70 protein-coding genes (2 of these 70 running past the window's edge) are annotated in these 53895 nt (G+C 71.0%); 60 read left to right on the top strand and 10 right to left on the bottom strand.

Annotation, left to right across the window (positions count from 1 at the left end):
- The 10 genes from HJD23_RS37555 to HJD23_RS37510 all read left to right on the top strand — a co-directional run.
- Positions 1-369, top strand: partial view of an AAA family ATPase gene (locus tag HJD23_RS37555; protein ID WP_171108639.1) — the 3' end only. It extends 1413 nt beyond the left edge of the window; only the last 369 of its 1782 coding nucleotides appear in the window; its start codon lies off the left edge, out of view; it ends in the stop codon at positions 367-369.
- 3 nt (positions 370-372) lie between these two features.
- A complete protein-coding gene (locus HJD23_RS37550; RefSeq protein WP_171108637.1) occupies positions 373-570 on the top strand; it encodes a hypothetical protein in 198 nt (65 codons plus the stop codon).
- A gap of 55 nt (positions 571-625) precedes the next feature.
- The gene (locus tag HJD23_RS37545; RefSeq protein WP_171108635.1) at positions 626-997 is read left to right on the top strand and encodes a hypothetical protein; all 372 of its coding nucleotides are present in this window, start codon (positions 626-628) and stop codon (positions 995-997) included.
- The gene (locus HJD23_RS37540; protein WP_171108633.1) at positions 994-1425 is read left to right on the top strand and encodes a DUF4326 domain-containing protein; all 432 of its coding nucleotides are present in this window, start codon (positions 994-996) and stop codon (positions 1423-1425) included. The genes HJD23_RS37545 and HJD23_RS37540 overlap by 4 nt, the downstream gene beginning before the upstream one ends.
- A 76-nt stretch (positions 1426-1501) precedes the next feature.
- A complete protein-coding gene (locus HJD23_RS37535; RefSeq protein ID WP_171108631.1) occupies positions 1502-2671 on the top strand; it encodes a hypothetical protein in 1170 nt (389 codons plus the stop codon).
- Positions 2668-2910 (top strand): hypothetical protein, encoded by a 243-nt coding sequence (locus HJD23_RS37530; RefSeq protein WP_171108629.1) that lies wholly within the window; start codon positions 2668-2670, stop codon positions 2908-2910. Before HJD23_RS37535 ends, HJD23_RS37530 begins: the two co-directional genes overlap by 4 nt.
- A gap of 106 nt (positions 2911-3016) precedes the next feature.
- Positions 3017-3223, top strand: a complete 207-nt coding sequence (locus HJD23_RS37525) for a hypothetical protein (protein WP_171108627.1) — start codon at positions 3017-3019, stop codon at positions 3221-3223.
- Between the two features lie 127 nt (positions 3224-3350).
- Positions 3351-3917: a 3'-5' exoribonuclease gene (locus HJD23_RS37520; protein WP_171108625.1), complete on the top strand. Its 567-nt coding sequence runs from the start codon at positions 3351-3353 to the stop codon at positions 3915-3917.
- Positions 3914-4351 (top strand): hypothetical protein, encoded by a 438-nt coding sequence (locus tag HJD23_RS37515; protein ID WP_171134120.1) that lies wholly within the window; start codon positions 3914-3916, stop codon positions 4349-4351. The genes HJD23_RS37520 and HJD23_RS37515 overlap by 4 nt, the downstream gene beginning before the upstream one ends.
- Before the next feature lie 97 nt (positions 4352-4448).
- A complete protein-coding gene (locus HJD23_RS37510; RefSeq protein WP_171108622.1) occupies positions 4449-5183 on the top strand; it encodes a hypothetical protein in 735 nt (244 codons plus the stop codon).
- Between the two features lie 93 nt (positions 5184-5276).
- Here the strand turns inward: HJD23_RS37510 and HJD23_RS37505 are convergent, their stop codons facing one another.
- Positions 5277-5498 carry a hypothetical protein gene (locus HJD23_RS37505; protein ID WP_171108620.1) on the bottom strand — a complete coding sequence of 74 codons (222 nt, stop codon included), beginning with the start codon at positions 5496-5498 and terminating at the stop codon, positions 5277-5279.
- Positions 5499-5616: 118 nt separating this feature from the next.
- Here HJD23_RS37505 and HJD23_RS37500 point away from each other — a divergent pair, with 118 nt between their 5' ends.
- Complete coding sequence (locus HJD23_RS37500) at positions 5617-6522, top strand: Ku protein (RefSeq protein ID WP_171134119.1); 906 nt, start codon at positions 5617-5619, stop codon at positions 6520-6522.
- Here HJD23_RS37500 and HJD23_RS37495 read toward each other — a convergent pair.
- Positions 6519-6854, bottom strand: coding sequence for a DUF6233 domain-containing protein (locus tag HJD23_RS37495; RefSeq protein ID WP_171110577.1), 336 nt, complete (start codon positions 6852-6854; stop codon positions 6519-6521). The genes HJD23_RS37500 and HJD23_RS37495 overlap by 4 nt on opposite strands.
- Before the next feature lie 45 nt (positions 6855-6899).
- Here HJD23_RS37495 and HJD23_RS37490 point away from each other — a divergent pair, with 45 nt between their 5' ends.
- Together HJD23_RS37490 and HJD23_RS37485 are read left to right on the top strand one after the other, a co-directional pair.
- Complete coding sequence (locus HJD23_RS37490) at positions 6900-7124, top strand: hypothetical protein (protein ID WP_171110578.1); 225 nt, start codon at positions 6900-6902, stop codon at positions 7122-7124.
- Positions 7121-7318: a hypothetical protein gene (locus HJD23_RS37485; RefSeq protein ID WP_171110579.1), complete on the top strand. Its 198-nt coding sequence runs from the start codon at positions 7121-7123 to the stop codon at positions 7316-7318. Before HJD23_RS37490 ends, HJD23_RS37485 begins: the two co-directional genes overlap by 4 nt.
- 243 nt (positions 7319-7561) lie before the next feature.
- Here the strand turns inward: HJD23_RS37485 and HJD23_RS44385 are convergent, their stop codons facing one another.
- The gene (locus HJD23_RS44385) at positions 7562-8365 is read right to left on the bottom strand and encodes a DUF6221 family protein (RefSeq protein ID WP_240980899.1); all 804 of its coding nucleotides are present in this window, start codon (positions 8363-8365) and stop codon (positions 7562-7564) included.
- Positions 8366-8504: 139 nt separating this feature from the next.
- Between HJD23_RS44385 and HJD23_RS37470 the strand changes: the two genes are divergently transcribed.
- The 12 genes from HJD23_RS37470 (at position 8505) to HJD23_RS37415 (ending at position 16964) form a co-directional block, all read left to right on the top strand.
- Entirely contained in the window at positions 8505-8804 is a 300-nt protein-coding gene (locus HJD23_RS37470) for a hypothetical protein (protein ID WP_171110580.1), read from the top strand.
- A gap of 67 nt (positions 8805-8871) precedes the next feature.
- Positions 8872-9702 (top strand): protein transporter Sec31, encoded by an 831-nt coding sequence (locus HJD23_RS37465; protein WP_171110581.1) that lies wholly within the window; start codon positions 8872-8874, stop codon positions 9700-9702.
- Positions 9702-9845, top strand: a complete 144-nt coding sequence (locus HJD23_RS37460) for a hypothetical protein (protein ID WP_171110582.1) — start codon at positions 9702-9704, stop codon at positions 9843-9845. Before HJD23_RS37465 ends, HJD23_RS37460 begins: the two co-directional genes overlap by 1 nt.
- 7 nt (positions 9846-9852) lie before the next feature.
- Positions 9853-10362 carry a hypothetical protein gene (locus HJD23_RS37455; RefSeq protein ID WP_171110583.1) on the top strand — a complete coding sequence of 170 codons (510 nt, stop codon included), beginning with the start codon at positions 9853-9855 and terminating at the stop codon, positions 10360-10362.
- Positions 10359-11000 carry a hypothetical protein gene (locus HJD23_RS37450; RefSeq protein WP_171110584.1) on the top strand — a complete coding sequence of 214 codons (642 nt, stop codon included), beginning with the start codon at positions 10359-10361 and terminating at the stop codon, positions 10998-11000. The genes HJD23_RS37455 and HJD23_RS37450 overlap by 4 nt, the downstream gene beginning before the upstream one ends.
- A gap of 188 nt (positions 11001-11188) precedes the next feature.
- Entirely contained in the window at positions 11189-11362 is a 174-nt protein-coding gene (locus tag HJD23_RS37445) for a hypothetical protein (RefSeq protein WP_171110585.1), read from the top strand.
- Between the two features lie 204 nt (positions 11363-11566).
- A complete protein-coding gene (locus HJD23_RS37440; protein WP_171110586.1) occupies positions 11567-12157 on the top strand; it encodes a DUF4352 domain-containing protein in 591 nt (196 codons plus the stop codon).
- 177 nt (positions 12158-12334) lie between these two features.
- The gene (locus tag HJD23_RS37435; protein ID WP_171110587.1) at positions 12335-12871 is read left to right on the top strand and encodes a helix-turn-helix domain-containing protein; all 537 of its coding nucleotides are present in this window, start codon (positions 12335-12337) and stop codon (positions 12869-12871) included.
- Positions 12861-14138, top strand: a complete 1278-nt coding sequence (locus HJD23_RS37430; RefSeq protein WP_171110588.1) for a PBSX family phage terminase large subunit — start codon at positions 12861-12863, stop codon at positions 14136-14138. Before HJD23_RS37435 ends, HJD23_RS37430 begins: the two co-directional genes overlap by 11 nt.
- Positions 14138-14350, top strand: coding sequence for a hypothetical protein (locus tag HJD23_RS37425; RefSeq protein ID WP_171110589.1), 213 nt, complete (start codon positions 14138-14140; stop codon positions 14348-14350). The genes HJD23_RS37430 and HJD23_RS37425 overlap by 1 nt, the downstream gene beginning before the upstream one ends.
- Complete coding sequence (locus tag HJD23_RS37420; protein WP_171110590.1) at positions 14331-15845, top strand: phage portal protein; 1515 nt, start codon at positions 14331-14333, stop codon at positions 15843-15845. The genes HJD23_RS37425 and HJD23_RS37420 overlap by 20 nt, the downstream gene beginning before the upstream one ends.
- 15 nt (positions 15846-15860) lie before the next feature.
- Positions 15861-16964, top strand: a complete 1104-nt coding sequence (locus HJD23_RS37415) for a phage minor capsid protein (RefSeq protein WP_171110591.1) — start codon at positions 15861-15863, stop codon at positions 16962-16964.
- On the opposite strand, the gene HJD23_RS37410 is transcribed toward HJD23_RS37415, so the two are convergent.
- Positions 16961-17212, bottom strand: a complete 252-nt coding sequence (locus tag HJD23_RS37410) for a hypothetical protein (RefSeq protein WP_171110592.1) — start codon at positions 17210-17212, stop codon at positions 16961-16963. The genes HJD23_RS37415 and HJD23_RS37410 overlap by 4 nt on opposite strands.
- A gap of 97 nt (positions 17213-17309) precedes the next feature.
- On the opposite strand from HJD23_RS37410, the gene HJD23_RS37405 reads away from it, so the two are divergent.
- From HJD23_RS37405 to HJD23_RS37285, 25 genes are all read left to right on the top strand, one after another.
- The gene (locus tag HJD23_RS37405; protein WP_171110593.1) at positions 17310-18128 is read left to right on the top strand and encodes a hypothetical protein; all 819 of its coding nucleotides are present in this window, start codon (positions 17310-17312) and stop codon (positions 18126-18128) included.
- 17 nt (positions 18129-18145) lie between these two features.
- A complete protein-coding gene (locus HJD23_RS37400) occupies positions 18146-19060 on the top strand; it encodes a P22 phage major capsid protein family protein (protein ID WP_171110594.1) in 915 nt (304 codons plus the stop codon).
- 83 nt (positions 19061-19143) lie between these two features.
- Positions 19144-19497, top strand: coding sequence for a hypothetical protein (locus tag HJD23_RS37395; RefSeq protein WP_171110595.1), 354 nt, complete (start codon positions 19144-19146; stop codon positions 19495-19497).
- 15 nt (positions 19498-19512) lie between these two features.
- The gene (locus HJD23_RS37390) at positions 19513-19815 is read left to right on the top strand and encodes a hypothetical protein (protein WP_171110596.1); all 303 of its coding nucleotides are present in this window, start codon (positions 19513-19515) and stop codon (positions 19813-19815) included.
- A complete protein-coding gene (locus tag HJD23_RS37385; protein WP_171110597.1) occupies positions 19815-20324 on the top strand; it encodes a hypothetical protein in 510 nt (169 codons plus the stop codon). The genes HJD23_RS37390 and HJD23_RS37385 overlap by 1 nt, the downstream gene beginning before the upstream one ends.
- Before the next feature lie 86 nt (positions 20325-20410).
- Complete coding sequence (locus HJD23_RS37380; protein WP_171110598.1) at positions 20411-21076, top strand: hypothetical protein; 666 nt, start codon at positions 20411-20413, stop codon at positions 21074-21076.
- Positions 21076-21396, top strand: coding sequence for a hypothetical protein (locus tag HJD23_RS37375; protein WP_171110599.1), 321 nt, complete (start codon positions 21076-21078; stop codon positions 21394-21396). The genes HJD23_RS37380 and HJD23_RS37375 overlap by 1 nt, the downstream gene beginning before the upstream one ends.
- 12 nt (positions 21397-21408) lie before the next feature.
- The gene (locus tag HJD23_RS37370) at positions 21409-21759 is read left to right on the top strand and encodes a hypothetical protein (protein WP_240980898.1); all 351 of its coding nucleotides are present in this window, start codon (positions 21409-21411) and stop codon (positions 21757-21759) included.
- Positions 21756-22199 carry a minor capsid protein gene (locus HJD23_RS37365; RefSeq protein WP_171110600.1) on the top strand — a complete coding sequence of 148 codons (444 nt, stop codon included), beginning with the start codon at positions 21756-21758 and terminating at the stop codon, positions 22197-22199. The genes HJD23_RS37370 and HJD23_RS37365 overlap by 4 nt, the downstream gene beginning before the upstream one ends.
- Positions 22200-22208: 9 nt before the next feature.
- Entirely contained in the window at positions 22209-22682 is a 474-nt protein-coding gene (locus tag HJD23_RS37360) for a hypothetical protein (RefSeq protein ID WP_171110601.1), read from the top strand.
- Entirely contained in the window at positions 22682-23215 is a 534-nt protein-coding gene (locus HJD23_RS37355) for a hypothetical protein (protein ID WP_171110602.1), read from the top strand. Before HJD23_RS37360 ends, HJD23_RS37355 begins: the two co-directional genes overlap by 1 nt.
- A 44-nt stretch (positions 23216-23259) precedes the next feature.
- Positions 23260-23421, top strand: a complete 162-nt coding sequence (locus tag HJD23_RS37350; RefSeq protein ID WP_240981033.1) for a hypothetical protein — start codon at positions 23260-23262, stop codon at positions 23419-23421.
- Between the two features lie 60 nt (positions 23422-23481).
- Positions 23482-26013 carry a phage tail tape measure protein gene (locus HJD23_RS37345; protein ID WP_171134118.1) on the top strand — a complete coding sequence of 844 codons (2532 nt, stop codon included), beginning with the start codon at positions 23482-23484 and terminating at the stop codon, positions 26011-26013.
- A gap of 14 nt (positions 26014-26027) precedes the next feature.
- The gene (locus HJD23_RS37340) at positions 26028-27005 is read left to right on the top strand and encodes a phage tail domain-containing protein (RefSeq protein WP_171110604.1); all 978 of its coding nucleotides are present in this window, start codon (positions 26028-26030) and stop codon (positions 27003-27005) included.
- Positions 27006-27017: 12 nt separating this feature from the next.
- Positions 27018-28175: a siphovirus ReqiPepy6 Gp37-like family protein gene (locus HJD23_RS37335; protein WP_346770325.1), complete on the top strand. Its 1158-nt coding sequence runs from the start codon at positions 27018-27020 to the stop codon at positions 28173-28175.
- Between the two features lie 3 nt (positions 28176-28178).
- Positions 28179-29111 (top strand): hypothetical protein, encoded by a 933-nt coding sequence (locus HJD23_RS37330; RefSeq protein WP_171134117.1) that lies wholly within the window; start codon positions 28179-28181, stop codon positions 29109-29111.
- 1 nt (position 29112) lies between these two features.
- Positions 29113-30879: a right-handed parallel beta-helix repeat-containing protein gene (locus HJD23_RS37325; protein ID WP_171134116.1), complete on the top strand. Its 1767-nt coding sequence runs from the start codon at positions 29113-29115 to the stop codon at positions 30877-30879.
- 64 nt (positions 30880-30943) lie between these two features.
- Positions 30944-31249: a hypothetical protein gene (locus HJD23_RS37320; protein ID WP_171113029.1), complete on the top strand. Its 306-nt coding sequence runs from the start codon at positions 30944-30946 to the stop codon at positions 31247-31249.
- Positions 31249-32253, top strand: a complete 1005-nt coding sequence (locus HJD23_RS37315) for a LysM peptidoglycan-binding domain-containing protein (RefSeq protein ID WP_171113031.1) — start codon at positions 31249-31251, stop codon at positions 32251-32253. Before HJD23_RS37320 ends, HJD23_RS37315 begins: the two co-directional genes overlap by 1 nt.
- Before the next feature lie 4 nt (positions 32254-32257).
- A complete protein-coding gene (locus HJD23_RS37310) occupies positions 32258-32443 on the top strand; it encodes a hypothetical protein (RefSeq protein WP_171113033.1) in 186 nt (61 codons plus the stop codon).
- On the top strand, positions 32443-32751 hold the full coding sequence (locus HJD23_RS37305) for a hypothetical protein (protein ID WP_171113035.1): 309 nt from the start codon (positions 32443-32445) through the stop codon (positions 32749-32751). The genes HJD23_RS37310 and HJD23_RS37305 overlap by 1 nt, the downstream gene beginning before the upstream one ends.
- 168 nt (positions 32752-32919) lie before the next feature.
- A complete protein-coding gene (locus HJD23_RS37300; RefSeq protein ID WP_171113037.1) occupies positions 32920-33657 on the top strand; it encodes a DUF6879 family protein in 738 nt (245 codons plus the stop codon).
- Entirely contained in the window at positions 33654-34502 is an 849-nt protein-coding gene (locus HJD23_RS37295; RefSeq protein WP_171113039.1) for a helix-turn-helix transcriptional regulator, read from the top strand. Before HJD23_RS37300 ends, HJD23_RS37295 begins: the two co-directional genes overlap by 4 nt.
- A gap of 85 nt (positions 34503-34587) precedes the next feature.
- Positions 34588-35052 carry a hypothetical protein gene (locus HJD23_RS37290; protein WP_171113040.1) on the top strand — a complete coding sequence of 155 codons (465 nt, stop codon included), beginning with the start codon at positions 34588-34590 and terminating at the stop codon, positions 35050-35052.
- The gene (locus tag HJD23_RS37285) at positions 35049-35252 is read left to right on the top strand and encodes a hypothetical protein (protein ID WP_171113042.1); all 204 of its coding nucleotides are present in this window, start codon (positions 35049-35051) and stop codon (positions 35250-35252) included. The genes HJD23_RS37290 and HJD23_RS37285 overlap by 4 nt, the downstream gene beginning before the upstream one ends.
- 283 nt (positions 35253-35535) lie before the next feature.
- Here HJD23_RS37285 and HJD23_RS37280 read toward each other — a convergent pair whose 3' ends face one another.
- Positions 35536-35739 carry a helix-turn-helix transcriptional regulator gene (locus tag HJD23_RS37280; protein ID WP_171113043.1) on the bottom strand — a complete coding sequence of 68 codons (204 nt, stop codon included), beginning with the start codon at positions 35737-35739 and terminating at the stop codon, positions 35536-35538.
- 445 nt (positions 35740-36184) lie between these two features.
- Between HJD23_RS37280 and purB the strand changes: the two genes are divergently transcribed.
- Together purB and mug are read left to right on the top strand one after the other, a co-directional pair.
- Positions 36185-37627 carry an adenylosuccinate lyase gene (gene purB / locus HJD23_RS37275; RefSeq protein WP_171113045.1) on the top strand — a complete coding sequence of 481 codons (1443 nt, stop codon included), beginning with the start codon at positions 36185-36187 and terminating at the stop codon, positions 37625-37627.
- Positions 37624-38169: a G/U mismatch-specific DNA glycosylase gene (mug, locus tag HJD23_RS37270; RefSeq protein WP_171118615.1), complete on the top strand. Its 546-nt coding sequence runs from the start codon at positions 37624-37626 to the stop codon at positions 38167-38169. The genes purB and mug overlap by 4 nt, the downstream gene beginning before the upstream one ends.
- A gap of 522 nt (positions 38170-38691) precedes the next feature.
- Here mug and HJD23_RS37265 read toward each other — a convergent pair.
- From HJD23_RS37265 to HJD23_RS37255, 3 genes are read right to left on the bottom strand one after another with little or no spacing between them, the layout of a single operon-like run.
- On the bottom strand, positions 38692-39123 hold the full coding sequence (locus tag HJD23_RS37265) for a hypothetical protein (protein ID WP_171113047.1): 432 nt from the start codon (positions 39121-39123) through the stop codon (positions 38692-38694).
- Between the two features lie 40 nt (positions 39124-39163).
- Complete coding sequence (locus tag HJD23_RS37260) at positions 39164-39889, bottom strand: ABC transporter permease (RefSeq protein WP_171113049.1); 726 nt, start codon at positions 39887-39889, stop codon at positions 39164-39166.
- 2 nt (positions 39890-39891) lie between these two features.
- Positions 39892-40812, bottom strand: coding sequence for an ABC transporter ATP-binding protein (locus tag HJD23_RS37255; RefSeq protein ID WP_171113051.1), 921 nt, complete (start codon positions 40810-40812; stop codon positions 39892-39894).
- 108 nt (positions 40813-40920) lie between these two features.
- Between HJD23_RS37255 and HJD23_RS37250 the strand changes: the two genes are divergently transcribed.
- From HJD23_RS37250 to HJD23_RS37240, 3 genes are all read left to right on the top strand, one after another.
- The gene (locus tag HJD23_RS37250) at positions 40921-42075 is read left to right on the top strand and encodes a histidine kinase (protein WP_171113053.1); all 1155 of its coding nucleotides are present in this window, start codon (positions 40921-40923) and stop codon (positions 42073-42075) included.
- A 14-nt stretch (positions 42076-42089) separates the two neighbouring features.
- Positions 42090-42752 carry a response regulator transcription factor gene (locus HJD23_RS37245; protein ID WP_171113055.1) on the top strand — a complete coding sequence of 221 codons (663 nt, stop codon included), beginning with the start codon at positions 42090-42092 and terminating at the stop codon, positions 42750-42752.
- A gap of 120 nt (positions 42753-42872) precedes the next feature.
- A complete protein-coding gene (locus HJD23_RS37240) occupies positions 42873-44030 on the top strand; it encodes an ROK family transcriptional regulator (RefSeq protein ID WP_171113057.1) in 1158 nt (385 codons plus the stop codon).
- Between the two features lie 116 nt (positions 44031-44146).
- Here the strand turns inward: HJD23_RS37240 and HJD23_RS37235 are convergent, their stop codons facing one another.
- Together HJD23_RS37235 and HJD23_RS37230 are read right to left on the bottom strand one after the other, a co-directional pair.
- Positions 44147-44908, bottom strand: a complete 762-nt coding sequence (locus tag HJD23_RS37235) for a GntR family transcriptional regulator (RefSeq protein WP_171113059.1) — start codon at positions 44906-44908, stop codon at positions 44147-44149.
- Between the two features lie 200 nt (positions 44909-45108).
- Entirely contained in the window at positions 45109-45993 is an 885-nt protein-coding gene (locus tag HJD23_RS37230) for an RNA polymerase sigma-70 factor (RefSeq protein WP_171113062.1), read from the bottom strand.
- A 152-nt stretch (positions 45994-46145) separates the two neighbouring features.
- Between HJD23_RS37230 and HJD23_RS37225 the strand changes: the two genes are divergently transcribed.
- The 5 genes from HJD23_RS37225 to HJD23_RS37205 form a co-directional block, all read left to right on the top strand.
- Entirely contained in the window at positions 46146-46997 is an 852-nt protein-coding gene (locus HJD23_RS37225) for an alpha/beta fold hydrolase (protein ID WP_171113064.1), read from the top strand.
- A 114-nt stretch (positions 46998-47111) separates the two neighbouring features.
- The gene (locus tag HJD23_RS37220) at positions 47112-48569 is read left to right on the top strand and encodes a PLP-dependent aminotransferase family protein (protein WP_232108336.1); all 1458 of its coding nucleotides are present in this window, start codon (positions 47112-47114) and stop codon (positions 48567-48569) included.
- Between the two features lie 208 nt (positions 48570-48777).
- Positions 48778-50352 carry an alkaline phosphatase D family protein gene (locus tag HJD23_RS37215; protein WP_171113066.1) on the top strand — a complete coding sequence of 525 codons (1575 nt, stop codon included), beginning with the start codon at positions 48778-48780 and terminating at the stop codon, positions 50350-50352.
- 142 nt (positions 50353-50494) lie between these two features.
- Positions 50495-51907: an SWIM zinc finger family protein gene (locus tag HJD23_RS37210; protein ID WP_171113068.1), complete on the top strand. Its 1413-nt coding sequence runs from the start codon at positions 50495-50497 to the stop codon at positions 51905-51907.
- Positions 51904-53895, top strand: the 5' portion of a protein-coding gene (locus HJD23_RS37205) for a DUF6493 family protein (protein WP_171113070.1). 663 nt of this gene lie beyond the right edge of the window; the window shows 1992 of its 2655 coding nt (coding positions 1-1992); its start codon is at positions 51904-51906; the stop codon falls past the right edge of the window. Before HJD23_RS37210 ends, HJD23_RS37205 begins: the two co-directional genes overlap by 4 nt.

Genomic DNA, 53895 nt, shown 5'->3' with positions numbered 1-53895 from the left:
GCCGTCCGGGCACGGAAAAACCGGGACAAGTTGGGTTCCCCGGAAACCTTCCCCGAGACCTTCCCCGACGACGTTCCCCGGGAAGGTTCCCCGGGAACCCCCGCGGAAACCACAAAACCCCAGGTCAAACATTCCCCGGGAACCTCCCGGGAACCTTCCCCCGACCCAGGTTCCCCCCCTTCCCCCCCACCGAAGGTGGGGAAGGGGGAGGGCGCACCGGAAACCCCGGCCACAGACGAACCCCTCTGCACCGTCTGCCGCACCCCCCTCACCGGCTACCGACGAGACCGCGGATACGAGACACACCTCGCCTGCGACCCCGAAACCGGAAGCCACCCAGACCGCCCCGCACACCCCGAAGCGAGCTGACCCATGCCCAGCCACACCAACCGTCTGACCCCGACCAGCCCACAGCTCTACGTCGTCCGCTGGCTCCGCGAAGACCGACGCGACGTCAAGCACAAGCACTTCACCCGCGAACACGACGCACGCCAGTTCCTCGAACGACTCCAGGCCTACGGCAAGGAAGCCGCCCTCTTCGCCACACGGACCGACTGGAAGCCCGTCTGAGCGCACATCCGGTTCCAGCCAGCCCCGCGCAATACACCCACCCACGGAGGACCACATGCCCAAGGTCGAACCCAACCCCCACAGCCCCTACGCCAACGCCGACCCGAACTACCGGCACATCTTCCCCAGCCCGATCTTCTTCCCCCAGGCCGCGCCCGGCGTCCTCGCCCTGACCGCCTGCCAAGGCATGGCCGTCGTCCCCGAGGCCCTCATCGAGACCGAGCCCGGCGCACCGCTGCCCGACGGCCTGTGTCCGGCGTGCGTGACCGTGATGCAGGGCGGCGCCCCGCCGAAGCGTCCGTCGTCGGAGTGCGGGGACTGCGCCGCGCCGACGTGGCACGGGGAGCTGTGTGCGCTGTGCCGGCAGGAGAAGCACGAGGCCTGGTGGCCGACCCGCGACCAGCAGCCGGCCGAGGCGACCCGATGAGCGGCCGCCAGATCGCCCTCGACCCGCAGCCGCGCCGGATCCAGCGCCGCCGCACCAAGGGCTGGCGCGCACCCGACGGAGCCGTCTACGTCGGCCGCGGCAGCAAGTGGGGCAACCCCTGCACGCAGGTCCGCTACCCGGCGCTCGACGGCTCCGAGTGGGAGCGCGAAGCCCGCTTCGGCAAGACCTCCGGGCAGCGTCACCCCTTCGTCCACCCGGACAAGTCGGTGACGTGGCACCTCGTGAAGGACGCCACCCGCGAGCAGGCCGTCGCGATGTACCGCCAGTGGCTCGACCAGCGGCCATCCCTGGTCGCCGCGGCGCGAGAGCAGCTGGCCGGCCGCGACCTCATGTGCTGGTGCCCGCCCGACCAGCCGTGCCACGCCGACGTGCTGCTGCAGCTGGCGAACGAGACCGGCGAGCTGTGAACAGCAGGACGGCCGCCCCTGCGGACATCAGGGGCGGCCGCCCACCCATCCCACCACACCCACCAGGAGCCAGACCATGAGCAAGCCGACCGGGCCCGCCTGCGGCAACAACCCGAACTTCCGGATGAGCGACGGCGACCGCCAGGCCGTCGCCGAGTTCCGCGCCTACCTCGCCGACCGGGCCGCGCTCCGCGACCGCGTCGCCGCCGTCCTCCGCTCCCTCGTCGTCATCGGCGACACCCCGCCGCGTCAACTCGTCCCGGTCATCGACGGGTCGAACCCGCGTATGGCCCGGATCGCCGCGTGGCAGCCGCTGGACGTCCTCGTGAACGCGGTGCTGGCCGTGCTGCCGCCGCCCGCGGACCGGGCCGCCGTCCTGCGGACGCTGGAGCAGCACCACCGGCCGAACACGCCACCATCAAGGCCAGAGCCGCGCCTCCCCGACCACATCGTCAACGAAGAAGAAGCCCCGAGCCTGGTCAAGCAGCGTGCCGACTGCACTGAGCTGGAGTGGGCCGAGCAGGAACGCGCCCGCTTCGAACGGCTTTACACCCGCGAGACCACCCGCGCCGACCTCGCAGAGCAGCGCGCCGACACAGCCGCGCGTGACGCCGACATCTACCAAAAGCGCCTCGAACGCCTCAGCGAGGGATACACCGAGCAGCGCAATCGCGCCGAGGAAGCCGAGGCTCGTGCTGCCGCGATGGAGCGTGCCATGGAATCCACCGCCGCTGACGCTCTTGCGCACCGTGGCTGCCACCGCGACCTAATGGGCCAGTGCCTGCGAGCCGAGCGGGCGGAGGCCGAAGCGCAGCGGCTGCGCACCGACCGAGCCGCCGTCCTGCTGGAGGCCGCGCAGCGCTTGTACACCGCGCTGTTCCCCGCCGTCTACGACGACATGGGCCAGAAGGCCGCCGAGGGCGTCAACCGCGCCGTCTCCGAGCTGCGCCGCATGGCCGACGAGGCGCAGCAGCAGGAGACCGACGCGGACGTGGTCGAGGCGCACCGTCTCGCCCTGTCCTTCGCGCTCGGCCTCGGCACCAGCGCCCCGTGGGACGCCATCCGGGAACGGGCTGCCGAACTCCACGGAGCCGAGGCGCAGCAGCAGCCCGACACCGAGGCGCGGCACACCTGCCACGACCAGAAGTCGGCACCCGGCCACGACTGGGAGTGCCAGTGGTGCTCAACGTTGCCGGACGACATCCGCCCCGCCGCCGGGGCGCGGCAGGACGGGGCGCAGACGTGATCGCTGAGGCCGTCGACACGCTCATCACCCTCGGCTGGGGCCTCCTCGCCTGGATCGTCCTCACGTCGCTCGCCGCGGCGCTCGCCCTGCACGCCGTGATCGCGATCGCCTGGTGGACCGCACGCACCCTCTGGCGCGCGATCCGCCGAGCCTGCCGCCGGCCGAGCTGGGCCCGACGTCCACTCGCCGCCCGACGCATCGCCCGCCGTACCCGACCCGACTACGAGGAAGCCGCATGACCATCGCACTCGAAGGCGCCCGCATCCTCGGCGCGCTCTGCCCCATCACCTTCCTGGCCGCCGCCGTGTGGCTCGCCATCCACGCCTACCGCAACCGGAACAAGCGGTGACCGGCCCGTCGTCCGCACCCCGGGGCGAGCACACGCCCGCCCCGGGCGCCACCTGGAACACCGAACTCGTCAGCCTCGGCGAGACCGTCGTCGACCTCGACGACGACGAGTCCCCCTTCGGCTGGCGCGAGTTGGACCCGCCACCCCGCCCGAACCGAGCCACCCGCCGCGCGGCCGCCCGCGCAGCACGGAGGAAGCAGTGACCCCGGTCCGCGCCGCCCCCGGATGGCCGCCCGTCGCGATCCCGGGGCGGCCCGGCTGGTACCGGCACCACGGCCCCAACGGCCAACAGCTCGACCTGCCCACCAACCAGTGCGAAGGACACCCGACATGCGGATCTTCTACGACACCGAGTTCCTCGAAGACGGCCAGACCATCGAACTGATCAGCATCGGCCTCGTCGCCGAGGACGGCCGCGAGTACTACGCCGTCAGCCGCCGACTCACCGCCCGCACCTGGCGCGGCTGGCAACTCCGGCGCCGCATCCGCAAGCACCCCTGGCTGATGGAGAACGTCGTCCCCCACCTCCCACAGCCGCACGGCGACTTCCGCAACCACATGCCGAAGGCGTGGCTGTTCAACTACCTCGACCCCGCCGTGAAGCGACACAAGCGCATCGCCGCCGACGTCGCCGCGTTCATCCAGGCCACACCCGACCCGCAGCTCTGGGCCTGGTACGGCGCGTACGACCACGTCGCCCTGGCGCAACTGTTCGGCCGGATGATCGACCTGCCGGAGGGGGTGCCGATGTGGACCAACGACCTGCGGCAGGAGTGCGAGCGGCTCGGCAATCCCGAACTCCCCGCCCAGATCGGCGGCGTGCACAACGCCCTCGCCGACGCCCGCCACAACCTCACCCGGGCCCGCTTCATGGACGAGATTGCGAGGAACCGATGACGGCCACTCTCGCCATCGACTTCGACGGCGTCATCCACACCTACGAGCGCGGCTGGGCCGACGGCACCATCTACGGCGACTACAAGCCCGGCGCCCTCACCGCACTTCACCACCTGATCGACCACTACGCGGTGTTCGTTCACACCACCCGCAACCCGCGGCAGGTCGCCCGCTGGATCGAGCGCACTTCCGGCTACAGCATCGAGTGCACGACCCGTCTGCCGCGCACCTGGTACGGCCGCCGCAAGCCGTTCTGGAACGTTCGCGGCCTACTGCTGGTCACCGACCGGAAGTTCCCTGCCGTCGCCTACCTCGACGACCGCGCCGTCCACTTCACCGACTGGAGCCAGGCGCTGACCGACCTCGCTGTCGAGTCCTCGCTCATCGAGGGCCTCGTGCGGCAGCAGATCGACGAGCACCTCGGCAACACCTGAGCACGACGAAGGGGCGCGCGCCACACGTCCGGCCAGACCAGCGCACGCCCCTCAGGCGGAACCACCGTACCGCCCCACCAAGCACACGGAGCGCACGATGACCACCGCCGCCACCCACCTCCGCACCATCGCACTCCACTGGGCAGACCTCCACGAAGCCGCCGGACAACCCGCCATCGTCCACGGCTTCGGCCAAGGCCTGAAGCAATACCTCGCCACCCTCGACGAGCGGGCCCTCCTCGAAGCCGCCTGGGCACGAGCCGACGAGCGCGCCGACACCGACCCCAACGCCCCCGGCCAACGCCCCATCCCGGTACGCCTCCACATCCTCGACACCATGCGCGTCGTCGAAGCCGCCCTCATCCAGTGCGCCGACGACATCGCCCACACCGCACAACGCGCACCCATCCCCATGCCGACCGCCCGCAAAGCCGACTACCACACCCTCCGCGAAGCCCGCATCGCCGCAGCCGACCGACAGCGCAAGGTCGAGCTGGCCCTCGCCGACCAGAACGACCCGCGCCGCTGGCGGTACACCGGCCGCCGCACCGCACCCCACGCCGCGCTTTGGCTCCTCGCCCGCATCGAGCGCACGCCCGGACCGTGCCGGCGCATCACCGACAGCGAGGAGGCGTACATCGGGCGCGTCGCCGCCGGCGCCGCCGACCGGGTCGAGCGGGCCCTCGACATCGCGGCGCAGCGCCGGACGCTGGAGCAGCCGTGCGTGTGCGGTGGGCTGATCGATGTGCATGGTGGGGAGGGCCGGGTGCCGGTGGCGCATTGCACGGGGTGCGGGCGGATCTGGACGGAGGGCGGCGTGGCGGCCGCGTGACCGTGGCATCCTGAGCGTGGCGGTCCGGAAGCCGATGCAGTGTCCGGACGGCGCGGGACTACACACCCCGCCCGGACCGCCACCGCACCACTCTCAGCGCTCCCAAGGCCGGTCCGGACCGTCGAGGCTGTCGGGGCGCGGTTCACGCGCCGCCGCTACTCGCCTCCAGCAGGCCCACGCGCCGAGCCCGAGGAAGGCACTGATGACGAGGTCGCCAACCACGGATGCCGTGTCGGTACGTTCGGCCGCGGTCACGACGCCGGTGATGGCGAGCCCGGCGAAGAGCAGAGTGAGCAGGGTCCAGACGAGTTTCACGGTCCCCCCAGGGTGTGCGGTGAGGGCGGCACTGTAGCGGGGCGGGCGGGGGCTCGTGTGCCGAATGGCGCAGCCGCTCGTAGGCTGGCAATGCTCGGGGCTGTCGTGGAGGTCTGCCATGCCCCGAACCATCTGGAGTGGCGCCATCAGCTTCGGTCTGGTCACCGTGCCGATCAACGTGCAGTCGGCCACCGAGGACCACAGCGTCCGGTTCCACCAGTACCACCTGGAGGACATGGGCCGCGTCCGCTACCGGAAGTACTGCGAACTGGAGGATCGCGAGGTCGACCAGGGCGAGATCGGCAAGGGCTACGAGCTGAGCAAGACGCAGGTCATCCCGATCTCGGATGAGGAGCTGCAGCGGCTGCCGCTGCCGACGGCGAAGGCGATCGAGATTGTGGCGTTCGTGCCGCTGGACTCCGTCGACCCCATCCGCATCGGCGAGGGCTACTACCTGGCCCCGGCACAGCCCGTCGCAGCGAAACCGTACAAGTTGTTGGTCCAGGCGCTGGGCCGCTCGTCGAAGGTGGCTGTCGCCAAGTACGCGTGGTCGGGGCGCGAGCGTCTCGGCCTGCTCCGGATCCGGGACGACGTCATCGTGCTGCACGCGATGCGCTGGCCCGACGAAATCCGCGACCCATCCGAGCTGCTCCCTGAGCCGGTCGAGGTGTCCGACGACGAGATCGAAGGCGCCCTCGCGCTCATGGACAACATGACCCGCGAGGACCTGGACGACCCCGAGTTCCGCGACACGTACACCGAGGCCCTTGAGCAGATCATCGAGGCCAAACGGGAGGACCGCGAGCCGCCAGAGCTGCCCGAGCCAGAGACAGCCCCAGGCAAGGTCATGGACCTCATGGCCGCCCTCAACGAATCCGTGGCCCAAGCGAAGGCATCCCGCGGCGAGGACGCCGACGCGCACGAGATACCGAAGAAAAAGGCGACCCCGAAGAAGCAACCGGCCAAGAAGGCTACGGCGAAGAAGACCACCCCCAAGAAGTCAAGCAGGAAGCGCTCCGCCTAGTCGAGGATCCCCAGCTCGGTGTCCGGCCGGCAGTGCGGGCAGGCATCCACGCCGTCGGTGAGCGCCCGCAGCGCGGCATCCCGTGGCACGCCCTTCGACCGCTTGCCAGCCATGTGGCAGCCGCCGACGTGCACGTAGACAGGAGACACTTCACGGCTGAGGCTCTGCTCGATCAGCCAGTCCGGCGGCGGCGGCCGGCGCTCCTCGCCGACGCGTCGCTCCTGCTCCCGCTGCTCGGCCGCCGCGATCGCCTTCCGCACCTCGTCGAGGCTGAGCTGTAGCCACGTCTCCAGGGTGCGGAGCCGGTGCAGGTCGGGCGGCAGGTCGGTCACAGGATCAGTTTGCGCCAAAATTCGAACACGGTTTCTACTGAGGGCATGGCCAACCACAAGGTCGAGCACCTCACCGCCACCCAGGAGCGCATCCTCCGCTGCATCCGCGAGCACATCGCCGACCAAGGAGAAGCGCCCACAGTGGCAGAGATCGGCCACCAGGCAGGCCTGCGCTCCCGGGCCTCCGTGCACTACCAGCTGGGCGAACTGGAAACGAAAGGCGCCATCGTGCGCGAGCCCGGCCGACATAGAGGGATCCGACTCGCATGAACCCCGACGAGCGCTACCACCTCACCCTCACGTCAGCCGGCCGCCCGGTGCAGCACGGATGGTGGGCCGTCGAGGAGACCGCCCGCCGGAAGTTCACTGCGTGGGTCGGCGACTGGGGCAAGCCCGGCGCCCGCATCACCCTCACCGACGAGGAGACCCGCGCCGTGTTGACGGAGTGGCCAGGGGCCCAGTGATCGTCTGCCATCCTGTCCGCCATGGCCCACCGCCCGTATCCCTCCATCGCGCGTGCCCGTCGGCAGATTGACCGCCACTGGGGACCCGTCGAACCCTGGATGGTCGCGCGATCCCGGCTCCAGGGGCGGGCGGACGAGACCGCCGCCGATCCGCTCTGGGCTGGCGAGTACCGGATCTCGACTCGCCGGACATGAGTCAGCCCCCGCCTCGACCTGCGAGACGGGGGCTGTGGTGTGGCGCGGCTACGGCCGCCAGGACTCGCGGTAGCCGGGCCGGTCCGCGTACGGCAAAGCAAGTAGGCGCACTACCGGGGCCAAGTACTCTGCAGCCTCGATCAGCTTGCTTTCCTGCTGGTGCATCTGGCCGAACTCGTCGGGGTCCGTGTGGACCACCTTGCGCATCCGAGCGCGCAAGGCCACGCGATCCTCAACCGCCGCAGCGAAGAGACCGAGAATCTGTTTCTTGCTGTCGACCTCGCGCAGCACCCGTGCCGGATCGTGCTCCGCCATGTGCCGGGTCAGGCCAGCGTTGCCCGCAGAATCGACGTCCACGCCGCGCCACTCATCCGAGACGACCGGCAGCCCCTTACGGCGCTCCATCTCGGCGACGTTCGGCTCTGGCGGCCACAGCAAGACGGCCGTCATACCTTCGTTGGTACGCCACTCGGGAGACGCATACTCGCATGCGGTCTGCGCCATCCGCTCGTCCTCGTCGAGCTGGGCGCGCAGCCATTGCACGAACTCGCGCGTCGCCTCCAGGGCCACCCCGGGCGGGACCGCGATTCCACTCGTCTCCACTGACGCTCCTTCGTCTCGGGTAGCGAGGTCTGTGCGCTTGCCCGGCCGCGGCGGGTTCGCCGCGAACCACGCGGCCACCTCATGCGCACGGAACCGGGGCCGGGTGCTGCCCTCACCCTCGACGGGCTTCGGGAAGGTGCCGCGCCGGCGGTACGAGTGCACCGATTGCCGGCTGACCCCGTGCTCCTCCGCGATCTCCGAGACGGTCATCAAGCGCGGAACCCCCTCGCTGTCAGGGCTCTTGGGCACGGCAACATCCTTCCCGAACCTCTTGACGTTGTAAAGAGGCTCCTGCCAGTCTGGCACTGCACCAACAACACGGCCCCGGTCGGTGTGTGAGAGCCCGACCGGGGCCAGCCGTTCCCCTGCCTGAACAGGAGAAACGACCGTGCCCAACGGTACCCAGAAGCCCCCCGAGCGGCCCAGCCCCACGCTCCCCCCGTCGTACGCCGCGCAAGTCCTCACCGTCACCGCGCGCATCCTCGACATGCAGCCCGACACCATCGCCGACGGCCGACGCATCACCGCCGCCTACGACATCGCCACCGACGCGATCCTCACCCCCATCCCCCCGAAGTGCGTCGTCCAGGACTCCGCCGCCCGGGCCGAGGCCGCGATGCCGCCGTACGACGGGCAGCTCTGCGGCGAGTACGCGGCCAGGCTCCGCCAGATCGCCGACACGCTCTGACCCACCAAGCCGGCCGGGCCCCGCACATCCCCCCAGCGGGGCCCGGCCACCTTCCTGGAGCTGCACCGTGAAGACCACCCGCACCGAGCTGGTGCCCCACACCATCGACGGCAAGACCCGCATGGTCCCCGTCCAGGTGCCCGCCCCCGCACCCCCACGCGACTGGGACCGCGTCGTCCTGAGCGGCGTCACCGCCATCGCAGCCATCGTCCTCACAGCCTCCGTGGTGTGGTCCACCGCCTCGATCGGTGACCTCCTCGCTCTCGTCGTCGTCGCACCCGCCGCATACGGCGCGGCCGTCGTGTTTGACCTGGTGTGGATCGCCTGCATGGCCGTCGAATGGCTGTCCCGGTACGACGCCGACCGTGCGGCCCTGCCCCGCCGCGCCGGACACGCGGCCCTCGCCGTCGCCATGGGTGCCGTCGCCACACACGGCTGGCTCGCCGGACACCTCGTCATCGGCATCGTCGGGGCGGTCGTCTCCTGCCTCGCCAAGGGCCTGTGGACCGTCCTACTGCGCCACCAGACCCCGCCGCTCGACGAACGCACACGGGCATGGATCCACGCCGAACTCGCCGAGGCCGGAGCCAGCCTCGCGCTCATTCCGGTGCGCCGTCAGCTCCAGCGGGCGCAGGGCCTGGTGGCCGCCGAGCGTGCCGCGATCGCCGGTCCGGACAGCGATCCGGACGAGTCCGGACAGGCGGACGACGATCCGGACGACGAGCCCTCACCGTCCATGTCCGGGCCGATGACCGTGAAGGGCGCAGTCCGGACCGCACTGGACTCCGGCATCACCGATCCGGACGCCGTCCTGCGGTTCGTCCAGACCCGGTCCGACGCGAAGGCCAAGCCGGAGACCGTCCAGCGGTACATCCGCCTCGCGAAGCTGGCCGGCTGATGCTCCCCGCCCTGTTCGTTCTCGCGATGGTCGGCGGGGTATGCGGCCTCGCCGTCATCTCACCCCGCGACGTCCCCCCGATCACCGGAACGTGCGCCTTCATCCTGACTCTCGCCGCGCTCGGCGTGGCCATCCTCCGCTGAGGACCCCATGCAATTCGTGACCATCGGCGGCGTCACCGTCGGCTTCTGCATCCTCGCCTACCAGCTCGTGCGCTGGTGGCCCGGCGCCAAGACCTTGCGCTCCGACCCACTCCGCCAGCTTGCCCGCCTCGGGCCCTTCGTAGCCGCGTGGTGCTACGGCGTCCTCGCCGTCCTCAGCATCGGTGGCCTGGTCGGCTGGCTCTTCGACTCCTGGCTGTGGATCTCTTCCTGGCTCGGCGATGTCGCCCTGGTGTGGGGCGTCGGCGGGCAGGGAGGTACCCGTGCGTCAGGCGCCGCGTACCTGCCGCTCACGCAGGCCGGTGCGGGCGTGACGCTCATCCTGACCGCCGCCACGCTCGCAGCCCTCAAGGTCAGCGCGCGCCGCGATGACCTGTTCTGGGGCATGTGGTGCGGCCTCACCCTTGGCACCAGCGCAGGCGTCGCAGGCCTGGCCGCCGTGCCGCTTGCGCAGGCCGTGAACTGGGCTGGCGGCACCCTGTACGGGGCGATCGCATGAGCACCGAGGCGACAGCTGAGGAGACGACCGGGGGAGAGGCCGGGCCGCAGGAGCCCAGCCGCCTCGCCGGCGGATGCGTCGTCGTGGTTCTTGTCGGCGTCCTGGTCCTGGTCCTCAAGGTCACTGTGAGCGTGGCCCCGTACGTCGCCTACTTCGTCGCCGGGATCCTGGTCACCATCGTCTGGCAGAAGGGTCGCGCGTGGCTCGGCGGCCGCCGCGACGGTGGCGAGGAGCAGCCCGAGGAGGAGTCGGCGCCGGACGTCGGCGAGGCCCTGCGCCGCCTCGTCGGCGACGACAACGGCGTCCTCCTCACCCACCTGCGCGACGACCTGAAGCTGCCCGACACCAAGGCCGTGAAGCAGCTGCTCGACGAGGCCGGCATCACGTGGAAGGCCGTGCGCACCTCACGCGGGAATGGGCCCGGCGTTCACGTGAAGGACATCCCGGCCGCCCCCTCTCCTGCCGCCGACCCCTGCGGCGACGGTTGTTGTTGCAGGTCAGACGACAACGACAACAGCGACAACGCCGAGCCTCCCCAGCCGCGAGAGGGGTCGCGTGTACGACGCATTCGGTCTGACGAGGCCGTCTACGACCCCAACGACAACGTCCGCCGCCACCGCGTGCGCAAGGGGAGGTGAACACGCGATGATCCGACGCCTCCTCGCCACGCTCGGCTACGAGCAGCCGCCGCTGAACTACTGCGCCAACTGCGCCGGCCACTACCCGCCGTCGCACTTCCCTTGCCTCTGACGGGCCTTCCTGCCGCGCACGTCGGGTCCCGCCGGAGCACCTACCGGGCGGGGCCCGGGTGCGTCATCCTGGCCCCATGCCAACCCACATCCGGGCTACCGGGGCCGCCAAGGACTTGACGCTCGACGAACTCGCGGCGTTCGTCGAGGACGCACGCAAGGCAGGCGTACCCGGCGAGCGACACGTCCGAGCTGAACTGTCAACGAGCGGAAAAATCAAGCTAGTCGAGATCCCGATCAGCAACGACTGACCGCCTGCCACACTGGTGGCTCGCGCCGGGTAGCGCCCGGCAAATCCAGACGGCCCCGCCGCGCACTCCCCCGTCGCGGCGGGGCCCAGCCATTTCACTAGCCCCACACAGACCGGTAACAGATCCGCACTACACCCCTCACACGCTGCTCACATCGAATACCGTCTCCCCCCTCACGCACATCACAACAAACAAGGGGGAATCGTGCGCCGCACGCACGCCACCATTGCCGCGCTCGCCGCCGCCGGCCTGCTCGCACTCACCGCCTGCACCGTCGAGGAGACCGTCAACACCACCCCGAAGAAGGGCAATTCCACGGCCGCTGGCACCAACAAGGAGGCCGACGCCGACGGCAGCAACGCCGAGTCGAAGAAGAAGACCGCGGCCATCGGCGACACCCTGACCCTCCACGGCTTCGAGGACGGCGAGCAGCTCGACGTCACCCTGAAGAAGTGGCTCCCCACCGCGGAGGGCGCCGACGAGTTCAACGTCCCCTCGGACGGGAAGCGTTGGGCGGCCGCGCAGTTCGAGCTGGTCAACACGGGCAGCAAGGTGTACGCGGACAGCCCGTCCAACGGGGTGCAGGTCGCTGACGGGCAGGGGCAGCGGTTCAGCTCCTGGTTCGGGGAGATCTCGGCGGGCCCGGCGATGTCGTCGGACGTGAGTTTGCCGAAGGGTGAGAAGGCGTTGGGGTGGATTGTGTTCGAGGTGCCGAAGGATTCGAAGATCGTGACCGTGCAGTTCGCGATGAACTCGGGGTTCTCCGACGAGACGGGGCAGTGGGCGGTGAAGTGACGCCGCCCGCACGGTCACTACGGCTGTAGTTGCATTCTCGGCGATCATCCCTCACTATGGGCCGCAGATCTGGCATGCCCGGAAACATCAACACCGGGCACCGGACACCTTGACTTCGACAGGCCCGGCCGCACATCCAAGCGGTCGGGCCTTTCGCGTGCCCGCTGGGAGGTGACCGTGGCCAACCAGCACACCAACGGGGTCACCGACGAAGAACGCGCCGCGATCCGCCGCCTCCACGCCGAGGGCAAGGGCCGGAATGAAATCTCCCGCCTCATCGGCCGCTCACTCCGCACGATCAGCGTGCAGGCCGCGAAGATGAATCTCACCTTCGACCGCACCGCCACCGAGGCAGCAACCAAGGCACGCATCGCGGACCTCGCAGAGAAACGCGCCATCCTCGCCGAGGCCCTCACCGACGACGCACTGCAACTCACCGAACAGCTCTGGCAGCCAGGCAAGGTCTTCTCCTTCGGCGGCAAGGACAACATCTACCGCGAGAAGCCCGTCGAACAGCCCCCGGCCCTGGACAAGAAGAACCTGATGGCGGCCGCAGGCATCGCCATCGAGAAGAGCCTGAGGCTCGTGCCGCCGGAGACCGAGACCGGCGAGGAAGACGCCCGCTCGATGCTCGGCAAGATGATGACGGGCCTGCAGCAGGTATGGAACGAGCAGCAGGCAGGCCGCGGAGACGAGGGGGACGATGCTTCGTGATCTCCCCGTTCCTCTGTCGCTGAAGCAGCTCGACTACGTCGTCAACTCGACGGCCTTCGTCAACCTCTCCGAGGGCTCGATCAGGTCGGGCAAGACCGCCTCGTCGCTGCTGCGGTGGCTGATGTACGTGGCGACGGCCCCGCGCGGCGGGGAACTGGTCGTCGTCGGCCGCACCCGCGACTCGCTGAACCGCAACGTGTTCGGACCGCTCATGGACCCGGGACTCATGGGCCCGATGGCGCGCTTCACGAAGTACACCAACGGCGCGTCCACGGCCACGATTCTCGGCCGGACGATCCACGTCCTCGGCGCCTCCGACGCCAAGGCGGAGAAGGTGCTGCGCGGTCTCACGTGCGCGGGCGCGTACGTGGACGAACTCACCGTCATCTCGGAGGACTTCTTCCAGCAGCTGATGGGCCGCTGCTCGGTCGAGGGCGCGCAGATCTTCGCCACGACGAACCCCGACTCTCCAGCCCACTGGGTGCGCACGCGGTTCCTCGACCGGCTCGACCGGTTGCCGGACTGGCGGGTGTGGCACTTCCAGCTCGACGACAACCCCGTCCTGTCCGAGACGGTGAAGGAGCGCTACCGGCGCACCTACACCGGGCTCTGGTACAGGCGGTTCATTCTCGGCGAGTGGGTCGCCGCCGAAGGCGCCGTGTTCGACATGTGGGACCCGGCCCGGCACGTCATCGCGTGGGCGCAGCTCCCCGCGATGCGGCGGCTTCTGGCGCTCGGTGTCGACTACGGCACGACCAACGCCACCGCGGGCCTGCTCCTGGGAGTCGGCGTCGACCGGCGCCTGTACCTGGTGGACGAGTGGCGGCACGACCCGAAGCACGACCAGCAGCGCCTCACCGACGGCCAGTTGTCGGCCGGCCTGCGGGACTGGGCACGCGAGAGGCACCTGCCGGCGGGCGGTCCGGACACACCGGAGTGGTGGGTGGTCGACCCGTCGGCCGCGTCGCTGCGGTTGCAGCTCTACCGGGACGGTGTGACGCCGCATCCGGCGGACAACGACGTTTCGCGCGGCATCGGCTTGATGGCGACGCTGCTCACTGAGGGCCAGCTGGTGGTGTCGGACCGCTGCGCGGGCTTCATCCGTGAGGCTCCGGGCTACAGCTGGGATCCGGCGGCGACGGAGAAGGGCGAGGACAAGCCGATCAAGGTGGCGGACCACAGCCTTGACGGAGGCCGGTACGCCGTAACCACCACTGAGGCGCTGTGGCGGCCTCTCGTTCGCAGTGCTCTGGAGGTGGCTGCCTGATGGCGCAGACGAGCGTCACGCTGCCGGTGTTCATGCGGGTCGGCGACACGGAGGAGTTTCACCTCGGCGACTTCACCGTGGACCTCGTGGACGGTGTCGGCGCACTCCAGTACGGGCGCCCAGAGTTGGCGGCGATGCTGCGCGCGGCCGCTGACGAGATCGAGAACCCGAGTGATGGAGAGGGGGTCCCGGATGCCGCTGCCCACGGGTGACATGCCCTGGCCCCCACGCCACCTCAAGCCCGCTCTTGACGCCATGCACACCTGGGACACCTGGTGGGCCGGAGACCCCGACCGCCTCGAAGCCCTCTACGGCGGCACCAGCGGCGTCGGCCCAGACCCCAAGCGGCTCCAGTACTCCAGCGGCATGCTCGGCCGCCTCGCCCGCTGGTGGTGGGGCACCCCCACCGCACCCGGCGAACGCCGCACCAAGGTCCACGTGCCGATCGCTGGAGACCTGTGCAGCGGCTCAGCCGACCTGCTGTTCTCCGAGCCGCCAAGGTTCACCGTCGCCGACGAGGCGACACAGACCCGGCTCGACGAACTGGCCGATGATGGCATGCTCGCCACCCTCCAGACCGCGGCCGAGGTCGGCGCAGCACTCGGCGGCGTGTACCTGCGCCCGGTGTACGACCAGGACCTCTCAGACCGGCCGTGGCTGGACGCGGTCCATGCCGACGGAGCGTGGCCGGAGTTCCGGTGGAGCCGCCTGTCCGCGGTCACCTTCTGGAAGGTCGTCCGCACGGAAGACGGCCACGTCTGGAGGCACCTGGAGCGGCACGAGCGCGGCGTCATCCTGCACGGCCTGTACCAGGGCACGAAGGACCGGCTCGGCCGACCCGTGCCGTTGGAAGACTCCGAGGCCACGCAGGGCTTCGCCTCTGCCGTGAACGACCTCGGCGCGATCGAGACCGGCTACGACGGCCTGGACGTCGCGCACATCCCCAACCAGTCCAGCAGGCGCTGGCGTAAGGACCCAGCGCTCAAGGACCTCGGCCGCTCGGACCTGGACGGCATCGAAGGCCTGATGGACCAGCTCGACGAGACATACAGCTCGTGGATGCGGGACATCCGCATCGGCAAGGGCCGCATCATCGTGCCCAACGCCTACCTCCAGAACCTCGGCCCCGGCCAGGGCGCAACCTGGAACCCCGACCAAGAGGCATTCGCCGGGATCGACATGCTGACCGGCCCGGACTCCGGCAAGCAGCTCACCGTCGCCCAGTTCGCCATCCGCGTTGCCGAGCACCGCGACACCGCCGAGGACCTCGTCAACCAGATCCTCCGCTCGGCCGGCTACTCGGCGATGACCTTCGGCATCGGCGGAGAGGTCGCGGTAACGGCGACGGAAGTCGTGGCGAAGGAGCGCAGGTCGATGACGACGCGCGGGAAGAAGATCCTGCGCTGGCGGCCGGCGCTCGCTCACGCCATCGAGGCGCTCCTCGCCGTGGACCGCAACGTGTTCGGTGGGGGCATCACGCCGCAGCGGCCCACCATCGAGTTCGAGGACAGCGTGCAGGAGGACCCGCTGTCGCTGGCGAACACGGCGGATGTGCTGCGGCGGGCGCAGGCGGCATCGACGGACACGCTGGTTCGGATGGCTCATCCAGAGTGGGACGACACGATGGTGGCCGCGGAAGTGGAGCGGATCCAGCAGGAGCAGGGCATGGCCGTGCCAGACCCGATGCAGAGCGGCGCACTCCCGTAAGCGAGGTGGTCGGCCATGCCCGTCTCCCCGGCCATGGCCGAAGACCTCGCCACGGCGGTCGCCGACCTGTACGAGGCCGCGGAGGGCACGCTGATCGAACGCATCCGCCGGGCCCTGGCCCAAGGCCTCGACAGCCCGGCGTGGGTGGAACTGAAGCTCGCCGCCGTCGGCCACCTCCAGTCCGCGATCGAGCAGGTGATCGCCGCGCTTCAAACCGACGCCGCGGGCGCGGTCCATCAGGCCGTGGCGGAAGCCTACGAGCGCGGCGCGCAGGCAGCCGTGGCCGAACTCGGCGCGCTCGCGCCCACCGTGGCGGCAATCCCACCCGGCACCCAGGCCGTCGACCGGCTCGCCGCCGCCCTCGTCAACGACACCCGGCCCGTGCACCTGCGGATCCTGCGCACCACGGTGGACGCCTACCGCGACGTCATCGCCCGCGCAGCCGCCGCACCAGCCCTCGGCGCGCAAACACGACGGCAGGCCGCACAGTCGGCGCTGGACGCCTTCGCGAACCGCGGGATTACCGGCTTCGTCGACCGTTCGGGCCGGGCCTGGGACATGCGGTCGTACGTCGAGATGGCCACCCGCAGCGTGCTCGGCCGAGCCGCGATCGAGGCGCACACGGAGCGGCTCGGCGCCGCAGGGGTGGAGCTGGTGATCGTGTCGCAGGCGCCGGAGGAGTGCCCGCTGTGCCGCCCGTGGGAGCGCAAGATCCTGGCCCGTGACGGCGCCCCGGGAGCCCGTGAGGTGCAGGTGCAGCACGCCACCGAGGACGGCGAGATGGTCACGGTGAAGGTGGCCGGGTCGCTGTCTGAGGCCCGCGGTAAGGGCCTGCTACATCCGAACTGCCGCCACGACGTGTCCGCGTACCTGCCCGGCGTCTCCCGCATCCCGGCCGCGCAGGCGTCGCGCGGCACGTACGAGGACACGCAGCGGCAGCGGTACTTCGAGCGGCAGATCCGCAAGTGGAAGCGGATGGAGGCCGCGGCCATGGACGACGCCAGGCGCACGGCTGCGCGGGCGCGGGTGCGCGCGTATCAGGCGCGGGTGCGTGAGCTGGTCGCGGAGACGGGCCTGCCGCGCAAGTCGCACCGCGAGCAGCTCACGACCGCGCGTTAGAGGCCGCGGACCCTCGCTGGCGGATTGTCCTTGGTGCTCTTGGCGTCGCCCGTGACACTGAACCAGGCGGCGGGTCCGAAGGTCACGATCGGCTCCGCCTTCCTATCGATGTGGCCACCCGTCTCCTTCTCCCAGATGAGAAGCGTTCCGTTGTCGGCGACGGAGTAGCGGTACTCGCGCCCCTCGCCATCTTCGTACCGGCCGTCTTCGTCGGCCCTGTCGCCATTGAACTTCACATTAACTGACATGGCGGCACGTTAAAGGATCTTCCCGCCAGGCGCGGGCAGTTGTACGAAACTCGGTCCGCCAGGCGCGGGCCTCCCTACGCGCACCAGGAGTGCACGCATGCGTAAGCGAACCCTTCCCCGCCACAGCCTCAACGAATTCGGCGGCACTGGCTGGGCACACCCGTACCCCACGGGCCCTTTCGACCCGTACCTGTACGCCGACGGCGGGGACGGAGGCGACTCCGGATCCGACAGCGGCGACGGTGACGGCGACGGCGGCACAGGCGACTCCGGGGACGACGACGGCGCCGGCGGGACCGGCGACGACGACACCGGAGACGACGACGGGGCCAAGGACGACAAGCCGAAGCCCAAGCCGCCCGCGAAAAAGGACGACGGCGAGGACCCGGCCGCGACCATCGCCCGGCTCCAGAAGGAGCTGAAGGCCGCGAACGGCGAGGCCGCGAAGGCCCGCACGTCCGCGAAGAAGGCCGCCGCTGACGAGGCCCGCACGGAGATCGTGCAGGAACTCGGCAAAGCCCTCGGGCTGATCAAGGACGACAAGGACGCCCCGCCGGACCCGGCCGCGCTCACCGCGCAGATCGAGAGGGCGACCGCAGCGCACCGCGAGACCGCGGTCGAGCTGGCGGTGTACCGGGGCGCGTCGAAGTACGGCGCCGACCCCGACGCCCTCACCGACTCCCGCGCGTTCCTGCGGTCCATCAAGGACCTCGACCCGTCCGACGAGGGATTCGCGAAGGCAGTGCAGGCCGCCATCAAGAAGGCGGTCGAGGACAACCCCAAGCTCAAGGCCGCAGGCCAGGCGCCCGCGCGGTCATCCGGCGACTTCTCCGGCGGGACTGGAGACAGCGGCCGATCCGGTCCCAAGACCATCGACGAAATCCGCGCCGAGCGCCGTAAGCGCCGCGCTGGATAGAAATGAGGTAAGGCCCCATGGCCAACACGCTGCTCACCCCCGACGTCATCGCCCAGCAGGCGCTGGCGAACCTGTACGAGACGACCGTCATGGCGAACCTCGTGCACCGCGACTACGAGGCGGAGTTCGCCCGCCGCGTCGGCGACACCATCACCATCCGCAAGCCCGCCGTGTTCACGGCCCAGGAGTACGACCGCAGCCAGGGCATCACCGTCCAGGACGCGGTCGAGACCGGCATCCCGCTCACGCTCAACCACTTCGCCGACGTCTCCTTCGCGGTGACGGCCGAGGACCTCACGCTGAAGATCGAGGACTTCGACGAGCAGCTCCTCACCCCGGCCATGGAAGCGATCTCCCAGAAGATCGACCGCGACCTGCTCACCCTGCGCAACGACATCACGCAGGAAGTCGGCGTCGTCGCCGGGGACAACGAGTACGAGTGGGACAACCCCCGCTCCCTCATCGAGGCCGGACGCGTCCTGGACACGGCCAAGGTCCCGATGACGGAGCGGCGCGTCGCCGTCGGCCCAACCATCGCGTCGAAGTGGCTGGCCGACCCGCTGTTCCACGAGGCCGACAAGCGCGGCAACACCGAGGGCCTCACCGAGGCCAACCTCGGCCGGCGCACGTTCGGTTTCGACCCGTACATGACGCAGAACATCGCCAAGCCCGCCCAGACGAGCGGGAACTCCACCACCGAGGTCGGCGTCGCCTTCCACCGCACCGCGTTCGCCCTCGCCTTCCGGCCGCTCCAGCTCCCCCGGGGCAACCCGAACGCGGCGATCGCGAACTACAAGGGCTTCGGCCTGCGCGTGATCTACGGCTACGACATGGACAAGAAGCAGGACGTCGTGTCGGTGGACTGCCTGTACGGCGTGAAGACGCTGGACGCCAACCGGGCCTGCCTGATCAAGGGCGCCGACGTTCCGTAAACCGCGGCCGCCGCCACGCCCCATCCTGTGCGGCGCGGCGGCCCGTCCTCCCAAGACCATCTCACTCCTGGCAGGAGAACCTCATGGCGTACCAGCGCCGCATCACCACCCAGTCCATCCGGCTGACCGGCGCCCCGGTCGCCGCCGCCACACACACCGTCTGGCGCGCCCCCGTCGCCTGCAAGGTCGTCAAGGTTCACGGCTTCCGCAACGGGGGCGCCGCGGCAGCCGTGAACGCCAAGGTCGACGGCGTTGACGTCCTCGCCGCCGACCTCACCGCGGGAAACGACACGTTCACCTCCGCAGCGCCGACCGGCAGCGCCGGGGACATGGCCGCCGGTGACGTCCTGCAGCTGGAGGTCGCCAGCGGCGACGCCACCACGGTCATCATCCAGGCGGACATCGCGATCGACGCCGACGTCTACGACCTGAGCTGACCGGAGGCGTAGCGCATGTTCGTCTACCGCAACAGCAACACGGGCGACGTCGTCCGGTACGAGTACCGGTCGGCGCGGCTCGACATGCTCCCGAACTGGGAGCTGGTCGAGCAGCCGGCACCGGAGCCGGAGGAGACCACCGGGGGCGGTGGAGGAGACGGCAGCGGGCCGGGCGTTGGGGAGCGCCCGGCCCGCTCCGCTCCGAAGGCCGACTGGGTGGCCTACGCGCGCACGCGCGCGCAGGACTCCGACGAGGAGGCCGCGATCGACGGCCTCACCAAGGAGCAGCTCATCGAGCAGTACGGGAGTGAGAGCTGATGACGCTCAACAGCACGCTGGCGCTCGCCGCGTTCGCCGAGCAGAGCAATGCCCTGGACCTCGGTTCCGCGAAGGCGCCTTTCCGGCTCCAGCGCTCGGTGACGCTCGGCTCCGGTACGGGCGCCGGCAACGCGGACCTGGTGTGGTCCGACCGGCGCACGATCGCCGCATCCGGGGCGGAGGACCTCGACCTTGCGGGGGCGCTCCTCGATGCGTTCGGCGCAACGGTCACCTTCGTCCGCGTGAAGGGCCTGTTCATCGCCGCGTCGGCGGACAACGCGAACAACGTCGTGGTCGGCGCGGACGCGACTAACCCGTGGGCGACCCTCCTCAACGCCACCGGGACGATCACCCTGCCGCCGGGCGCCGCCTTCGCCGCGTTCGCGGGGGAGGCCGACGGCACCGCGTACGCGGTCACCGCCGGCACCGGGGACCTGCTCCAGGTCGCCAACTCCGGCGGCGGCACGGACGTCGACTACGACATCCTCATCGTCGGCGCTTCCGCGTAGGCCACCCCCGGCAGCACACATGAGGGAGACCGCGGTGGTCTCCCTCGCTGCATGTCCAGCAACTGCCGACGAGGGGAGGCTGCCCCATGCCCGATGCGGGAGACGCTGCCACCGTCACGCTCGTCGTCGACCCGTACGACGGAACCACCGCAGCGACGCTGACGGTACGGGCACCGGACGGGACCACCAGCAGCCCGGCGACCAGCACGGCCGACGGCGGCCACACGTGGACGGCTCAGGTCACGTACACGGCGGCTGGGGTGTGGCTGCTGAAGTGGACCGTCACCGGCACCGGCGCGGGCGTGACCAATGAGCAGGTCGCTGTAGCACCGACGCCGGGGGACGGCCTGACGGGCCGCGTGTACGCGACGACAACGCAGCTCGCGAACTTCCTGCAGGAAGCGCCGCCCCTGAACGCGGCGAAGCTGCTGTGGAGGGCCTCGCGGCTGCTGGACTCGGACTTCTTGAAGGCGGCGGTGTACGACGTCGACGTCGACGGCATGCCCACCGATCCGGAAGTTGCCGAAGCGTTCGCCGACGCGGTGTGCGCGCAGGTCGAGTTCTGGGAAGAGGTCGGCGAGGAGACCGACATCTCCGGGCCGCTCCAGGGTGTCACGATCGGCTCGGTCAACCTCCAGTACGGCGCGGGCGACAACCGGTCGGGGCCGTCGTACTACGCGCCGAAGCTGGTGCGGGCGCTCGTGGGCCTGCCTGCGGACAAGTTCCGCATGATGATCGTGACGGGCTGCTGATGGCCAGCATCCCGCGCCGATTCTTGATCCACACGGTCACCGTCGAGGACTACCTCGGCGACACCAGCACGGGCCCGAAGTACGCGCCCGCGCGCACGGTTCGCTGCCTGCTCGACGAGCAGACCCGCGCCGTCCGCAACCCGGGCGGCGAGCAGGTCACCTCCACATCGACCGCGTACGCCGGTCCGGAGGAGGCTGCGGCGCCCCCACTGTCGCGGGTCACGCTGCCGTCCGGCCGGGTCACGAAGGTGATCCAGACGAAGAACCGCGACGGCGGGCGGCTCGGCACCCCAAACCACGTGGAGTTCCAACTGGAATAGGGAGGGGTCGCCGTGGCGCAGAACTTCCGCCTCCGCTTCAACGGAGCCGCGGCGGCGCGGCAGATGCGTGCAGGGGCCGCGCGCGGTCTGTACCTCGCCGCGGAGTACGTGCTGGCCGGGAGCAACGAGGTTGTGCCGCTTGATGAGTCGGAGCTGCAGCGCTCCGGCACGGCGAGCGTGGACCCGCCGTCGCTGACCGGGATGGTGTCGTACGACACCGTCTACGCCGTGGTCCAGCATGAGCGGCTGGACTACCGGCACGCGCCCGGCCGTACAGCGAAGTTCCTGGAGAACACGCTGAATGCCTCTCGCGCCGAGGTGGCCGCGATCATCGCGGCCGAGATGAGGCGGGCGATGCGGTGAGCGCAGAGACCCACGACGCCGACCTGCTGGTGGGTGTCGCCGAGCTGCTGGCGGCCGAGGGCATCGGCCTCTACGCCCCGGACGAGGTTCTGCCCGCCGGAGCCACAGGCATCGTCCTCGGCAAGGTCCCGGACGGACCGGACCGGGCGATCGGCCTGACCCCGTACCCGGTCGCGGACGATGACTCCACCGACACGGTGACCGGCATCCAGGCGCGCATGCGCGCGGGCACGAACCCGCTCGACGTGATCCAGCTCGCCAACGGCGTGTTCACCGTCCTGCACAACCGGCGTTCGTACGACGCGCATGGCGTCCGCGTCGAGATCTCCTGGCGCAACTCGCAGGCCTGGATCGGCCTAGACACCGACGGCCGCATGGAGCTGGTCGCGAACTACTACTTCCGGACCGTGAGGGCCGGAGCACCCCACCTGATCGACTAGGAGGACTGCATGTCGACCCCCACGGAAGAGAACGAGCTCGCACGCGAGTGGCGGCTTGAGATCAACATGGGCACCAAGGAAGTACCGGACTGGCAGCTGTGCCCCGGCATCCGCGAGTTCCAGCCGTCGTACGAGCCGAACATCGAGGACAGCAGCGACTACGACAGCGACGGCTGGGCGGGCAACGAGAAGACAGCCCAGGCCTGGGAAATCTCGATGACGATCCGCCGTAAGGCCAACAAGGACGTCAAGGTGTACAACCCGGTACACGAGGCGATCAGGCTCGCCTCGTTTGCCTACGGCGCCGCGAACAAGGTCCACCTGCGGTACATGAACCGCAACGGCCTCCCCGAGGCCTACGAGGGCAAGGCCATCCCCACGTGGGCGCCTGCTGGCGGCGAGTACACCGCGCTCGGCGAGACGGAAGTCACGTTCACGGGCGACGGTCCTCTGACGCCGATCACGAACCCGCTGGCGCCCTGATGCCGGGCGGCAACCCGTTCGAGGCGCTCGACGGCTTCCTCGACGACTACCTGGAACTGCCCGTGCGCGGCCGGGACGGTCAGACCCGCGTGTACCGGATCGAGGACCCGGCCGCCGAGGACGGAATCAAGATCGAGCGGATCACGTCGCTGGCGGCCCGGCTCGCCGCCGGCGGAAAGGCCCCGGACACCCCGGTCCTCGACGACAAGGACGAGCTCGACCTCTACCGCCTGTGCCTCGGCGACGCCTACGACCAGCTGCTGGCGGACGGCGTGAAGTGGGCTCAGTTCAAGCACGTGGCCCTGACCGCCATGTTCTGGGTGACCACCGACAAGGACACCGCGGCGGAGTTCTGGAGGACGGGCCAGCAGCCGGGAAAAGCAGCGAACCGGGAGGCCCGGAGAGCGCAGGCGAAGCACGCTACCTCGGCGTCGGCCGCGGCGAATACGACCCCGTCACCGGCCTCTACGAGTGGTACGAAGGCGGGCTCCCCACGCCGCGGCAAGCGCGGTCGAGGGGGCCGTCGAACCTGACGTGGGAGCGGCTGCTGGAGCAGTGGCCGCTGATCGAAGCCGACTTGCACCAGGTGTACGGCATCGACGTGGAGTCCGGCATCCTCCGCGAGCGGTCGTGGCGCTGGCTCCAGACCCGCGTCATCGGCCTGCTCTCCGCCGAGTCCCGCCTGGCCCGGCACTTCGAGCCACCTCCGAAGAAGTCCCCCCGCACTCCCAGGAGGTGAGCCTTCGTGGCGCTGACCGTAGGCGAACTCACCGGCATCATCACCATCGATGACCGGGCAGTGAACCCCGCCCTGCGGCGCGCCGAGAACGCCCTGCGTGCATCCGGGCAGCGCATGGGAGACGAAGCCGACCGTGCGGGACAGCAGGCCGGGCAGCAACTCGGCGACGGCATCGTCCGTGGCGCGGACGGCCGGCTGCGCAACGCGCGCGGGCAGTTCGTCGCCGCCGGCCGCCGCGCCGGGGACGCCCTTGGCGATGGCCTGAGCGACGCCGCGGCGGATGGCGCGGACGACGCGGTAGAGCAGACCGAGTCGCGACTGGCCGGGCTGAAGGTAGCTGCTGCGGCCGCGGGGTTGGCGGCTGGCGCGGTGATGATGGATGCCTTTGGTCAGGCGCTGGAGCAGTCCCAGATCACGGGCCGTCTCGGCGCCCAATTGGGGGCGACGCCTGCGGAGGCGCAGCGGTACGGCAAGCTCGCGGGCGAGCTGTACGCGGACGCGGTTACCGCCGACTTCCAGTCCGCCGCTGATGCGATCTCGGCGGTGATGCGGGCGGGTATCGCCCCGCCGGATGCGACGAACACGCAGCTCAAGCAGATCGCGACGAACGTCTCCGACCTCGCCAGCACCTTCGAACTGGACCTGGGGCAGACCGCGAACGCGGTGGGGCAGATCCTGAAGACCGGACTGGCCAAGGACGGTGTCCAGGCGGTCGACGCGCTCACCGCGGGCCTGCAGCAGATGGGGCCGCGCGCGGACGACATCGCCGACACCTTCAACGAGTACTCGACGATCTTCCGGCAGATGGGTATCGACGTCACCCAGGCAACGGGCCTGCTGTCTCAAGGGATGAAGGCTGGCGCCCGGGACACCGACGTGATTGCCGACTCGTTGAAGGAGTTCGTCCTCATCACTCAGGGCGGCGGCGAGGAAGTCGACGAGGCTTTCAAGAAGATCGGCCTCAGCGGCAAGGAGATGCAGAAGGCGTTCGTCGAGGGTGGTCCGCAGGCCCGGAGTGCGCTTGACAAGGTGTTCGACGGCCTGCGCGGCATGAAGAACGAGACTGACCGCAACGCTGTGGCGCTGGAACTGTTCGGCACGAAGAGCGAGGACACGCAGAAGGCGCTCCTGGCGCTGGACCCCTCTGCGGCGGCCAACGCTCTCGGCCAGGTCGGCGGCGCCGCCGACAAGATGGGCGACAGCCTCCGCGACAACGCGGGAGCGAACCTCACCCGCTTCAAGAACACCGCGCAGCAGACCCTGGTGGACTTCATGGGCGGGCAGGTCATCCCGGCCCTGATCCAGTTCGGCAAGTGGCTGAAGAACAACGAGGACACCGTCAAGGCGGTCGCCGCAACCATCACCGGCGTCCTCGGCGTCGCCTTCACCTTCATGACGATCAACGCCACCAAAGCGGCCATCGCGAGCGTCCGCGCCTGGTTCATGACGGGCACAGGCGCAGGCGCGGCCGCTGCCCGACACGTCGCCGCAGCGGGAACGGTCGTCGCGTCGTGGCTGCGGATGGCCGCCGTTGCCACCGCGCAGGGCGCCCGGATCGCCGCTGTGGCTGTAGCCTCGGCGGCCCGTACGGCAGCCGCGTGGGTGGCGAGCGCGGCCCGGATGACGGCCACCTGGCTGGTGTCCATGCTGCGCGTCGCGGCCACCACCATCGCGCAGTTCGCGTTGATGGCCGCGCGGGCGGTGGCATGGGCGGCGGTGATGGCCGCGCAGTGGCTGATCGCGATGGGCCCGATCGGCTGGGTCATCGCCGCAGTGGTGGGCCTCGTCGCGGTGATCATCGCGAACTGGGACACCGTCAAGCGGTGGACCGGGAAGATCTGGGACTGGGTCATGTCCAAGATCGCGGGCGCGGTCGGCCGCATCCTGGGCGCCGTCCGGTTCCTGCGGCAGATCCCCGGCTGGGTGTCCGGTTGGTTCGGCCAGATGAGAGATCTCGCGATCCGCAAGGCGCTGGAGATGCTCGCCTGGCTTCAGGGCCTGCCCCGACGCGCCTACCAAGTCCTGTCTGCTCTCGCGAGCTATCTGCGGTCCCGGGCCGCGTCAGCGGGCGCCGCCCTGGTCACCGCCACGACGCGGAAACTCACGGAAGCCATCAACTGGATCAAAGGCCTGCCCCGCCGGGCGGCATCCGCGCTCGGCAACCTCGGCAGCGTCCTGGCTTCGGCAGGCCGCAGCCTCATCCAAGGGTTCATCGACGGCATCAAGGGCATGTTCGGCAGCGTGAAGTCGACCCTCGGCGGCCTCACCAGCTCACTGACCTCGTGGAAGGGTCCCGAGAGCCTCGACAAGCGGCTGCTGACACCGGCCGGTCGCCTGCTCATCGAGGGTTTCCAGAAGGGCATCAACCTGCAAACTCCTGCCTTGCGCAAGCAGCTGCAAGGCCTGACCGGTGACCTGAGCACGATGGTTGGGGCCCCGAGGGTGGCCCCCGCATCGGGCCAGACGGTCACCGACCGGCGGACCTACTACCAGAACTCCTACACGTTCACGGCCCGGCCGATGACGATGCAGGACTTCGAGGCGTTCCAGCGCCGCCAGGACGCGCTCGCACGGGTGGGGAGACCACGGTAGATGGGAGGCCGTAGATGCCGCTGATTACCGCCCCGGTCACCACTCCGCCAGACACCGGCGAGCCACCCGGCGGCGGTGGCGGCGGGATCGTGCTGCCCGACCTTGGGCGTGCAACGGTCACCTACTACGACCCGGCCGGCGGGGTGTGGCCGCTGACGCGTCGCTCGCTGGGCTGGTACACCCTCGCCGAGGGCGTGTCCGGGCTGGGAGCGGCGCCGTACGAGCTCACCACGGACGCGCACCCGCGCGGGGGCGCGCGGCTGCGGCATGCGCAGGCGCAGCCTCGGACCATCGTGTGGCCGCTGTGGGTGAGCGGCTCCGATCACATGGCGTTCGTGCAGCGCTGGCGGCAGTTGGCGACCGCGTTTACCCGCACGCTGCGGGACGGGCCGGGCGTGCTGGAGATCGCCCGCCCGGACGGCACGCGCCGCCACATCGAGGTGATCTACCAGGAAGGCTGGGAAGGGCGCGGCAGCCACGGGTTCGGCCGGATCTTCGACAGTGCGGTCCTCTCGCTGTGGTGTGAGGATCCGTACTGGGTGGACCCGGAGCCGATCGTCGTGCACCGCGAGCAGGGAGCCGGGGAGGACTTCCTCCAGCCGTATCCGTCGGTGTCCTCCTCGCAGGTCCTCGGCGCCACGGTGGTGACCAACCCTGGCGATGTGGTCGTGTGGCCGACCTGGACGATCACCGGCCCGGCGAGCCTGGTGACCTTCACAAGGACCGACACAGGCGCCTCCTTCGTACTGGACCCCAACGACCCGTCGATCGGACACGGCAACCTGCTGGCCGGCCAACAGGTCACCGTCCGCACCGACCCGCCGCAGGTGCGCTACCAGAACGGCGACAACTGGGTCGGGGCGCTGAACTGGCCGGACGCCACACTGTGGGGCCTGGATCCGGGGGACAACCCGGTGACCTTCCAACTCGACGGCGCCGGTGCCGGCTCGGCCGTCGACCTGATGTTCAACCCGCGGTACGAGACCGCGTGACCGAGGGGGTGGGTGTTGGCGATCCAGCTCCTCGTCACCGATGACAACCTCACCGTGCAGGGTGATCCGCTCGCCGACTGGCTGTCGCTCGATGCGACGCTCCGCTTCAACGAGCCCGCCAGCGGCAGCGTGGATCTCGTCGCCCACCCGTACATCATGGCCCAGTTGCAGCCCGGCAACCGGCTCGTCGTCGTACGGGACGGCGGGATCTGGTGCGGCGGCCCCATGGAGATCCCGCAGGACTTCTCCTGGGGCATCGGAGGCGAGGGCGAAGCCCCGCCAGGCAAGGTCACCGTGAACTTCGCCGACGACCTCGCGCGGCCGGCCGGGTATCTGACGTGGCCCGCTCCGGCGTCCGCCTGGTCGGCGCAGCCGGACACCGCGCGGCAGATCCTCACCACGAACGCCGAGGTCATCATCCGGACCCTGGTGAACGAGAACTGCGGGCCTGGCGCTCTGGCGGCCAGGCAGATCCCAAATTTTGCCCTCGCCCCGGTGGCTGGAGTGGGCACCACGACCAGCGTGAACACCCGCTTCGAGGGCCTGCTCGCAACCTGCCGCCGCGTCGCCATCGACGGCGGCGGGCTCGGCTTCCGCACCCGGCAGACAAGCAGCCAGATCGAGTTCGAGGTGTACCAGCCGCAGGACCTCACGGCGACGGCCCGCTTCTCCGAGGGCCTCGGCAACCTGCGGGCGATTACCTACAAACGCAGCGCGCCGACGGTGACCCACGCGCTGGTGACCGGCTCCGATCAGGCCAGCCCGCGCGCCTACGTGGAGGTCGCCGACACCGCCGCGGCGGCCGCGTGGTGGCGGGTGGAGCAGCTCGTCAACGGGAGCGCTGACAACGACGCCGCCGGAGAGCTCACCCAGGACGGCAACGAGGCACTCGCCGGCGGCGCGGCCCCGGTGGAGCTCGCGACCGTGACGGTCGACACCGAGGACCTGAAGGCGGGCCGGGACTACACCCTCGGCGACCGAGTGACGGTCGCGTTGCCGACCGGGCTGGAGGTGGCCGACCTGGTCCGCAGCATCCACTTGCAGGCCACCCCGACCAGCGGCGAGTACGTCACGTCGCTGGTGGGCTCGCCGGAGGCTACGAGCGATCCGCAGATGGTGCGGCTGGTACGCGAACTGGGCCGACGGCTCGGACGACTGGAAGCGAGGTAACCGATGGCCCAGAACTCGTGGCCGTCGCCCAACTACAACGCCCGCAACGTCACGGACGCCGAGTACGAGAAGATGGCCTCGCGGTTCAGCGACGACGGGGTGTACGGCGACCCGAACGACACCGCGGTGGTGTCCGCCGGGGTGGGCCTGTCAGTGGATGTGCGTGCGGAGGTGTACGCGTCCGTGCGCGGGCACGCCTGGTACTCCGGCACGACCACCGTGAACCTGCCCGTCAGCGCCAACGCGAGCGGCTCCACGCGGGTGGACTGGGTGGTGCTGCGCCTGGACCGCGCCACGTGGGACGTCCGCGCCACCCTCCGGGAAGGCACGCCCGGCGCGGGTGCCCCGGCGCTGGTGCAGGACACCGGTAGCACCGGCGTGTACGAGATCCCGCTCGCCCAGGTGACCATCCTCAACGGCGCCTCCGTCGTCTCGGTCACCCGCGTCGAGCAGTACGTGGGGACGCGGCTGCGGCCCTGCACGTCGCTCAGCCGCCCGGCCATGCCCCGTCGCGGCGAAGTCGGCTACGAACTCGACACCGGCAGGCTGATCCTCTACAACGGCTCGGCCTGGATCACCATCTACTCCGACTCCGGCGTCATCAACTGCACCTCCGCGCTCTCGTCGTGGAACGCGACGATTACGCCGGTCATCTGGGAACGCAACGGCAACGTACACATGCGCTTGGGTGAGTTCCAGCGGGTGGGCTCCAACTTCAGCGCGGCCTCGGACAGTCGGCTGCCGGTGCTGATCCCGGCCGGATACCGGCCCAGCCACCACATTTATGCCGTCTCGTATCTCACCGGGACGCGGATCGGACGGTGCACCGTCTACTCCGCAAACAACGCTCGGGCCGGTCAGGTGTGGCTCACCCAGCATCCCGGGATCTCGACCAACGACATCGTGATGCCGAACAGCGTCTCGTGGGTGGTGTGACATGGCACGAGCGACATTCGGCGCCGGTGTGGCGGACTTTGTGGTGCAGCCCTCGGACGGCCTGTGGGGGGTCGCCGCGAACGCGGTGGTGACCTTCTGGGACGACGCCGACGGCGGCATGCAGTACACCGACCTCCTGGACGCCAACGGTACGCCGATCACCCAGGTAGTCACGGATGAGTTCGGGGCGCTGCCGGAGTTCTCCGGCCCGGACGGGATCCTCGGTATGTGGGCCGAGGCGGCAGGCGGCAGCACGCGGGCGTGGATCGCGACCCGCGACCTCACCAGCAACGCGTTGACGAGCCTCGACTGGCTCGTCGTCACGGACCCCGTCTTCGGGGCTGCCGGTGACGGCGTCCGCGATGACACCGCCAGCATCCAGGCGGCGATCGACGCGGCGAGCGCCGTCGAGGGCGGCACGATCTACATCCCGCGCGGCACGTACATGCTGTCGGCGCCGCTGCTGCTGCCCGCCGGGGAGGGGCCGACGATCATCGGGTCGGGGTGGACGTCCATCCTGAAGCTGGCGGACGGCGCCGACTGCTACGCCATCGAAATGAGCGGGGCAGACACGCGGGTGACGATCCGCGACCTGAAGATCGACGGCAACTACTTCGGGCAGACCGCAGCGTCAGGCGGCATCTACGGGGCCGGAGCGGTCGCGTGCCGCTTCGACAACCTGCACTTCATCGCCTGCCGCGACGATGGCCTCTACCTCGGCCCGCAGACGGGCGGGGCGTTCGGGCACAACAACAGGGTGATCGGCTGTCTCTTCGATCAGTCGATGGGGTCGGCCGGGCCGGGCCGCGGCATCCACCTGGACTCCAACGATGAGAACCAGATCATCGGCTGTGACTTCGAGTTCCTCGGCGGCTCGGGTGGCACCACCTATGAGACGGCGGTGTGCATCCTCGACCGGGCGGGCACGCAGACGATCGAGTCCTGCAATTTCGTGGGGGGCGCGGACAACAACGCGAAGGGCATCCGGCTTCAGGACGTCGCAGCCACGAAGATCAACGGGTGCAACTTCGACGGCACAGCGGGCGACAGCATCTTCATCGTGGGGACCGGGAACGTCATCACCGGCTGCACCATCTTCAGCCCCGGCGAAGTCGGCTCCCTCACCGGCCAAGTCTCCGGCATCCACCTCGAATTCGGCACCCGCGACAACCTGATCGTCGGCAACAGCATCGCCTCGTCGACCACGGCCGGGAAGACCCGCAGCCTGATCCGGGAAGAGGCGACCGGCGACGCCGGGCCGAACCTGATCGTCGGCAACACCCTGATCACCAAGGGCGCGCTCGCGGTCGCCACGGTGGAGATCGACGGCGCGGGAACCGTCTTCACCCACAACCTCGGCGCCGGAACTGCCACGATCACGACCAAAGCCATCAAGGACGCGGACACCCCACGCGCGAGCACCATTACCCCGGCCGCCGACCCGGACCTGACGCTGGAGGTCGAGGCGAACTCGACCTATGACGTCGAGTGCGTGGCCGTGTGGACCAACGGCGGCGGCGGATTCCGGGCGACGTGGATCGCTCCGGCCGGGGCGACGATGACGTGGACCGACAACGACGGCGTCGGCGTGGTCGGCCCGACCGGCGTCGTTACCTTCGCCAGTGCCACCGGCACCACCCTCAAGGGAACGCTGGTCACCGGAGCGACTGCAGGCAATCTCACGCTGTCGTGGGCGCAGAACACGTCGAACGCGGCGGACACGGTCCTGCGGGCTGGTTGCGCGCTGAAGCTGACCCGCATCACCTGACCCGCCCTCACCCCGCACGCCCCGAGCCGCTGGCCGGGGCTTTCTCTATGCCCTGGAGGCCGTCTTGAAGCCATCGATCGGACGTATCGTCCACTACCGCATCAGCCAGCAGGAAGCGGAGGCCGTCAACCGGCGCCGCAGGGACTTCCACGAGAGTCGCAGCGCCGCCGAGCGCACCGGGTATGTCGGGCACGTCGGCAATTGGGTCGCCGAGGGCGACGTGTTCCCGGCGATGATCGTGCGTGTCTGGGAGGAGGCCCAGGTCACGGTCAACCTCCAGGTGTTCCTGGACGGCAACGACACTCTGTGGGCCACGTCGCGCGCCGAGGGTACCGAGGCGGGCACCTGGTCGTGGCCGGAGCGTGTGTGATGGCCTGGTACAAGGGCGCCACGAAGATGGAGCTGCTGCCTGAGGCCCGGCAGCAGTCCTCCATCCGGCCCACACAGCTGATCTTCCACAGCATCGTCGCCCCGTGGACACCACGGCGGACGTACGAGTTCTGGCGCGACAGCACCAACTTGGAAAGCCACTTCGGGCTCGGGTACGGCGGCGACCTCGCCCAGTACCTGTCCACCACCACCCGCGCCGACGCCAACGCCGCCGCCAACCGCCGCCCGGACGGCACCGGCGCGATCAGCGTCGAGACCGCCTCCAACACCAAGGCCAGCGATCCGTGGACGGACGAGCAGCTCGCCGAACTGATCGCGCTCGGCGCGTGGGCCCACCGCACCCACGACATCCCCGTGCGGATCTGCCGCAGTGCGGACGCCCCGGGGATCGGCTACCACAGCCTGCACCGGGCGTGGTCGACGTCCGGCACCGCCTGCCCGGGAGCCGCGCGCATCACCCAGTTCCGGGACGTGGTCGTGCCCGGCATCGCCGCAGCGGTGGCCGGTACGAAGCCCGGCGGGGCCCCCCACAAGGTGCAGCGTGGGGAGTCGCTGTACTCGATCGCCCAGCAGTACCGGGGTGTGACGTGGCAGCAGCTGGCCGCCGCGAACAGTCTGCGGGCCCCGTACACGATCGTGCCGGGCCAGGTCCTCACCGTGCCTGGGGAGGTGTCGGCTCCGGTGCGGCCGCCGGCGCGGCCGGTGGTGGACCTGTCCCGGCTACGTACGGCCGCTCTCGTGGATCCGCCGAAGGCGGGCACACCGGTGTCGTACCCGGAGACGCAACTCGTGGAGATGGCGCTGGTCGGCGAGGGGCTCCTCGCGCGGCGGCTGGCGGACGGGCACTTCGGGACGGCGACGCGCAGCGCGTATGCGGCGTGGCAGCGCCGTCTCGGCTACCGCGGCGACGACGCCGACGGCATCCCCGGCAAGACCTCCCTGACCAAGCTCGGCGCCCGCCGCGGCTTCGACGTAAAGGAGTAGGCACGTGAAGATCTCGAAGTACTGGAAGGCCGTCGTCGCCGCGCTCGCCGCGGGCACCGGCACCCTGTCCGCCGCAGTGACCGACGACGTCGTCACGGCCGCCGAGGGCTGGGCCGCGGGCCTGGCCGTTCTCGCCGCACTCGGCTTCACCTGGGCCGTACCCAACCGGCAGGACAGCGAGGGCATCTGATGACGACGCCCGACCCGGGCGTGTACATCAGCCCAGCGCAGACGTACCAGGAGGTGCGGGACCTGGCGAAGGCGGTGGGACGGATCGAGGCCAAGCTCGACAGCATCCTGAACGAGACCAACGACATCCGTACCGACCTCGCCGACCACGAGTCCCGGCTCCGCGCCCTGGAAGCCATGCCGAAGACCACCGACATCGAGCCGCGTGTGAGCACGCTGGAGAAGGGCCGCTGGCCGCTGCCGTCCCTCGCGGCGGTTACGGCGGTCGGCGCCCTTGCTGTGGCGCTGTACCAAGCCCTCGGCGGCTGAACCACGAACGCCCCCTCTCGCCTTCGGGCGGGAGGGGGCCTTTCGTCATGTCCGCTTGCGCGCAATCGTCAGCAGCCCGGGGGTAGGCGCAATCCGCTGCAATCAGTGGGCGCTCGCGCGCACGTACGCGCATCCTGGGAGCTCCAACCCGCTGAGACGGAGGGCAAGATGACGCTCAGGTTCATCGGCACGACCAGCGACGAAGGCGACTGCCCCACCCTGTACGAGATCCCGGAGACGGACGAGATCCTCGTCCAGGGCGACCGCGAGACCAACCCGGAGCACCTGGTCCAGCTGCGCAACGTGAAGCCGTCGGAGACGTTCGTCCGGGTGCCGCGCAGCCTCCTCATCCGCTACGCGCCCCGAACCGACAGCCCTGCCCTCCAGCCGTTCGCCTCGATCTCCCACCTGTTCCGCGAGTTCCGCCACACCGCGTGGCGGCTGGAGACGCGCCGCGGCTACGCCTCCGACCGTCGCAGTCCGAAGTGGGCGCGGTGGCAGGCCGGCGAGGACATCGCCGCCGAGCCGAGCCCGTGGCTGGAGAACGTCGCCGCCCAGACCGCGGCGGGCAAGAGGTTCGAGCGCGTTCGGATCGTCGACGAGCCGGCTACTGAGGGCCAGCGGTTTCTCCTCGCGAGCGCGCCCGGCAACGTGGGCGCCGGCGAGGACATCCGCAACCTCTCCCGTGCGCAGGCGGAGGAGCGGCGTCTGCCGGACTTCGACTTCTGGCTGTTCGACTCCAAGATCCTGGCGCGGTTCGCCTTCGACGAGGACGACACGACACTCGGCGTGTACGTCACCGAGGATCCGGCGGAGGTGCTCGCCGCGTGCCAGGCCCGGGATGCTGCCTGGCACGACGCTGTACCTACAGCGGAGTTCGCCGAGCGGGTACGTTCCACTGTGTGACGACTGACTTCCAGGCCGCCCGGGAGGCCCTCGGCGCGCGTCTCCGCGAGCTGCGCGTCGAGGTTGGTCTGGACGGGAAGGACCTCGCCGCTCAGCTCGGCTGGCAGACGTCGAAGGTCTCCCGGCTCCAGAACGGCAAGCAGACCCCGACCCGCGCAGATCTCACCGCGTGGGCGCGCGCCATCGGGCGGCTCGATGTTGAGCAGGAGCTGCACGGTCTCCTCGCTGGGCTGCACATGAAGCAGCGCCACCGATCGTGGCGTCGGCAGCTGGCCGGCGGGCACCGCGGCCGACAGGAGATCGGCGTCAAGCTGACCGACGCCACGACAACGATCCGCGGCCTGGAGGTGTCCCGGATCCCCGGCCTGTTCCAGACGCCGGAGTACGCGCGCGTCATCTTCGACGGCCTCGCCGAGTTCCGCGGCATCCCGCCGACGACCGACGCGGCCGTGGAAGCCCGCCAGCGCCGACAAGAGGCGCTGTACGACCCGGCCAAGAGTTTCCACTTCGTCCTCTGCGAGGCGGCCCTCTACCACCGCCCGTGCCCTGTAGACGTGATGGCCGAGCAACTGGACCGCCTCTACAACCTTGTTGGCCAGCGCCGCATTGAGCTCGGCATCATTCCGTTCGGTGCGCAGCTGCGTCGTACGGCCCCGCACGCGTTCTGGATCTATGACCGGCGACTGGTCATCGTCGAGACGATCAGCGAGGAATTGTGGCTCACCGGTGACGAGGACATCGCGGTGTACGAGCGGGCGTGGGACTGGCTCTCTGGGTCTGCCGAGTACGGGGCGCCGGCGCGGCGGCTGATCGGGCGGGCGCGGGCTTCTCTGGATCTCACATAGCAATCGGCGCAAGCCTTCTGGGTGCTCGCGCAATTGCGCGCAATCGGGGCGCGCATGCGCAATCGTCCTGCATAACGTGCTGGTCATGGCCCAACCGACACCTCTCGTGGCGCGGTACGAGGCCGGGGACGCGTGGCTCGCCGACTGCTCCGCGCACCCGGACCTCGTACGCCAGGCGTGGGACGCCGAGGAACTCGCGCCCATCGCCTCTGGCGAGCACTGGCTCGTTGCCGAGTCTCGCCTCGTCACCGGCATGCCCGCGGCCGTACGCCTCCGCGACGAACAACGCGGCCCGGTGCTCGCTGATCCGGACCTGGACAAGCTGTGGTGGCTCGTGCCGCTCGATGCCGCCGAAGAGCTGGCCGACGTGCGGCAGGTGTCGGTGCAGCCTGCGGGCTGGATGCTGCGCTGTCCGCCGACGGGCTGGCAGGTGGAGGGCCGTTGGTGGCTGTGGCGTCCCGACGGATCGGGCCACCTCACTGACCCCAACGTGCTCGCCGCGGCGTTCGGCCCCGGCTGGCACCGGCGCCCCACGGAGGCACTCGGATGAAGACCACCACCATGGAAGATGCCCCCAGGCTCGGCCTGCCGCTGGAATGGCCGGAGCCCCCGGCGGACTGCGGGGTGTGCCAGGCGCTGGTACGCCAGCGTGCCGCGGCGGCGGCCCGGAACGACCAGTCCCGCGTGTCGGACTTCAACGTGGAGATCCGCAACCACCATGACGACCGTCCCCGCCGGAGGCAGCGGTGAGCAGGGCGGCGTGGGAGTACCAGGCGCGGGCTGGCGGCGGGAATTTACAGCGGGTCGGTACCGCGGTTCGGTTCACTCGGACTCAGCGGGCGTACCGCGCGTACATAGGCCACACCGCGGACTGTCGATCCTGTGCGATGGAAGACAGCCGGTGCCCTGTCGCGGATCAGCTGTGGGAGGCGTACCGCGCTACGACCGCTTGAGCTCCCGCCGCCGGGGAAGTACTGACGGCGCCGGCGGTGGGAGGGCGGCCGCCCTGCATCCCCCGTTGCGGGGCGGCCGCTCAGTGGACGAGGACCGAGACGGGAATGTCGAGGGCGGCGGAGATCCTCAGGAGGTGTCCGTACCGCGGGTCGCTCTCGCCGCGCTCGATGCGCTGGAGTGTGCGCCGGTCGATGCCGGTCAGCTCCGCGAAGCTCTCCTGGGTGTGGTTGGCGTGGATGCGCAGTTCCCGGATGTGGTCGCCCAGCTCGCGACGTCGTTCCAAGATCCATTGAGGTTCGTCGCGAGGCACTCGACAAACCTGAGACCTGCATGATCACATGTCAGCGTCACGGCTGACGCTTTAATTGATCTTGCTGTGAAGCGGGGCCCCCAAATCGCCCGCCCCGCCGGAGGACCGGAAACCTCCGGCGGGGCGGGTCTCTCTGTGTGGGCACCTTGCGCGTCTCGGCATATGCCAGGCGCTTATAGAAAGCTTGTTCGAAATCCACTACGGTGTGAGCCCAGCGGCCCCGTCCGACGGGGGACCGGAAACCCTCGTCGGCCGGGGCCGTGCTGTGCTCCTCGGAAGGCCTGTTCGGATCTCACGCCGTCTCACACACGTCTCACAGACCCGGCGCGAGACCGCGACCGCACCGCCTCTGACCTGGACGCTATGGACGTTGCGGACGCGTCAGGACCACGGCGACCGCCAGGTAAACTCCGGTTACGTGACTTCTGCTCCCGCCAAGCCCCGCATCCCGAACGTCCTCGCCGGACGCTACGCCTCCGCCGAGCTCGCCACGCTCTGGTCGCCCGAGCAGAAGGTGAAGCTGGAGCGGCAGCTCTGGCTCGCCGTGCTGCGCGCCCAGCAGGACCTCGGGATCGAGGTGCCGGACGCGGCGATCGCCGACTACGAGCGCGTCCTCGACCAGGTCGACCTGGCCTCCATCGCCGAGCGCGAGAAGGTCACGCGGCACGACGTGAAGGCGCGGATCGAGGAGTTCAACGACCTCGCCGGGCACGAGCAGGTGCACAAGGGCATGACGTCCCGCGACCTGACCGAGAACGTCGAGCAGCTGCAGATCCGGCTCTCGCTGGAGCTGATGCGCGACCGTACGGTGGCCGTGCTGGCGCGGCTGGGCAAGCTGGCAGGTGAGTACGGCGAGCTGGTCATGGCCGGGCGCTCGCACAACGTCGCCGCGCAGGCCACCACGCTGGGCAAGCGGTTCGCGACCGCCGCCGACGAGCTGCTGGTCGCCCACGGCCGGATCGAGGAGCTGCTCGGCCGCTACCCGCTGCGCGGCATCAAGGGCCCGGTCGGCACCGCGCAGGACATGCTGGACCTGCTCGGCGGGGACGCCGCCAAGCTCGCCGACCTGGAGCAGCGGATCGCCGGGCACCTGGGCTTCTCGCAGGCCTTCACCTCGGTCGGCCAGGTCTACCCGCGCTCGCTGGACTACGAGGTCGTGACGGCCCTGGTCCAGTTGGCGGCGGGGCCCTCCTCGCTGGCCAAGACCATCCGGCTGATGGCCGGGCACGAGCTGGTGACCGAGGGCTTCAAGCCGGGTCAGGTCGGCTCCTCCGCGATGCCGCACAAGATGAACACCCGCTCCTGCGAGCGCGTCAACGGCCTGATGGTGATCCTGCGCGGCTACGCCTCGATGACCGGCGAGCTGGCGGGCGACCAGTGGAACGAGGGCGACGTGTCCTGCTCGGTGGTGCGCCGGGTCGCGCTGCCGGACGCGTTCTTCGCGCTGGACGGGCTGCTGGAGACGTTCCTCACGGTGCTGGACGAGTTCGGCGCGTTCCCGGCGGTCGTGGCGCGTGAGCTGGACCGCTACCTGCCGTTCCTGGCGACGACCAAGGTGCTGATGGCCTCGGTGCGGGCGGGTGTCGGCCGTGAGGTCGCGCACGAGGCGATCAAGGAGAACGCCGTGGCGTGCGCCCTCGCGATGCGTGAGCAGGGTGCCGAGCGCAACGAGCTGCTGGACAGGCTCGCCGCCGACGAGCGCATCCCGCTCGACCGAGCACAGCTCGACGAGCTGATGGCCGACAAGCTGTCCTTCACCGGTGCCGCCGCCGACCAGGTCGGGGCGGTGGTCGGCCGGATCGAGGAGATCGTGAAGCAGCGCCCGGAGGCGGCGGGCTACACGCCCGGAGCGATCCTCTGACGCGCTTCACTCAGCAGGAGCTGGAGGCCGCCCGCGACCGGCTGGTACCGGACGTGGTCGCGGACGGCCTGCGCGTGCTGTTCTGCGGCATCAACCCCGGCCTGATGACCGCGGCGACGGGCCACCACTTCGCCCGTCCGGGCAACCGCTTCTGGCCCGTACTGCATCTGTCCGGCTTCACGCCCCGGCTGATGAAGCCGTCCGAGCAGGGCGAGTTGCTGTCGCACGGGCTCGGCATCACGAACGTGGTGCCGCGGGCGACTGCCCGGGCCGACGAGTTGAGCGCCGAGGAGTACCGGGAGGGCGGGCGGCTGCTGTCTCTGAAGGTGGCGCGGCTGCGGCCGCGTTGGCTGGCGGTGGTGGGCGTCACCGCGTACCGTGCCGCCTTCGACGACCGCACGGCGCGGGTGGGTCCGCAGGCGCGGACGATCGGCGACACGCGCGTGTGGGTGCTGCCCAATCCCTCCGGGCTGAACGCGCATTGGACGGCTCAGACGATGGCGGACGAGTTCGCACGACTACGGGAGGCCACGGAGGGCTGACCGGTCGGGCGGGGCCACCTTACGGAGGGCTGACCGGTCGAGGCGGGGCCACCTGTACGGAGGGCTGACCGGCTCTCGCGGGGGGCCACCTCGTGCGCAGCACTGGCGGGCCACACGGAGGCCACCGCCCTGCGGACGACCAGCCGGTCACTCACGCCCACCTCGCGCGCAGGACTGGCCGGTCACGCGAGCTCCACCCTCGTGCAGGGGACCCGGCTGGTCACGCGAGCTCCATCCCCCGTGCAGAGGACCAGCCGGTCACATGAGCTCCATCCCCCGTGCAGAGGACCCAGCCGGTCACAGGAGCTCCATCCCCATACAGAGGACCAGCCGGTCACACGAGCTCCATCCCCCGTGCAGAGGACCAGCCGGTCACACGAGCTCCATCCCCATACAGAGGACCCAGCCGGTCACACGAGCTCCATCCCCATACAGAGGACCCAGCCGGTCACACGAGCTCCATCCCCATACAGAGGACCCAGTCGGTCACACGGGTCCCACCCCGCGCCCAGGGCCAGCCAGTCACTCGGGGTCCACCTCCGTGACAACGGCGAGCAGCCGGGCCGGGTCCGTCTCGTCGCCGTCGGCGATGCCCAGCGCGACCCAGCGGCCCGTTCCCGTCGCCTCCCACACGTACAGGTCGTCCGCCAGGGTGCTGATGCTCGCCCACGGCTCCGGTATGTCCTCGCCCCGCTCGCCGCGCACCCGAAGCGTGAGCATGCCCCACAGGGGATTCGCCCCCCATCGCTCGTTGAGTCGCTGGGCGATCCCCTCTCTGAACGCTTCGACGTCCTCGGCCGTGCGCTCCCCGTGCGCGCAGTCGGGGTCCGCGGCTCCTAACTCCGCTATGTAGTAGCCCGGTCCTTCTCGGCCGACGTCCGACCAGCCGTGCTCCGCCGGAAGGGGGCGCGAGCACAGCCGGTCAATCGTGTCCAGGCACCGTGCGATGTTCATGAAGCCAGTAAACCCGGCGCCACTGACAATTGGCGGCGCGTCAGGCGTCCCGCCGCCGAACGCTCCACGCACCCGCCGCCACCGCACCCGCCGTCCACAGCGCGGTCACGGCGAGCCCGGTCCACGGGCCCAGGGTCCCGTCCCACGTGCTGTGCAGGACGACCTGGCCGGCGCGGTCCGGCAGGAAGTCGGTCAGGCCACCCGCGGTGTCCCCGATCACGAAGGACACGACCAGGAGGAAGGGGATCAGGATGCTGAGCGCGCCGATCCCGCTGCGCAGCAGTGCCGCGAGTCCGGCCGCGAAGAGAGCCATCAGCGCGAGGTAGACGCCGCTGCCCAGGACGCCGCGCAGTTGCTCCCCTGCGGTGAGCCCGTCCGCCGCGGCGCCCATGCCCGCGCGGGCGGCGGCCAGCGAGGTGCCTCCGGTGACCAGTCCGACGAGGAACACCGGTACGGCGATGGCGGTCAGCTTGGCCGTGAACCAACGCCCCCGCTGCGGCACCGCCGCGAGGGCGAGCCGCAGCCCGCCGCCGGTGAACTCGGAGGAGACCGCGAGAGCACCGAAGGCGACGGCAGCGATCTGGCCGGGCATCATCCCGAGAAGCGCCGTGAACAGGGGGTCGAACTCGGGGTCGTCGCTGCCGTCCGTGGCGGCGATCGCGGAGAACGCCGTCGTCACTGCGAACAGCGCGATCAGGGCGCCGTACAGCGAGCGCAAGGTGCGGATTTTCAGCCACTCGGCGTGCAGGACGGGAGTGAAGGGCATGGTCAGGCCTCCTGGGGCCGGGCGGTGAACTCGGTCTCGGCGGCGGTCAGATCCAGATAGGCCTGTTCCAAGGTGCCTTCCTGGACGGTGAGTTCGAGGACGGGCAGCCGCGCCTCGGAGGCGAGGCGCCCGATGTCCTCCACGCGCGCGTGCTGCACGATCCACCCGCCGCCGTCGCCCGGGGCGGCCTCGTAGCCGTGCCGGGCGAGCAGCTCCCGCAGGGCGGCGTCCTGTGTGGTGCGCACCCGGACGCGGGGCTGCACGCGCGCGTGGATGAAGTCACGCATCGGCATGTCGGCAAGGAGTCGTCCCCGGCCGAGGACGACCAGGTGGTCGGCGAAGGACGCGGTCTCGTTCATCAGATGGCTGGAGACCAGCACCGTGCGGCCCTCGTCGGCGAGCCGGCGCAGCAGCGTGCGGATCCAGATGATGCCCTCCGGGTCGAGGCCGTTGGAGGGCTCGTCGAGCAGGACGACGGGCGGGTCGCCGAGCAGGGCGGCCGCGACGCCGAGGCGCTGGCGCATGCCGAGGGAGTACGTCTTCACCCGGCGCCGGGCGGCGGTGGCCAGCCCGGTCTCCTCCAGCACCTCGTCCACCCGGGGCACCGGGATGCGGTTGCTCGCGGCGAGGGTGCGCAGATGGTCGCGTCCGGTGCGCGCGCCGTGCGCGGCCTGGGCGTCGAGCAGGGCGCCGACCTCGCGCAGCGGTTCGTGCAGCGTGGCGTAGGCACGGCCGCCGATGGTCGCGGTGCCGGAGGTCGGCCGGTCGAGGCCGAGCACCAGCCGCATGGTGGTGGACTTTCCGGCGCCGTTGGGGCCGAGGAAGCCGGTGACCCGGCCGGGCTCGACGGTGAAGGTGAGGTGGTCGACGGCGCGCCGGGTGCCGTACTCCTTGGTGAGGTCTCGGACGTCGATGCTGGTCATGGCCTCAGCCTGGCCGCCTGCCCGGGGGCCGGGCCTCCCCAGTGCGTGGAGATCGTCTCCCCCGCCCGGGGGAGGCCCGTTGTCAGTGGCGGCTGGCACGATGAGCCGATGGTCCGCCTTCTGCGCCCGCTGCTGCGCGGGACGACGTACACCCGCCTGCTGCACCTGTGGGTTCCGGTGCTGCTGGCCAGCGTGTGGTTGTTCATCGACATGTCACGGCCGTGGGTGCCCGCGCTGCTGCTGATCCCGGTCGGCCTGATCCCGGCGGTGCGGCGGGGCGAGGGGCTGCAGGCGCGGTTCATGCTGACGCCGGACGAGCCGGACTCGGGGATCTCCATCGCGCCGTCGGCGACTTGGGGCGACCGGCTGCGGACGGTGCTGTGGCTGGAGGTCCGGATGGGCCTGGCCGCGGTGACCGCGTTGACGACCGTGTGGTTGCCGATCGTCGCCGTCGACCTGGCCTCGGCGGCGCTCGGCACCCGGCCGTACGACAACCCGATCCTGCGGATGGTCGAACCCCACTGGGCGTACGCCTTCCTGGTGCCGCTCCCCCTCCTCGCGATGTACGGCGGCGTGGTGGGGTTCGGCGAGCTGGTCACCGCGATCGCACGCCGGCTCCTGGGGCCGTCGGCGGCCGAGCGGCTGGCCGCCCTGGAGGAGCGCACCGAGCAACTGCTGGAACGCAACCGGATCGCGCGGGAGTTGCACGACTCCATAGGGCACGCGCTGACCGTGGCCGTGGTGCAGGCGGGCGCCGCGCGGGCGGCGGGCGATCCGGCGTTCACGGACCGGGCGCTGGGCGCGATCGAGGAGACCGGGCGGGCCGCGCTGGAGGACCTGGACCGGGTGCTCGGCATCCTGCGCGAGGCGGAGCGCCCGGTGAGCAGCCGTCCGACGCTCGTCGAGGCGGACCGGCTGCTGGAGTCCGCGCGCGCCTCCGGGGCGAAGGTCGACGCCGAGTTCACCGGACCACTGGCCACGGTGCCCGGGCCGGTCTCCCGGGAGGCCTACCGCATCCTTCAGGAGGCGCTGACGAACGTGCTGCGGCACGCGGGCGGTGTCCCCACGCGCGTGAGCGTCGCGGTCGCGGACGGCCGTCTGGACCTGGAGGTCCGCAATCCGCTGCCGGCGCCGATACCCGGGCCCGGCCGGGGCAGCGGGCTGCGCGGGATACGGGAGCGGGCGGCGCTGCTGGGCGGCCGGGCGCACACGGGCCCCGACGACGGCGACTGGCAGGTGCACGTCGAGCTGCCGCTGGGCTGATCTACGCTGGCCGGATGCCGGTCACCGTTCTCCTCGTCGACGACGAACCTCTCGTACGCGCGGGCCTGCGGGCCGTGCTGGAGGCGCAGCCGGACATCGAGGTGGTCGGAGAGGCGGCCGACGGGGCCGCGGTGATTCCGCTGGTACGCCAACTGCGGCCCGACGTGGTCGCCATGGACGTACGGATGCCGCTGCTCGACGGCATCGAGGCCACGCGCGCGGTGCTGCGGACCGTGCCGGATCCTCCGAAGATCCTGGTGGTGACGACCTTCGAGAACGACGAGTACGTCTACGAGGCGCTGCGGGCGGGTGCCGACGGATTCCTGCTGAAGCGGGCGCGGCCGGCGGAGATCGTGCACGCGGTGCGGCTGGTCGCCGAGGGCGAGTCGCTGCTGTTCCCGGCGTCGGTGCGGCAACTGGCCGCCGAGCACGGCGACGGGAGCGGGAACCCGGCGGCGCGGGCCGTACTGGAGCGGGCGCAACTGACCGAGCGGGAGGCGGAGGTGCTGCGGCTGATGACCCGTGGGCTGTCGAACGCGGAGATCGCCGGTCAGCTGGTCGTCGGCACGGAGACGGTCAAGTCGCACGTCAGCTCGGTGCTGGCGAAGCTCGGGGCCCGGGACCGCACGCAGGCGGTGATCACGGCCTACGAGTCGGGGTTCGTCTCCCCCGGCTGACCCAGGGTCTCGTCTGGCTGACCCGGGACTCGGCGGACTGGGGAAGCTCACGGCACTCGCCGCTGTCCGCGGTGCCGAGTACGATCCGGCCAACACGCGCACAAGCTGGGAGGACGGACGTTGGGGCGGCTGACCGGCGGGGATCCCTCGCTGCTGCGAAGGATCAATTCCGCGGTGGTGCTGCACGCGCTGCGTGCCACGGACTGCGCGACGCTGACGGAGATCACCCGGGTGACCGGGCTGTCCCGGCCGACCGTCGAGGGTGTCGTCGAGGGGCTGATCGAGGCCGGTCTCGTGGTGGAGAAGGCGGCCGAGGAGGGTGCCGCGCGGCGTCAGGGGCGCCCGGCGCGGCGGTTCCGGTTCCGGGCGGAGGCCGGGCATCTGCTGGGGCTGGAGATCGGGCCGCACCGGGTCGCCGCGCTGCTCGCGGATCTGGACGGGCGGATCGTCGGCGCGCAGGCCAAGGACGTCGACGAGACCGCGCACGCCGACGAGCGGCTGGAGCGGCTGCGCACCGCCGTCGCCGAGTTGCTGCGCCGGGCGGGGGTCGCACGGAGCTCGCTGCGGGCGGTGGGGGTGGCCACGCCCGGGATCGTGGAGGCGGACGGGACCGTACGGCTGGGCACCGCGCTGCCCGGCTGGACGGGGCTGCGGCTCGGGGAACGGCTGGGCCGCTCCTTCAAGTGCCCGGTGCTGGTGGAGAACGACGCCAACGCGGCGGCGGTCGCCGAGCACTGGAAGGGGTCGGCGACCGAGTCCGACGACGTGGTGTTCGTGCTGGCGGGGCTGAGCCCGGGCGCCGGCTCACTGATCGGCGGACGGCTGCACCGGGGGTACGGCGGAGCGGCCGGTGAGATCGGCGCGCTGCATCTGCTGGGCCGGGAGGCGACGCCGGAGACGCTGCTGTCCACCACGAACGAGCCTTTGCATCCGCTGGACGAGCAGGCGGTCGCCAAGGTGTTCGCGCAGGCCCGTGAGGGCGACCAGCGGGCCATGGCCGCCGTCGACCGGTTCATCCAACGGCTCGTGCACGACGTGGCCGCACTCGTGCTGGCCCTCGACCCGGAGCTGGTGGTCATCGGCGGCTGGGCGGCGGGGCTGGACGGCGTACTGGATCCGCTGCGGCGGGAGCTGGCGCGGTACTGTCTGCGGCCGCCGAAGGTGACGCTGTCGCTGCTGGGCGAGGCGGCCGTGGCGACGGGGGCGCTGCGGCTGGCCCTGGACCATGTGGAGGAGCAGCTGTTCGCGGTGGAGGGCACGGTGACGGCGCGCCGGTGAGCGGCGGCTCCCCTGCCTGAAGAGCGGCGCCACGGACTCGACGCCCGGCTCAAGAGACGTACGGCGTCCCGGAGAGACTCCGCTCCGGGGCGCCGTACGGAAAGGGCCTACGGCGTTCAGGACGCCCGGCGCTGCGGGTCCTCGTGGATCTCCACTCCGCCCGAGTCGCCGAACGTCAAGCGGCACGTGTCAGCGCGGTACGTCGCGACGGACACCGCCGCGGTGCCACCGGCGGCGTGGAAGCGGGTGGTGACCACCAGGACCGGCGCGCCCGGCAGCCGGTCGAGTTCCTTGGCGTCGTCGGCGCGGGCCGAACCCAGTTCGACGGCGCGGTCCTGCCCCTCCAGCTCCAGGTGCTGCAGCTCGCGCAGCACCGCACGCGCGCGTGCCGGTCCCGAGGGGGCGTCGATGGCGGACAGGTCGGGCACCGACGCGGCCGGGATGTACAGCAGCTCGGCGGCGACGGGCTGGCCGTGTGTCGTACGGGTGCGGCGCACGATGTGCACGGGCTCGTCGCGGCCGGTCTCCAGGGCGCCGGCGACCGCGGCCGGCGGGGCCGCGACGGTGCAGTCGACGGCCTGCCAGGCGTCACCGGCCGCGCCGGGCCAGGCGTGCTGTTCGGTGCCGACGGCCACGCCCACGCGCGGCGGGGCGACGGTCGTACCGACACCGCGGCGGCGCTGCAGCCTGCCTTCCAGTTCCAGCTGTTCCAGGGCCTGGCGGAGCGTGGCGCGGGCGACGCCGAAGCGGGCGGCGAGGTCGCGCTCGTTGGGCAGGATCTCGCCCACCGAGAACTCGGAGTCCAGTGCCTCCGTGAGCACGGTCTTGAGATGCCAGTACTTAGGTTCCGGCACCGATTCCAGCTGCGTGGTCCCCACCCTGTCCTCCGCAATCGCCGTGATCCGGCGGCGTTTTAGCGCCCTTGTTTATTAAAGGTTGTTGTACTTATCTGCGACCATAAGACGGCCCTCACCCTTGGTCAAGACCAATCCTCGATCCCTCAGGCGCTGCACAGGTGGGGTGCGGCCAAGCGTTCATGGGCCGTTCGCACCACGCCGCATTCGTGACACAACGGCGTCTATGCGGTGGCCAGTGATCGCAGCTTGTCGGGGTTGCGGATGACGTAGACGGCCTGGACGCGTCCGCCGAGGACGTCCAGCTGGAACACTGCGTCGGGCTTGTCGCCGGACAGGACGAGGACCGCGGGACCGCCGTTGAGTTCCAGGAAGCGGTGCGACATGTCGGGAATGCCCTTGCGGGCGGCGCCGATGAGGAAGCGGCCCACGTGGTCGGCGCTCTCCAGCACCCGCAGCGGCGCCTTGGCCTTGCCGCCGCTGTCGCCGACGAGGCGGACGTCGGGCGCGAGCAGCGCCATGAGGCCGTCGAGATCGCCGTCCACGGCGGCGGCCAGGAACCGCTCGGTGAGGTCGCGGCGCTGGGCGGGGTCGACGTCGTAGCGCGCCCGCCGCTCCTCCACGTGCCGACGGGCGCGGCCGGCCAGCTGCCGTACGGCGGGCTCGGCCCGGTCGAGCATGGCGGCGATCTCGGCGTGGGGGTAGCCGAAGGCCTCCCGGAGGACGAACACCGCGCGTTCCAGCGGCGACAGCGACTCCAGTACGACCAGGACGGCGAGGGAGACGGAATCGGCGAGCACGACCCGCTCCGCGGTGTCGGGGGCGGTGTCGCCGAACTCGGTGACGTACGGCTCGGGCAGCCAGGGGCCGACGTACGCCTCGTTGCGGGTCTTGATCTGGCGCAGCCGGTCGAGGGCGAGGCGGGTGGTGACGCGCACGAGGTATGCGCGCGGGTCGCGCACGTCGGCGCGGTCGGCGCCGGACCAGCGCAGCCAGGCGTCCTGCACCACGTCCTCCGCGTCGGCGACGCGGCCGAGCATGCGGTAGGCGACGCCCAGGAGGACGGAGCGGTGCTCTTCGAAGACCTCGGTGGCGGTATCGGTGGTCATCACCTCATCCCATCCGATCCTGTCCGGTCGTGTCCATCTGCGGGCGACGGGGGGCTACCCGTCAGTAGCTGTTACTGACAAGGTGTCTACACCATGTCCCTGCCCGCCCCGAACGCCTCGGGGTCCGGCCCGAGTCCTCGGCGAGGAGCTGTATGTCCGCCACCGTCTCCTTCACGGTCCCCACCCCGCACGGCCCGCGCAGCATGAACCTGGCGTACGCGCGCGTGGGCAGCGGTGAACCGCTGGTCCTGCTGCACGGCATAGGTCACCACCGGCAGGCGTGGGACCCCGTCGTCCCCGTCCTGGCCGTCGAACGGGACGTGATCGCCGTTGACCTGCCGGGGTTCGGGGAGTCCCCGGCGCTGCCGGACGGCCTCGCGCACGACCTGCCGACGATGACCGCCGTGCTCGCCGCGCTGTGCGAGGCGCTGGAGCTCGAACGGCCCCATGTGGCGGGCAACTCGCTGGGTGGCCTGCTGGCGCTGGAGCTCGGCCGGGACAAGCTCGTGCGGTCGGTCACAGCCCTGTCCCCCGCCGGGTTCTGGTCGCAGGCGGAGCGGCGGTACGCCTTCACCGTGCTCATGGCGATGCGGCAGCTCGCCCGGCGGATGCCGCCGCCCGTCGTCGAGGCGCTCGCTCACCCCGCGGTGGGCCGCACGCTGCTGACGAGCACCATCTACGCCCGCCCGGGCCGCCGTTCGCCCGAGGCGGTGGTCGCCGAGACGCTCGCGCTGGCCCGTGCCCAGGGGTTCTCGGAGACCCTCCGCAGCGGCCGGGACGTGCAGTTCACCGACGACATCACCGGGATCCCGGTCACCGTGGCCTGGGGCAGCAGGGACCGGCTGCTGGTGCCCCGGCAGGGAATCCGCGCCAAGTACGTGCTGCCCAAGGCCCGGCTGATACGGCTGCCCGGCTGCGGTCACGTCCCGATGAACGACGATCCCGCACTCGTCGCGCGCGTGCTGCTCGACGGCAGCCGCTCCGTCGCGAGGGAGACGCCCTGAGGATCTCCGTCAGGAGATCACCCGGATCCGGTGGCCCTGTGTCCGCACCAGCCGATGTCCCCTCTGTCCGCGCTAGCCGATGTCTCCTCCATCGCGCCAGCTAATGTCCCCTCCATGAAGCCCTCGAAGGCCTTACAGACCGACGGGGCGGAACACATGGGCTCCGCCGCCTGGGAGTTGCTGCTGCCCGCCGCCTCGGCACCCGCACGCGCGCGTGGCCGCTCATTGCAGGCCGCGCTGCGGGCGGCGGTCCGCTCCGGGCGTCTCGCGCCGGGCACCCGGCTGCCGTCCAGCCGGGACCTCGCGGCCGACCTCGGCGTGTCGCGCGGGCTGGTCACGGAGACGTACGAGCAGCTGACGGCGGAGGGGTATCTGCGCAGCGGCCGGGGTGCGGGCACCTGGGTGGGCGACGCCGTACGGGCCGCACACCCGCGCGCGCGTGACCTCGCTCCCCGGTCGTCCGGTGCGCGCGCCGACTTCGTGCCGGGGACGCCGGACCTGTCGCTGTTCCCGCGCGCCGCCTGGGCCGCCGCCCAGCGCCAGGTGCTGGCTGAGCTGCCGCACCACGACCTCGGCTACCCCGATCCGCGCGGCCTGCCCAGGCTGCGCACCGCACTCGCCGAACTGCTCGCCCGCCGCCGGGGAGTGGTCGCCGACCCGGAGCGGATCGTGGTCGTCTCCGGCGTCACCCAGGCGACGACACTCCTCGCCATCGTGCTGCACGCGCGCGGGATGCCCGCGATCGGCGTCGAGGATCCCGGCAGTCCGCAGCACGACGGCGTGTACGCCTCGGCCGGCGTCACCTCCGTGCCACTGCCGCTGGACGACGAGGGGCTCGCCATGGGGCCGCTGCGGTCGTCCGGGGTACGGGCCGTGGTCACGACGCCGGCGCACCAGTACCCGACCGGGATCGCGTACTCCGCTCAGCGCCGCGCCGAACTGCTCGACTGGGCGCGGTCCGTGGACGGGCTCGTCCTGGAGGACGACTACGACGGCGACTTCCGCTACGACCGGGCGCCCGTGGGCGCGCTCCAGGGCCTCGACCCCGAACGCGTCGCCTATATGGGGTCGGTCAGCAAGTCCCTCGCCCCCGGGCTGCGGCTCGGCTGGGTGCTGGTCCCGGAGTGGCTGGCCGACGACCTGATCACCCTCAAGCGGGCCATCGACCTCGGCCATCCCACCCTCGACCAGGCGCTGTTCGCCCGGTTCCTGGAGCGCGGCGACTACGACAGCCAGCTGCGGCGCTGCCAGCGCGCGTACCGCGAACGGCGTGACGCCCTGGTGGCCGCGCTCGACGAGCACTTCCCCGGCGCCGAGGTGTCCGGGATCGCGGCGGGACTGCATGTCATCGCGACGCTGCCGGAGCGGTACGGGCCGCAGGAGCGGTTCCTCGCGCGCGTGGGGACGGCCGGGGTTGCCGTACGGGCGCTGTCGGAGTGCGTGTACGCGCGTGCGGGCGCCTCGGGCGATGGGGACACGGCGGTGCGGCTTGTGCTCGGGTATGCCCATGTGCCGCCGGTGCGGATTCGGGAGGGGGTGCGGGTGATGGCGGAGGCGGAACGGGGTCAGTAGGGGCGTGGGCGGCGCCTTTGGGCAACGCCTTGCGCGTCCATCGCCGTAGCCCTGAACCTCACCGAGTCACAACAGCCCCCGGAGCCACATTTCGCTCCCCGTGTCCTTGCGGCCCGTTGTTCACTCCTCGTTTGCGTGTGCGCTGCGGCATCCCAGTAGTTCTGGCATGGCAACTGGCCGGATTCCGTCCTGTCCTGGAGGCGCACCCATGTCACACCGACCCTTGCCCGGCCGCCGCAGCGTCCTGCGCGGCTCTCTCGCCGCGTCGGCGGCCCTGACTCTGCCCGTCGGCCTCGGCGCGGCGCCGGCCCTCGCCCTGTCGGGGCGTCCGAAGGCGGGCTGGGGCGTACAGACGGGCGACGTGTCCGCGCACTCCGGGCTGGTGTGGGTGCGCTCCGACCGCCCGGCCCGGATGATCGTCGAGACCTCCGCGACCGAGTCGTTCCGCAAGCCGCGCCGATGGTACGGCCCGCTGCTCGGCAAGGACTCCGACTTCACCGGCACGACCCTGCTGCGCGGCCTGCCGTCCGGCGAACAGATCCACTACCGCGTGCTGCTGGCCGACCCGGACGACCCGCGCCGTACCGGCGAGCCGGTGACCGGCACCTTCCGTACGGCGCCCGCCCGGCGGCGTGACGGCGTGCGGTTCGTCTGGTCCGGCGACCTGGCAGGTCAGGGCTGGGGCATCAACCCGGAGCTCGGCGGCTACCGGATCTACGACGCGATGGCCGCCCTGAACCCGGACTTCTTCATCTGCAGCGGCGACAACGTCTACGCCGACGGCCCGCTCACCGAGACCGTGACGCTGCCCGACGGGCGGACCTGGCGGAACATCACCACCGAGGAGAAGGCGAAGGTCGCCGAGACGCTGGCGGAGTTCCGCGGCAACTTCCGCTACAACCTGCTGGACGAGAACCTGCGCGCCTTCAACGCCCAGGTGCCGTCGATCATCCAGTGGGACGATCACGAGGTCACCAACAACTGGTACCCGGGTGAGATCCTCGCCGACAGCCGGTACACGGAGAAGAACGTCGACGTGCTCGCCGCGCGCGCCCGGCAGGCGTTCTCGGAGTACTTCCCCATATCGACGCTGCGCCGCCCCGAAGGCCGGGTCTACCGGGTGCAGCACTACGGGCCGCTGCTGGACGTGTTCGTCCTGGACATGCGCACCTACCGCAACGCCAACTCGACGGACGACCAGACCACCGACCCGCAGGGCATCCTCGGCCGCGAGCAGTTGCAGTGGCTCAAGCGGGAGTTGTCGCGGTCGCGTGCGGTGTGGAAGGTGATCGCCTCCGACATGCCGCTCGGCCTGGTCGTGCCGGACACCGGGGACGGCAAGCCCAACATCGAGGCGGTCGCGCAGGGCGACCCGGGTGCCCCGCTCGGCCGTGAGCTGCAGATCGCCGAGCTGCTGCGGTTCATCAAGCACCGGCGGATCACGGGCACGGTGTGGGTGACGGCCGACGTGCACTACACCTCGGCGCAGCACTACCAGCCGTCGCGGGCGGCGTTCACGGACTTCGAGCCGTTCTGGGAGTTCGTGTCCGGCCCGCTCAACGCCGGTGCCTTCCCGGCGAACACGCTCGACAACACGTTCGGTCCGGAGCGGGTGTTCGTGAAGGCGCCGACGACGGCCAACGTCTCGCCCGCCGAGGGCTACCAGTTCTTCGGCGAGGTCGACATCGACGGCGACACCGCCGAACTGACGGTCCGCCTGCGCGAGCAGGACGGCACCGTGCTGTTCACGAAGGTGCTCCAGCCGGGGCGGGTCGGCCAGTAGGTCCCGCACCGCCGTGAACGCGTGCCGCGCACCGGCGTCATCCCTGGTGCGCGGCACGGTGGTATCCGCTCCAACTCCGCTATTGTCGCGGCGTTTTCGCAGGTCGGAGCCGATTGTCAGTGGTCGCCTCTACGGTTTTCCCATGACGCGATCTTTGCAGGCCGTGGCCTATCGGCGACCCTCCGTGCTGGAGTCCGCGGCGGACGGACAGCGCCTGGGTCTGGAGACCTCACGAGGTGCGACGCCCTCGGGCGTGCGGGACCATCCGCAGTTCTTCGCGGGCTTTCTGACGGCGCCTCAAGTAGCTGCGGCAGGGCTGCTGGCGGTGGCGGACGTGGCGGCCGCGCGGTACTACCAGCGGCAGTTGCGCGCCTCGCTCGATCCGGTGGTGACGGGCAACGGCGACCGGCTCCGCTTCGAGTCGTTCTCCGGCTGTGGCGGGGTGTACGCGCGCCTGGACGTCCTGGAGGCGGGCCTCGACGGCGACGCGGTGGGGCACGGGACGACGAACGTCGACGTCAACAACCCGCTGCGCGAGGCCCTGTCGAGGATCGGCTCGACCGACCCGCTCCACCTCCGGGTCGGCCCGGACGAGCTGGCGGTGACCACGCTGGACGGCCCGGTCGTGGAGAAGAAGGTCCCGCTTCCCGATCGCTGGCTGCGGGGGTTCGCCGAGGCGCAGGTGATCGCCGCCGGTTTCGATCTGCGGGCGGAGCTGCCGGCCGCCGAGGCGGTGCGGTTCCTGCGGTCGCTCCCCCGCGGTGGCGGGCGCGGTGCGTCGGGCGGCGCCCGCTGGGTGGTGCCGGCCGGTCGCGGGCTGCGGCCGAGCACCCGGGCCGTGCCGGGCGCGGTGTGTCTGCCCGGCCCGGAGCGGCTGATCGCGCTCCAGCGGGTACTGCGGCACGCGACGGCCCTGCGCGCGTACGGCCCCGCGGTCACCGGCGGCACGGCCGCCACGGCCGCCGCCTGGGAGGCCGTCCTGCCGGGCATGCGGCTCACCTTGACACTGTCGCCCGACGCCTCGCGCGGGTTCTCCGGCGAGGGCGGCGTCCTCGACGCGCTGGCCACCGACGAGGCCGCCGAGGACGCGGAGCTGATCTCGGTTCTGCTGGCGTGGGAGCCCCGCGTCGACGTCTCCGACCTCGCCGCCGCCTCCGGGCTGACCGCCGAACGCGTCCGGGCCGCCCTCGTCCGCCTCGGCACCTCGGGGCGCGTCGGGTACGACGTGGCGGAGGCAGCCTACTTCCACCGCGAACTGCCCTACGACGCCGAGCGAGTGGAACGGCACAACCCGCGACTGCGGTCCGCCCGCGCGCTGGTGACGGCGGGCGCGGTCGCCCTGGACGGCGCGGTCGCCACGGTGACGGCGGAGGACGGGCATGTGCACCGGGTGCGCGAGCAGGCGGGGGTGCTCAGTTGCAGCTGTCTGTGGTGGGCGAAGTACCGGGGCTGGCGCGGGCCGTGCAAGCACGCGCTGGCGGTGCGCATGGTGCGGCGCGGGATGGCCGCGGAACAGGTCGGGCAGACGGAGCGGGTCGACGGGGGTGTGCGATGAGTGCGCTGATGGAGTTGGTGCGGGCGGGCCGTACGGCCGAGGTGGTGAGCCTGCTGGACGGCATGACCGATGGCGAACGGCGGTCGCACTTCGCCGCGTTGAAGGCGCTGCGCAAGGAGTTGCGGGCGGCGCCCTGGGAGTCGGACGCGCGTCGCGCGTATCCCGCGCTGCTTGTGGCCGGAGCCGCCTGCCAGACGGGGGCTGCTGGGGTGGCGAGCTGGATCGCCGCCGCGGACCTGCGCTGGTCGGGAGCCTCGCCGGGCGTGCTGCTGCACATCCTGAGCGGCCGGGAGACCGACTGGCTGGCGGATGTGACACACCGGCTGGCGCAACGTCGGGTCACCGCCTGGGTGCCGTACGAGCTGATGGCCGGTCTGGTACGGCTCTGTGGCTGTCCGGTGCCGACGACCGACGCCTACGTCCGGGGCTGGGTCGACCACCTGCGCGGCTCGTGGCAGCGCGGGGGCACGCTGCTCGACCGGTTGCGGCAGGACCCGCACCTGCGGGAGCTCGCCGCCGCCCTGTTCGAGACGGACGACATCGGCAGCCGGCTGCAGTGGCCGAACGACGACGGCCCGGACAGCTGGACCGGCGCGCTGGCGCAGCTCACCGTCGAGGGCGCCCTCGACCGCGGGGTGACGGTCGACGCGTGCGTGGCCCGGCTGCTGCGGGGTGGTACGGCCGCCGATCAGCGGGTGTTCCTGCGTCTGTTGAAGTGCCTCGGGCTCACCCGGGACGAGGAGCGGGAGCGGACGGCCGACTGGCTGGCGCTGGCCTCGGACGCGACGTCGACGGTGGCCTCGTACGCCCAGTCCGTCCTCGGAGGCCTGGCCCTGGACGGCGAGCTGGCGCCCCGCCACCTGGCGGAGATGTCGGAAGCGGTGCTGTTCCGGACCGAGAAGAAGCTCGTGCGGGCCCAGCTCGTGCTCCTGGGCAAGGTGCTCGCGCGGGACGCGTCCGCGACCGGAGAGCTGCTGCCGACCGTCGCGCAGGCATTCGGACACGAGGACGCGGAGATCCAGGAGCGGGCACTGAAGCTGGTCGAGCGGCACGTCAACAGGCTCGCCTCGGAGCAGGCGCGGGCGGAGCTGGCCATGGCCGCCGCGCAGTTGATTCCCGGCCTGCGCGCCCGGGCGGTCGGGACGCTGTGCGCGCCGCCTGCGGATCCGGATCCGTTGGGCTACGAGGAGCTGCTGCCCCCGGCACCACAGCCGACACGTCTGGCACCCGCCGCCGCGTCCGCCGTGGAGCTGGCCGAGGAGGTGGGGGCGGCGCTGGCCTCCGAGCCGGGTGTGAGCGGCTTCGAGCGGGCCCTGGACGGCCTGGTCCGGCATGCGCACCAGGACCGTGACGCCCTGCTGGCAGCCCTGGAGCCGGTGATTACCCGACGCTGGTGGGACAGCGCCGACAGGGCCGTGTCGGGCGACCGCTTCGCCGGCTCGTACGGCGCCGTGTCCGACGCCGCCGACGGCCTCGACCTTCTCCTCGCCACCCTGCGCGGCAGGATCCCCACGGCCACACTGCACGCGCGCGTCCAGCGCGGTTCGACCTCCCGTGACTGCGTGCACGGTGCCCTCTTCCGGGCGTTCGAGTGCCGCCTGTGGGAAGTGGCGCACCGGATGCGCACCGATCCGCTGCCCTTCCTGCTGTCCACCCCGACCTGGAGCACGGGTCTGCTGGAACCGGCCGAGCTGGTCGAACGCCTCGACTCCTACCGGCGGCTGGGCGCCCGGGTCGCGGCCACCGACCTCGCGCAGGCCCTGCTTCGGGTGCGCCGGGCGGACCGGGAGGCGGCCGAGTCGGCGGCCCGGCGGGCGGCGGCGCTCGACACGAAGGAAGGAAGGCGGCTCGCCGCCTGGCTGACCTCCGAGGTCCCCGCGCTCCCCACCGTGCGGCGGCGGACTTCGGGTCCGCGCGTCCTGGTCGAGCTCGGCGAGGTGCTCGACCTGCAGGAGGACTTCCCGGCGGAGTTCCGGCCGCTGGGCAGG

This window comes from Streptomyces sp. Z423-1 (assembly GCF_013009255.1).
In the GTDB taxonomy this organism is placed as follows: domain Bacteria; phylum Actinomycetota; class Actinomycetes; order Streptomycetales; family Streptomycetaceae; genus Streptomyces; species Streptomyces gossypiisoli.
Note: the sequence above shows the minus strand (reverse complement) of the source record. Positions and strands in the feature narration are given on the sequence as shown.

Bases quoted from the DNA above. Each gene is read 5' to 3' on its own strand.
- HJD23_RS37550 (WP_171108637.1), top strand. From the start codon at position 373: ATGCCCAGCCACACCAACCGTCTGACCCCGACCAGCCCACAGCTCTAC.
- HJD23_RS37545 (WP_171108635.1), top strand. From the start codon at position 626: ATGCCCAAGGTCGAACCCAACCCCCACAGCCCCTACGCCAACGCCGAC.
- HJD23_RS37540 (WP_171108633.1), top strand. From the start codon at position 994: ATGAGCGGCCGCCAGATCGCCCTCGACCCGCAGCCGCGCCGGATCCAG.
- HJD23_RS37535 (WP_171108631.1), top strand. From the start codon at position 1,502: ATGAGCAAGCCGACCGGGCCCGCCTGCGGCAACAACCCGAACTTCCGG.
- HJD23_RS37520 (WP_171108625.1), top strand. From the start codon at position 3,351: ATGCGGATCTTCTACGACACCGAGTTCCTCGAAGACGGCCAGACCATC.
- HJD23_RS37515 (WP_171134120.1), top strand. From the start codon at position 3,914: ATGACGGCCACTCTCGCCATCGACTTCGACGGCGTCATCCACACCTAC.
- HJD23_RS37510 (WP_171108622.1), top strand. From the start codon at position 4,449: ATGACCACCGCCGCCACCCACCTCCGCACCATCGCACTCCACTGGGCA.
- HJD23_RS37500 (WP_171134119.1), top strand. From the start codon at position 5,617: ATGCCCCGAACCATCTGGAGTGGCGCCATCAGCTTCGGTCTGGTCACC.
- HJD23_RS37490 (WP_171110578.1), top strand. From the start codon at position 6,900: ATGGCCAACCACAAGGTCGAGCACCTCACCGCCACCCAGGAGCGCATC.
- HJD23_RS37485 (WP_171110579.1), top strand. From the start codon at position 7,121: ATGAACCCCGACGAGCGCTACCACCTCACCCTCACGTCAGCCGGCCGC.
- HJD23_RS37460 (WP_171110582.1), top strand. From the start codon at position 9,702: ATGCTCCCCGCCCTGTTCGTTCTCGCGATGGTCGGCGGGGTATGCGGC.
- HJD23_RS37455 (WP_171110583.1), top strand. From the start codon at position 9,853: ATGCAATTCGTGACCATCGGCGGCGTCACCGTCGGCTTCTGCATCCTC.
- HJD23_RS37450 (WP_171110584.1), top strand. From the start codon at position 10,359: ATGAGCACCGAGGCGACAGCTGAGGAGACGACCGGGGGAGAGGCCGGG.
- HJD23_RS37445 (WP_171110585.1), top strand. From the start codon at position 11,189: ATGCCAACCCACATCCGGGCTACCGGGGCCGCCAAGGACTTGACGCTC.
- HJD23_RS37430 (WP_171110588.1), top strand. From the start codon at position 12,861: ATGCTTCGTGATCTCCCCGTTCCTCTGTCGCTGAAGCAGCTCGACTAC.
- HJD23_RS37425 (WP_171110589.1), top strand. From the start codon at position 14,138: ATGGCGCAGACGAGCGTCACGCTGCCGGTGTTCATGCGGGTCGGCGAC.
- HJD23_RS37420 (WP_171110590.1), top strand. From the start codon at position 14,331: ATGCCGCTGCCCACGGGTGACATGCCCTGGCCCCCACGCCACCTCAAG.
- HJD23_RS37415 (WP_171110591.1), top strand. From the start codon at position 15,861: ATGCCCGTCTCCCCGGCCATGGCCGAAGACCTCGCCACGGCGGTCGCC.
- HJD23_RS37410 (WP_171110592.1), bottom strand. From the start codon at position 17,212: ATGTCAGTTAATGTGAAGTTCAATGGCGACAGGGCCGACGAAGACGGC.
- HJD23_RS37405 (WP_171110593.1), top strand. From the start codon at position 17,310: ATGCGTAAGCGAACCCTTCCCCGCCACAGCCTCAACGAATTCGGCGGC.
- HJD23_RS37400 (WP_171110594.1), top strand. From the start codon at position 18,146: ATGGCCAACACGCTGCTCACCCCCGACGTCATCGCCCAGCAGGCGCTG.
- HJD23_RS37395 (WP_171110595.1), top strand. From the start codon at position 19,144: ATGGCGTACCAGCGCCGCATCACCACCCAGTCCATCCGGCTGACCGGC.
- HJD23_RS37390 (WP_171110596.1), top strand. From the start codon at position 19,513: ATGTTCGTCTACCGCAACAGCAACACGGGCGACGTCGTCCGGTACGAG.
- HJD23_RS37385 (WP_171110597.1), top strand. From the start codon at position 19,815: ATGACGCTCAACAGCACGCTGGCGCTCGCCGCGTTCGCCGAGCAGAGC.
- HJD23_RS37380 (WP_171110598.1), top strand. From the start codon at position 20,411: ATGCCCGATGCGGGAGACGCTGCCACCGTCACGCTCGTCGTCGACCCG.
- HJD23_RS37375 (WP_171110599.1), top strand. From the start codon at position 21,076: ATGGCCAGCATCCCGCGCCGATTCTTGATCCACACGGTCACCGTCGAG.
- HJD23_RS37360 (WP_171110601.1), top strand. From the start codon at position 22,209: ATGTCGACCCCCACGGAAGAGAACGAGCTCGCACGCGAGTGGCGGCTT.
- HJD23_RS37355 (WP_171110602.1), top strand. From the start codon at position 22,682: ATGCCGGGCGGCAACCCGTTCGAGGCGCTCGACGGCTTCCTCGACGAC.
- HJD23_RS37340 (WP_171110604.1), top strand. From the start codon at position 26,028: ATGCCGCTGATTACCGCCCCGGTCACCACTCCGCCAGACACCGGCGAG.
- HJD23_RS37330 (WP_171134117.1), top strand. From the start codon at position 28,179: ATGGCCCAGAACTCGTGGCCGTCGCCCAACTACAACGCCCGCAACGTC.
- HJD23_RS37325 (WP_171134116.1), top strand. From the start codon at position 29,113: ATGGCACGAGCGACATTCGGCGCCGGTGTGGCGGACTTTGTGGTGCAG.
- HJD23_RS37315 (WP_171113031.1), top strand. From the start codon at position 31,249: ATGGCCTGGTACAAGGGCGCCACGAAGATGGAGCTGCTGCCTGAGGCC.
- HJD23_RS37305 (WP_171113035.1), top strand. From the start codon at position 32,443: ATGACGACGCCCGACCCGGGCGTGTACATCAGCCCAGCGCAGACGTAC.
- HJD23_RS37300 (WP_171113037.1), top strand. From the start codon at position 32,920: ATGACGCTCAGGTTCATCGGCACGACCAGCGACGAAGGCGACTGCCCC.
- HJD23_RS37290 (WP_171113040.1), top strand. From the start codon at position 34,588: ATGGCCCAACCGACACCTCTCGTGGCGCGGTACGAGGCCGGGGACGCG.
- HJD23_RS37285 (WP_171113042.1), top strand. From the start codon at position 35,049: ATGAAGACCACCACCATGGAAGATGCCCCCAGGCTCGGCCTGCCGCTG.
- HJD23_RS37265 (WP_171113047.1), bottom strand. From the start codon at position 39,123: ATGAACATCGCACGGTGCCTGGACACGATTGACCGGCTGTGCTCGCGC.
- HJD23_RS37260 (WP_171113049.1), bottom strand. From the start codon at position 39,889: ATGCCCTTCACTCCCGTCCTGCACGCCGAGTGGCTGAAAATCCGCACC.
- HJD23_RS37255 (WP_171113051.1), bottom strand. From the start codon at position 40,812: ATGACCAGCATCGACGTCCGAGACCTCACCAAGGAGTACGGCACCCGG.
- HJD23_RS37250 (WP_171113053.1), top strand. From the start codon at position 40,921: ATGGTCCGCCTTCTGCGCCCGCTGCTGCGCGGGACGACGTACACCCGC.
- HJD23_RS37245 (WP_171113055.1), top strand. From the start codon at position 42,090: ATGCCGGTCACCGTTCTCCTCGTCGACGACGAACCTCTCGTACGCGCG.
- HJD23_RS37230 (WP_171113062.1), bottom strand. From the start codon at position 45,993: ATGACCACCGATACCGCCACCGAGGTCTTCGAAGAGCACCGCTCCGTC.
- HJD23_RS37225 (WP_171113064.1), top strand. From the start codon at position 46,146: ATGTCCGCCACCGTCTCCTTCACGGTCCCCACCCCGCACGGCCCGCGC.
- HJD23_RS37220 (WP_232108336.1), top strand. From the start codon at position 47,112: ATGAAGCCCTCGAAGGCCTTACAGACCGACGGGGCGGAACACATGGGC.
- HJD23_RS37215 (WP_171113066.1), top strand. From the start codon at position 48,778: ATGTCACACCGACCCTTGCCCGGCCGCCGCAGCGTCCTGCGCGGCTCT.
- HJD23_RS37210 (WP_171113068.1), top strand. From the start codon at position 50,495: ATGACGCGATCTTTGCAGGCCGTGGCCTATCGGCGACCCTCCGTGCTG.